The sequence below is a fragment of the Streptomyces sp. NPDC002845 genome (assembly GCF_053591955.1).
This window is the reverse complement of sequence record NZ_JBSFUU010000034.1, coordinates 1-56,716: the sequence shown is the minus strand read 5'-3', so window position 1 is coordinate 56,716 and position 56,716 is coordinate 1. Positions and strand designations below refer to the sequence as shown.

51 protein-coding genes and 1 pseudogene (1 of these 52 cut by a window edge) are annotated in these 56,716 nt (G+C 70.7%); 33 read left to right on the top strand and 19 right to left on the bottom strand.

The genetic code is table 11. The features are described from left to right. The 3 genes from ACWD3C_RS24730 to ACWD3C_RS24720 all read left to right on the top strand — a co-directional run. On the top strand, nt 1-372 hold the end of the coding sequence (locus ACWD3C_RS24730; RefSeq protein WP_451147388.1) for a GTP-binding protein. 1,326 nt of this gene lie to the left of the window's left edge; only the last 372 of its 1,698 coding nucleotides appear in the window; its start codon lies off the left edge, out of view; its stop codon occupies nt 370-372. Between the two features lies 1 nt (nt 373). Further along, complete coding sequence (gene rpsR, locus ACWD3C_RS24725; RefSeq protein WP_451147386.1) at nt 374-607, top strand: 30S ribosomal protein S18; 234 nt, start codon at nt 374-376, stop codon at nt 605-607. A gap of 493 nt (nt 608-1,100) precedes the next feature. Then, nucleotides 1,101-1,370: a DUF397 domain-containing protein gene (locus tag ACWD3C_RS24720; RefSeq protein ID WP_451147384.1), complete on the top strand. Its 270-nt coding sequence runs from the start codon at nt 1,101-1,103 to the stop codon at nt 1,368-1,370. A gap of 92 nt (nt 1,371-1,462) precedes the next feature. Here the strand turns inward: ACWD3C_RS24720 and ACWD3C_RS24715 are convergent, their stop codons facing one another. Next, on the bottom strand, nt 1,463-2,002 hold the full coding sequence (locus ACWD3C_RS24715; protein WP_451147382.1) for an ATP-binding protein: 540 nt from the start codon (nt 2,000-2,002) through the stop codon (nt 1,463-1,465). Between the two features lie 476 nt (nt 2,003-2,478). Between ACWD3C_RS24715 and ACWD3C_RS24710 the strand changes: the two genes are divergently transcribed. From ACWD3C_RS24710 to ACWD3C_RS24695, 4 genes are all read left to right on the top strand, one after another. Next, nucleotides 2,479-3,303, top strand: coding sequence for a helix-turn-helix domain-containing protein (locus ACWD3C_RS24710; protein WP_451147483.1), 825 nt, complete (start codon nt 2,479-2,481; stop codon nt 3,301-3,303). A 172-nt stretch (nt 3,304-3,475) separates the two neighbouring features. After that, nucleotides 3,476-4,936, top strand: coding sequence for an aldehyde dehydrogenase family protein (locus ACWD3C_RS24705; protein ID WP_451147380.1), 1,461 nt, complete (start codon nt 3,476-3,478; stop codon nt 4,934-4,936). Nucleotides 4,937-5,561: 625 nt separating this feature from the next. Further along, nucleotides 5,562-6,110: a DinB family protein gene (locus tag ACWD3C_RS24700; RefSeq protein ID WP_451147378.1), complete on the top strand. Its 549-nt coding sequence runs from the start codon at nt 5,562-5,564 to the stop codon at nt 6,108-6,110. Between the two features lie 81 nt (nt 6,111-6,191). Next, a complete protein-coding gene (locus ACWD3C_RS24695) occupies nt 6,192-6,833 on the top strand; it encodes a PadR family transcriptional regulator (RefSeq protein ID WP_451147376.1) in 642 nt (213 codons plus the stop codon). Between the two features lie 84 nt (nt 6,834-6,917). Here ACWD3C_RS24695 and ACWD3C_RS24690 read toward each other — a convergent pair whose 3' ends face one another. Continuing rightward, on the bottom strand, nt 6,918-8,345 hold the full coding sequence (locus tag ACWD3C_RS24690; protein ID WP_451147374.1) for a glutamate decarboxylase: 1,428 nt from the start codon (nt 8,343-8,345) through the stop codon (nt 6,918-6,920). Between the two features lie 175 nt (nt 8,346-8,520). Here ACWD3C_RS24690 and ACWD3C_RS24685 point away from each other — a divergent pair, with 175 nt between their 5' ends. Beyond that, nucleotides 8,521-9,282: a MerR family transcriptional regulator gene (locus ACWD3C_RS24685; protein ID WP_451147372.1), complete on the top strand. Its 762-nt coding sequence runs from the start codon at nt 8,521-8,523 to the stop codon at nt 9,280-9,282. 88 nt (nt 9,283-9,370) lie between these two features. Here ACWD3C_RS24685 and ACWD3C_RS24680 read toward each other — a convergent pair whose 3' ends face one another. The 3 genes from ACWD3C_RS24680 to ACWD3C_RS24670 form a co-directional block, all read right to left on the bottom strand. Continuing rightward, entirely contained in the window at nt 9,371-10,336 is a 966-nt protein-coding gene (locus tag ACWD3C_RS24680) for a DUF368 domain-containing protein (protein WP_451147370.1), read from the bottom strand. Nucleotides 10,337-10,489: 153 nt separating this feature from the next. After that, nucleotides 10,490-12,133 carry a threonine/serine ThrE exporter family protein gene (locus ACWD3C_RS24675; protein ID WP_451147368.1) on the bottom strand — a complete coding sequence of 548 codons (1,644 nt, stop codon included), beginning with the start codon at nt 12,131-12,133 and terminating at the stop codon, nt 10,490-10,492. Nucleotides 12,134-12,254: 121 nt separating this feature from the next. After that, nucleotides 12,255-12,746 (bottom strand): inorganic diphosphatase, encoded by a 492-nt coding sequence (locus ACWD3C_RS24670; RefSeq protein WP_030599677.1) that lies wholly within the window; start codon nt 12,744-12,746, stop codon nt 12,255-12,257. A 79-nt stretch (nt 12,747-12,825) separates the two neighbouring features. On the opposite strand from ACWD3C_RS24670, the gene dacB reads away from it, so the two are divergent. From dacB to folE, 6 genes are all read left to right on the top strand, one after another. After that, nucleotides 12,826-14,454 (top strand): D-alanyl-D-alanine carboxypeptidase/D-alanyl-D-alanine endopeptidase, encoded by a 1,629-nt coding sequence (gene dacB / locus ACWD3C_RS24665; protein WP_451147366.1) that lies wholly within the window; start codon nt 12,826-12,828, stop codon nt 14,452-14,454. A 232-nt stretch (nt 14,455-14,686) separates the two neighbouring features. Further along, nucleotides 14,687-15,820 (top strand): zinc-dependent metalloprotease, encoded by a 1,134-nt coding sequence (locus ACWD3C_RS24660; RefSeq protein ID WP_451147364.1) that lies wholly within the window; start codon nt 14,687-14,689, stop codon nt 15,818-15,820. A 191-nt stretch (nt 15,821-16,011) separates the two neighbouring features. Next, nucleotides 16,012-17,091: a tRNA lysidine(34) synthetase TilS gene (gene tilS, locus ACWD3C_RS24655; RefSeq protein ID WP_451147362.1), complete on the top strand. Its 1,080-nt coding sequence runs from the start codon at nt 16,012-16,014 to the stop codon at nt 17,089-17,091. 78 nt (nt 17,092-17,169) lie between these two features. After that, the gene (gene hpt / locus ACWD3C_RS24650; RefSeq protein WP_451147481.1) at nt 17,170-17,730 is read left to right on the top strand and encodes a hypoxanthine phosphoribosyltransferase; all 561 of its coding nucleotides are present in this window, start codon (nt 17,170-17,172) and stop codon (nt 17,728-17,730) included. 187 nt (nt 17,731-17,917) lie between these two features. Further along, entirely contained in the window at nt 17,918-19,948 is a 2,031-nt protein-coding gene (gene ftsH, locus ACWD3C_RS24645; protein WP_451147479.1) for an ATP-dependent zinc metalloprotease FtsH, read from the top strand. 142 nt (nt 19,949-20,090) lie between these two features. Further along, entirely contained in the window at nt 20,091-20,696 is a 606-nt protein-coding gene (gene folE / locus ACWD3C_RS24640; RefSeq protein WP_451147360.1) for a GTP cyclohydrolase I FolE, read from the top strand. Between the two features lie 160 nt (nt 20,697-20,856). Here folE and ACWD3C_RS24635 read toward each other — a convergent pair whose 3' ends face one another. The 7 genes from ACWD3C_RS24635 to ACWD3C_RS24605 form a co-directional block, all read right to left on the bottom strand. Further along, nucleotides 20,857-21,345 (bottom strand): DUF3180 domain-containing protein, encoded by a 489-nt coding sequence (locus tag ACWD3C_RS24635; RefSeq protein WP_451147358.1) that lies wholly within the window; start codon nt 21,343-21,345, stop codon nt 20,857-20,859. Between the two features lie 66 nt (nt 21,346-21,411). Beyond that, nucleotides 21,412-22,023, bottom strand: a complete 612-nt coding sequence (gene folK / locus ACWD3C_RS24630) for a 2-amino-4-hydroxy-6-hydroxymethyldihydropteridine diphosphokinase (RefSeq protein WP_451147356.1) — start codon at nt 22,021-22,023, stop codon at nt 21,412-21,414. Next, complete coding sequence (gene folB / locus ACWD3C_RS24625; RefSeq protein WP_451147354.1) at nt 22,020-22,379, bottom strand: dihydroneopterin aldolase; 360 nt, start codon at nt 22,377-22,379, stop codon at nt 22,020-22,022. The genes folK and folB overlap by 4 nt, the downstream gene beginning before the upstream one ends. Before the next feature lie 247 nt (nt 22,380-22,626). Then, complete coding sequence (locus tag ACWD3C_RS24620; RefSeq protein WP_451147352.1) at nt 22,627-23,130, bottom strand: nuclear transport factor 2 family protein; 504 nt, start codon at nt 23,128-23,130, stop codon at nt 22,627-22,629. Further along, nucleotides 23,127-24,026: a dihydropteroate synthase gene (gene folP / locus ACWD3C_RS24615; RefSeq protein ID WP_451147350.1), complete on the bottom strand. Its 900-nt coding sequence runs from the start codon at nt 24,024-24,026 to the stop codon at nt 23,127-23,129. The genes ACWD3C_RS24620 and folP overlap by 4 nt, the downstream gene beginning before the upstream one ends. A gap of 198 nt (nt 24,027-24,224) precedes the next feature. Further along, the gene (locus tag ACWD3C_RS24610) at nt 24,225-26,048 is read right to left on the bottom strand and encodes a phosphatidylglycerol lysyltransferase domain-containing protein (RefSeq protein ID WP_451147348.1); all 1,824 of its coding nucleotides are present in this window, start codon (nt 26,046-26,048) and stop codon (nt 24,225-24,227) included. 217 nt (nt 26,049-26,265) lie between these two features. Then, nucleotides 26,266-27,426, bottom strand: coding sequence for an ABC transporter ATP-binding protein (locus ACWD3C_RS24605; RefSeq protein WP_451147346.1), 1,161 nt, complete (start codon nt 27,424-27,426; stop codon nt 26,266-26,268). A gap of 160 nt (nt 27,427-27,586) precedes the next feature. Here ACWD3C_RS24605 and ACWD3C_RS24600 point away from each other — a divergent pair, with 160 nt between their 5' ends. The 4 genes from ACWD3C_RS24600 to ACWD3C_RS24585 all read left to right on the top strand — a co-directional run bounded on the left by ACWD3C_RS24600 (nt 27,587) and on the right by ACWD3C_RS24585 (nt 32,195). Next, nucleotides 27,587-28,345, top strand: coding sequence for an ABC transporter permease (locus tag ACWD3C_RS24600; RefSeq protein ID WP_451147344.1), 759 nt, complete (start codon nt 27,587-27,589; stop codon nt 28,343-28,345). Then, nucleotides 28,342-29,019 carry an ABC transporter permease gene (locus ACWD3C_RS24595; RefSeq protein ID WP_451147342.1) on the top strand — a complete coding sequence of 226 codons (678 nt, stop codon included), beginning with the start codon at nt 28,342-28,344 and terminating at the stop codon, nt 29,017-29,019. Before ACWD3C_RS24600 ends, ACWD3C_RS24595 begins: the two co-directional genes overlap by 4 nt. 114 nt (nt 29,020-29,133) lie before the next feature. Beyond that, nucleotides 29,134-30,096 carry an ABC transporter substrate-binding protein gene (locus ACWD3C_RS24590; RefSeq protein WP_451147340.1) on the top strand — a complete coding sequence of 321 codons (963 nt, stop codon included), beginning with the start codon at nt 29,134-29,136 and terminating at the stop codon, nt 30,094-30,096. 179 nt (nt 30,097-30,275) lie between these two features. After that, nucleotides 30,276-32,195, top strand: coding sequence for a hypothetical protein (locus ACWD3C_RS24585; RefSeq protein ID WP_451147338.1), 1,920 nt, complete (start codon nt 30,276-30,278; stop codon nt 32,193-32,195). 154 nt (nt 32,196-32,349) lie between these two features. On the opposite strand, the gene ACWD3C_RS24580 is transcribed toward ACWD3C_RS24585, so the two are convergent. Next, nucleotides 32,350-33,672, bottom strand: coding sequence for a PH domain-containing protein (locus ACWD3C_RS24580; protein ID WP_451147477.1), 1,323 nt, complete (start codon nt 33,670-33,672; stop codon nt 32,350-32,352). A 2-nt stretch (nt 33,673-33,674) separates the two neighbouring features. Further along, the gene (locus ACWD3C_RS24575) at nt 33,675-34,196 is read right to left on the bottom strand and encodes a PH domain-containing protein (RefSeq protein ID WP_451147336.1); all 522 of its coding nucleotides are present in this window, start codon (nt 34,194-34,196) and stop codon (nt 33,675-33,677) included. A 31-nt stretch (nt 34,197-34,227) separates the two neighbouring features. On the opposite strand from ACWD3C_RS24575, the gene ACWD3C_RS24570 reads away from it, so the two are divergent. Then, nucleotides 34,228-35,379 (top strand): NADH-quinone oxidoreductase subunit D, encoded by a 1,152-nt coding sequence (locus ACWD3C_RS24570; RefSeq protein WP_451147334.1) that lies wholly within the window; start codon nt 34,228-34,230, stop codon nt 35,377-35,379. Here ACWD3C_RS24570 and ACWD3C_RS24565 read toward each other — a convergent pair. Further along, nucleotides 35,344-36,366 (bottom strand): SAM-dependent methyltransferase, encoded by a 1,023-nt coding sequence (locus tag ACWD3C_RS24565; RefSeq protein ID WP_451147475.1) that lies wholly within the window; start codon nt 36,364-36,366, stop codon nt 35,344-35,346. The two genes, ACWD3C_RS24570 and ACWD3C_RS24565, sit on opposite strands and share 36 nt — an antisense overlap. Nucleotides 36,367-36,505: 139 nt before the next feature. On the opposite strand from ACWD3C_RS24565, the gene ACWD3C_RS24560 reads away from it, so the two are divergent. From ACWD3C_RS24560 to ACWD3C_RS24550, 3 genes and pseudogenes are all read left to right on the top strand, one after another. Beyond that, on the top strand, nt 36,506-37,708 hold the full coding sequence (locus ACWD3C_RS24560) for a sensor histidine kinase (RefSeq protein ID WP_451147332.1): 1,203 nt from the start codon (nt 36,506-36,508) through the stop codon (nt 37,706-37,708). Nucleotides 37,709-37,801: 93 nt separating this feature from the next. Next, nucleotides 37,802-38,473 (top strand): response regulator, encoded by a 672-nt coding sequence (locus tag ACWD3C_RS24555; RefSeq protein WP_451147330.1) that lies wholly within the window; start codon nt 37,802-37,804, stop codon nt 38,471-38,473. Between the two features lie 106 nt (nt 38,474-38,579). After that, nucleotides 38,580-39,220 (top strand): annotated as a pseudogene (locus ACWD3C_RS24550) (ATP-binding protein). Between the two features lie 13 nt (nt 39,221-39,233). Here the strand turns inward: ACWD3C_RS24550 and ACWD3C_RS24545 are convergent. Then, nucleotides 39,234-40,466 carry a threonine aldolase family protein gene (locus tag ACWD3C_RS24545; protein WP_451147328.1) on the bottom strand — a complete coding sequence of 411 codons (1,233 nt, stop codon included), beginning with the start codon at nt 40,464-40,466 and terminating at the stop codon, nt 39,234-39,236. A 170-nt stretch (nt 40,467-40,636) separates the two neighbouring features. On the opposite strand from ACWD3C_RS24545, the gene ACWD3C_RS24540 reads away from it, so the two are divergent. The 10 genes from ACWD3C_RS24540 to ACWD3C_RS24495 all read left to right on the top strand — a co-directional run bounded on the left by ACWD3C_RS24540 (nt 40,637) and on the right by ACWD3C_RS24495 (nt 49,381). Beyond that, nucleotides 40,637-41,647, top strand: a complete 1,011-nt coding sequence (locus ACWD3C_RS24540) for a DUF2520 domain-containing protein (RefSeq protein WP_451147326.1) — start codon at nt 40,637-40,639, stop codon at nt 41,645-41,647. 43 nt (nt 41,648-41,690) lie between these two features. Then, a complete protein-coding gene (gene panC, locus ACWD3C_RS24535) occupies nt 41,691-42,701 on the top strand; it encodes a pantoate--beta-alanine ligase (RefSeq protein ID WP_451147324.1) in 1,011 nt (336 codons plus the stop codon). Next, complete coding sequence (locus ACWD3C_RS24530) at nt 42,698-44,482, top strand: L-aspartate oxidase (RefSeq protein ID WP_451147322.1); 1,785 nt, start codon at nt 42,698-42,700, stop codon at nt 44,480-44,482. Before panC ends, ACWD3C_RS24530 begins: the two co-directional genes overlap by 4 nt. A gap of 5 nt (nt 44,483-44,487) precedes the next feature. Beyond that, complete coding sequence (gene nadC / locus ACWD3C_RS24525; protein ID WP_451147320.1) at nt 44,488-45,477, top strand: carboxylating nicotinate-nucleotide diphosphorylase; 990 nt, start codon at nt 44,488-44,490, stop codon at nt 45,475-45,477. Between the two features lie 17 nt (nt 45,478-45,494). Further along, the gene (locus ACWD3C_RS24520; protein WP_451147318.1) at nt 45,495-46,292 is read left to right on the top strand and encodes a type III pantothenate kinase; all 798 of its coding nucleotides are present in this window, start codon (nt 45,495-45,497) and stop codon (nt 46,290-46,292) included. A 375-nt stretch (nt 46,293-46,667) separates the two neighbouring features. Further along, nucleotides 46,668-47,288, top strand: a complete 621-nt coding sequence (locus ACWD3C_RS24515) for a hypothetical protein (RefSeq protein WP_451147316.1) — start codon at nt 46,668-46,670, stop codon at nt 47,286-47,288. A 142-nt stretch (nt 47,289-47,430) separates the two neighbouring features. Further along, the gene (locus ACWD3C_RS24510) at nt 47,431-47,616 is read left to right on the top strand and encodes a hypothetical protein (RefSeq protein ID WP_451147314.1); all 186 of its coding nucleotides are present in this window, start codon (nt 47,431-47,433) and stop codon (nt 47,614-47,616) included. Between the two features lie 163 nt (nt 47,617-47,779). Further along, nucleotides 47,780-48,253, top strand: a complete 474-nt coding sequence (locus ACWD3C_RS24505) for a BlaI/MecI/CopY family transcriptional regulator (RefSeq protein ID WP_451147473.1) — start codon at nt 47,780-47,782, stop codon at nt 48,251-48,253. A gap of 9 nt (nt 48,254-48,262) precedes the next feature. After that, nucleotides 48,263-48,796 carry an amino-acid N-acetyltransferase gene (locus ACWD3C_RS24500; RefSeq protein ID WP_451147312.1) on the top strand — a complete coding sequence of 178 codons (534 nt, stop codon included), beginning with the start codon at nt 48,263-48,265 and terminating at the stop codon, nt 48,794-48,796. Nucleotides 48,797-49,045: 249 nt separating this feature from the next. Beyond that, nucleotides 49,046-49,381, top strand: coding sequence for a histone-like nucleoid-structuring protein Lsr2 (locus tag ACWD3C_RS24495; RefSeq protein WP_451147310.1), 336 nt, complete (start codon nt 49,046-49,048; stop codon nt 49,379-49,381). On the opposite strand, the gene ACWD3C_RS24490 is transcribed toward ACWD3C_RS24495, so the two are convergent. Beyond that, nucleotides 49,360-50,016 carry an SCO3374 family protein gene (locus ACWD3C_RS24490; protein ID WP_451147308.1) on the bottom strand — a complete coding sequence of 219 codons (657 nt, stop codon included), beginning with the start codon at nt 50,014-50,016 and terminating at the stop codon, nt 49,360-49,362. The two genes, ACWD3C_RS24495 and ACWD3C_RS24490, sit on opposite strands and share 22 nt — an antisense overlap. Before the next feature lie 473 nt (nt 50,017-50,489). Between ACWD3C_RS24490 and ACWD3C_RS24485 the strand changes: the two genes are divergently transcribed. Continuing rightward, nucleotides 50,490-53,015 (top strand): ATP-dependent Clp protease ATP-binding subunit, encoded by a 2,526-nt coding sequence (locus ACWD3C_RS24485; protein WP_451147306.1) that lies wholly within the window; start codon nt 50,490-50,492, stop codon nt 53,013-53,015. 87 nt (nt 53,016-53,102) lie between these two features. Here ACWD3C_RS24485 and ACWD3C_RS24480 read toward each other — a convergent pair whose 3' ends face one another. Together ACWD3C_RS24480 and ACWD3C_RS24475 are read right to left on the bottom strand one after the other, a co-directional pair. Further along, nucleotides 53,103-56,234: an NACHT domain-containing protein gene (locus tag ACWD3C_RS24480; protein WP_451147304.1), complete on the bottom strand. Its 3,132-nt coding sequence runs from the start codon at nt 56,232-56,234 to the stop codon at nt 53,103-53,105. 139 nt (nt 56,235-56,373) lie between these two features. Beyond that, on the bottom strand, nt 56,374-56,583 hold the full coding sequence (locus tag ACWD3C_RS24475; protein ID WP_451147302.1) for a DUF397 domain-containing protein: 210 nt from the start codon (nt 56,581-56,583) through the stop codon (nt 56,374-56,376). Nucleotides 56,584-56,716: the final 133 nt, after the last annotated feature.

Below are 56,716 nucleotides of genomic sequence, written 5' to 3'. Positions count from 1 at the left end.
CTGGAGGACCTGACCTGCGCGGCGGCGCGGAGCCGGGGGCGGTTCTGGCTGGCCGACCGGCCGGACACGCTGCTGCACTGGGACGCGGCCGGCGGGGCGCTGTGCGTGGAGGCGGCCGGGCCATGGCTCGCCTCACTGCCGGACGCGGCGTGGGAGATGGTCCCGCCGGTGCGCCGGGCGGCCGCCGCGCTCGACTGGCACCCCGAGCACGGGGACTGCTGCCAGCACCTGGTCTTCACCTCACCCGGCCTCGACCGCGACGGGCTCGAACGGCTCCTGGAGCACTGCCTGCTCACCGACGCCAAGTACGCCGCCGGACGCGACGCCTGGTCCCGTCTCCCGCGCCCCTTCGACACCTTTCTGGAGGTCTGACATGGCCCGCAAGGCCGAACGCAAGCCCATGAAGTCCCGCCCCAACCCGTTGGACCAGGCCGGGATCACGTACGTCGACTACAAGGACACGGACCTGCTGCGGAAGTTCATCTCCGACCGCGGCAAGATCCGCAGCCGCCGCGTCACCCGCGTCACCGCCCAGCAGCAGCGGATGCTGGCCCGCGCGATCAAGAACGCACGGGAGATGGCGCTGCTGCCGTACTCGTCGCGGTAGGCACCCCAAGGCGCTGAGGCGCCCGAAGGAGCCAGGACGTCCCAAGCGCCAAGGCATCCCAGGTGCTCAAGCATCCCGAGCCACTCAGGCACCCCAAGGCGCTCAACCAATCCCAGGCCGCTCAGGCACCCCCTGGCACTCAGACGGCCACGTTGCAGTGGACACGTCAGGCTTCGCAATAGCCATCGCGAGCCCTCACGCCACACCCCCACCCGGCCCCGGGGAGGACCCACCACCTCCCCGGGGCCCTTGTGACCTCGACGAACTCCAACTCCCCACGCACGATGGAACACGAACGGCCTTTCTTGCGTCTGAACTGGTACGCGGGGCAACCATGCGACCGTAAAACCTGTAATCAAGGAAGCACCGCGCGTGCACGTGCATCTGCCCATGCATTCGCTCATGCATCAGCACATGAACAGAGCTATGATCCGGGCAGTTGACCGCTGCATCAATGGCCACATCAGCCAATGCACCACCCGGGGAGCGACCTGTGGACCACGACGTGTTCGGCGTGGATGACGTGTACAACGGCATGGCCGCGACGGAGCTGACACAGCTCCACAAGGTGGCCTGGAAGAAGAGTCGGCACAGCAACTCGCAGGGCTCCTGCGTGGAGTTCGCGCGGCTGCCCGACGGAGGTGTGGCCGTGCGGAACTCGCGGTTCCCCGACGGGCCCGCGCTTGTGTACACGCGGGCCGAGATCGAGGCCATGCTCCTCGGCGCCAAGGACGGCGAGTTCGACCACCTCGTGGGCGGCTGACCCCCTTACCCGGGCCGCTTACCCGGGGTCGCGGCCGTTCGGCGTGGGGTAACGCGCGTAGAAACCGCGGCGCACGGAAGCGCCGCGGTTCCTCATTCGACGGTCTCGACTGTCTCGACGGTCTCGGCCACGGGTTCGGGGTGCAGCCGGAACAGCGCCCACACCACCTTGCCGCTCAGCGTGCCCGCCAGCGGGTGCCAGCCCCAGCTGTCGGCGAACGAGTCGACCAGGAACAGCCCGCGCCCCGACTCCGCGGAGAAGTCGTCCGAGTCGCCGGCGACCGGAGTGTCGTGGCTGGGGTCACGCACCGCGCACACCAGCCGCTCGCTCCAGCGCATCAGATGCAGCCGTACGGGCGGCTCCTGACCCTGGCCCGGTACGCGCGGGACACGTGGGGTCCGTGGGGCGTCCAAGGGGGACAGGCCGTGACGCAGGGCGTTGGTGACGAGTTCGGAGACCACCAGGCAGACGTCGTCGAAGCGGTCGCCTATGTCCCACTGACCGAGCGTGCCGCGTGTGAACTGTCTCGCCTCGCGTACGGCTTCGTAGCGGGCCGGCAGAGCGCACGAGGCGGCGTTGGACACGGTCGCGGGATCGAGTGGCGGAAGTCCCTGCCGTAAGGGTTCGAGCATGGTCGATCCATTCGTCCCCATGCGAGGCACTCCCGGGTGTCCGCGGTCATGGCGATGCAGCGGTGGCGCGGGACCATGGTTTCTGATGCGTACGGCAGATGCAAGGGCAGATGCACGTGCACGCGCCGGAATTGGACCTTCGCGTAACGCTTCTCCTTAATTCTTCTGTCACCTTCTCCCCTTCTGTTGCCCTCCCGTTGGGCCTCTCCCGGCCCTCTCCCGACTCTTCCTTGGTACTTTCTCCCCCCTTCCCTCCCCCTCCCCCTACCTTCCCTCTCCCCTTCCTGTCTCTTTGCTGTCCCTCCCCTGGCTGCTTCCTGTGGTTCAACCGATGTCGGCTGGCGAAGACTTGCCATTTCTGTAACCGGGCGAGTGCGCATCGGAGCGGTTTAGTGGCAGACTTCGGGCCTTGAGGACGGTTGGGGAGGCTGACGTACGTGAGCGCCGGTGAATCGAGCGGGTCGGTGGTGAGGCGAATGCTGCTGGGCTCGCATCTCAGGCGGCTGCGGGAGGCGCAGGGGGTCACCCGCGAGAAGGCGGGGTACTCAATTCGCGCCTCCGAGTCCAAAATCAGTCGTATGGAACTGGGGAGGGTGAGCTTCAAGGCGCGCGACGTGGAGGACCTGTTGACGCTCTACGGCGTGACCGACGAGACGGAGCGCACCTCCTTGCTCTCGCTCGCCAAGGAGGCCAACGTGGCGGGCTGGTGGCACAGTTACTCCGACGTGCTGCCCAGCTGGTTCCCCACCTACGTCGGCCTGGAGGGCGCGGCGCACCTCATCAGGGCGTACGAAGTCCAGTTCGTGCACGGCCTGTTGCAGACCGAGGCGTACGCGCACGCGGTCGTCGAGCGCGGCATGGAGGACGCGAGCGCGGCCGACATCGACAAGCGTGTCGCGCTGCGCATGGAGCGCCAGAAGTACCTGGTGTCCGAGAACGCCCCCGACTTCCACATCGTCCTCGACGAGGCCGCCCTCCGGCGGCCGTACGGCGACCGGGACGTGATGCGAGGCCAGCTCCAGCATCTGATCGAGTTCTCCGAGCGGCCCAACGTACAGCTCCAGGTCATGCCGTTCAGCTTCGGCGGCCACTCCGGCGAGAGCGGCGCCTTCACCGTGCTGAGCTTCCCCGAGTCCGATCTGTCGGACGTCGTCTATCTGGAGCAGCTCACCAGTGCGCTGTATCTGGACAAGCGCGAGGACGTGACCCAGTACGAACGCGCCATGAAGCAGCTCCAGGACGACAGCCCCGGCCCTTCGGAGAGCCGCGATCTGCTACGGGGACTTCTCCAGCTGTCCTGATCTCCAGCTGTCCTGGAGAGTCTCTCTCCTGACAGTCTCTCTCCTGAGAGTCCCTGTCCTGAGAGTCTCCACAGAGTCTCCGGAGTAGCTCTCCAACTCCCTTTGCACACCAGTACGATGACGTGTGATCAAACGTTGTTGCCCGGGCTCGACCCAGGATTTGAGGGATCACATGTCGTCCTACTTCACCGATCTGGCCCAGCAGTACATCGACGGCGAGTGGCGCCCGGGCACCGGCTCATGGGAGATCATCGACTTCAATCCGTACGACGGCGAAAAGCTGGCCGCGATCACGATAGCCACGACGGACGAGGTCGATCAGGCCTACCGCGCGGCCGAGAAGGCCCAGAAGGAATGGGCCAAGATCAACGCGTACGCCCGCCGTGCCGTCTTCGAGAAGGCCCTGCGCCTGATCGAGGAGCGCGAGCAGGAGATCACCGAGGTGATCATCGCCGAGCTCGGCGGTACGCACCTGAAGGCGGGCTTCGAACTGCACCTCGCCAAGGAGTTCCTGCGCGAGTCGATCCAGCTGTCGCTGCGCCCCGAGGGCCGGATCATCCCCTCGCCGATCGACGGCAAGGAGAACCGCCTCTACCGCGTGCCCGTCGGCGTCGTGGGCGTCATCAGCCCCTTCAACTTCCCCTTCCTGCTCTCCCTGAAGTCGGTCGCGCCGGCCCTCGCCCTCGGCAACGGCGTGGTGCTGAAGCCCCACCAGAACACCCCGATCGTCGGTGGCTCCCTGGTCGCGAAGATCTTCGAGGACGCGGGCCTCCCGGCCGGTCTGCTCAACGTCGTCATCACCGACATCGCGGAGATCGGCGACGCCTTCATCGAGCACCCCGTCCCCAAGCTCATCTCCTTCACCGGCTCCGACAAGGTCGGCCGCCATGTCGCCACCGTCTGCGCCTCGAACTTCAAGCGCTCGATCCTCGAACTGGGCGGCAACAGCGCGCTGGTGGTCCTCGACGACGCCGACATCGACTACGCGGTCGACGCGGCCGTCTTCAGCCGGTACGTCCACCAGGGCCAGGTCTGCATGGCCGCGAACCGTGTCCTGGTCGACCGTTCGATCGCCGACGAGTTCACCGAGAAGTTCGTCGCCAAGGTCAAGACCCTCAAGTCCGGCGACCCGCGCGACCCGCAGACCATCATCGGCCCGGTCATCAACTCCTCCCAGGCGGACTCCGTTTCGGGCGCCGTCGAGCAGGCGATCGCCGAGGGCGCCACGGCCCTCGTACACGGCACGACGACGGACAACCTGGTCGAGCCGTCGGTCCTGACCGACGTGCCCGCCGACTCCTCCCTCCTCCAGCAGGAAGTCTTCGGCCCCGTCGCCTTCCTCATCCCCTTCGACGGCGAGGAGGAGGCCGTACACATCGTCAACGACACCCCGTACGGCCTCAGCGGCGCCGTCCACACCGGCGACATCGAGCGTGGTGTCGCCTTCGCCAAGCAGATCGACACCGGAATGTTCCACGTCAACGACGGCACCGTCCACGACGAGCCCCTCGTCCCCTTCGGCGGCGAGAAGCACTCCGGCATCGGCCGCCTGAACGGCGAGACGACCGTCGACGCGTTCACGACGCAGAAGTGGATCTCGGTACAGCACGGGCGGAGCTTCTTCCCGTTCTGAGACATGAGGGCCTGGGACATGAGGCACTGAGACATGAGCGCCTGCGGGCCGGGTCGACCCAGCTGTCGGCCCGGCACCGGGGCGGTCACGTCCGCAAGGCGGCGGAGCCGGTCAGCTCCCGTACAACCAGCTGTCGTACGCGGGTACGCGGCGTTGTCGACCAGGTGGTAGAGCCCGAGGGCACCGGGCAGCAGCACAAGGGCGAGGACCCCGGCCCGTACGAGAACCGGCGCCAGGCGATCGCGGCGATCCCCTGCACCAGCCCTCGCAGCACCACCCCGTGAAGCGCAGCCGGGCACAGTCCAGACGCTGGCCCCGCGTCACCGCCAGTGACGCCGCACACGGGCTCTACCCAAGGATCGGCCCGGACTCGTCCGCGCTCGCTGTCGCTTCCACCCCTCGGGGCCACGCGGTAACCCAGGATCCTTAAGAGTTCCAGAGACGCTATACACCGGCCCTCCCCATACACCGGCCCTCCCCCTGTACTCATCCTCATGCGCCGAGCGGGGGCGGCCCTCATCGTTTGTGATTGCGGACAGAGCCTGACCGCAAGGGCCCGTAGCTTCATCGGTGTCAGGGGCGAGAACCCGATCCCCGTCCCGATCCCGATGAGAGGCGGCCCGTCATGGTCACGCACGTATCCGCAGAGGCACAGGGTGACGAGCGCGGCGCGCTGCTGGCGTTTCTGGAGGAGCAGCGCGGCGGCATCCGCCGGACCTTGCTCGGGCTGACCGAGGAGCAGGCCGCGAGCCGGCCCAGCGCCAGTGAGCTGTCGCTCTCCGGGCTGCTCAAGCATGTCGCCGAGGTCGAGCAGGGGTGGGTCGCGCGGGCCAAGGGCGAGCAGCCGGCGGTGGAGCGGGACGAGTCGAACTGGCACGAGTGTTTCGTCCTCGTCGACGGCGAGACGGTCGAGTCGCAGCTCGCGTACTGGGAGAAGGTCGCCGCCGAGACGGAGGCGCTCATCCGTTCGGTACCGAGCCTCGACGACACGTTCGCGCTGCCCGACCAGCCCTGGTTCCCGCCGGAGGGGCGCGTCTCGATGCGCTGGCTGGCCCTCCACCTGATCCGCGAGACCGCCCGGCACGCCGGCCACGCCGACATCATCAGGGAGTCCCTGGACGGGAAAACGGCGTTCGAGCTGGTGGCGGAGGAACAGGGGGGTGACTGGGGCTGAGGAGCGGGTGCTGCGAGGCAGGGGAGCGGCTGGGGTTGAGGGGGTGCCCGGCTGTGAGCGGCCGGGTTCTACGCTGGCCCCATGTCAGCGATCCGTCTCCTCGTGCTCGGTGCGGTCCGCCAGCACGGGCGGGCCCACGGCTATCAGGTGCGCAACGACCTGGAGTACTGGGGTGCGCACGAGTGGTCCAACGCCAAGCCCGGCTCGATCTACCACGCCCTGAAGCAGATGGCGAAGCAGGGGCTGCTGCACGCCCACGAGATCGCGCCGTCCACGGCCGGCGGCCCGCCCCGCACCGAGTACGAGATCACCGAGGCAGGCAACCAGGAGTACCTCACCCTGCTGCGCGCCTCCCTCACCGCGTACGACCAGAAGCCGGACATCCTCTCCGCCGCGCTCGGCTTCATGGTCGACCTCGACCGCGAGGAGGTCCTCGGGCTCCTGGAGGAACGGGTGCGCACCATCGAGGCCTGGCGGAAGTCCGTCACCGAGTACTACACCCCCGAGGCGGGGCCCGAGTCGCTCGGCCACATCGGGGAGATCATGAACTTCTGGGTCCACTCCGCCGACACCGGCGCCCGGTGGACCCGGGAACTCATCGAGCGGATCAAGGGCGGGGCATACACCTTCGCGGGTGAGGGGGAGCCGTTCGTGGGTGTGCTCGCGGAGGGCGAGGAGAACCCGTACGCGACGGGGGAAGGGCATCCGGGGGATGCGCGGTAGCCGAAACCGCTCTCCGCGCTCGGCGACCTTGTCGTGGCCGACGACTGACCGCCGAAGGCCCCAGAGATCCGGGGACCTTGGGGCTCAGTGATGGAACCCGGTGGCCTCCTCCCTGTCCCGTGCCAGCGGACACGGCTGTCGGCGCAGTTCGGGCAGCAGGCGGCCCAGATCCTCCATGAACAGTTCGGCGAGATCGGCCGAGAAGCCGTTGCGGCAGACGACCCTGAGAACCGACAGATCCTCGCGATGGGGCGGGAAGGTGTACGCCGGCACCAGCCAGCCGCTCTCGCGGAGCCGCCGGGACACGTCGAAGACATCGTACGCGGTGACGTCCGGCGCGGTGGTGAAGGCGAACACGGGCAACTGGTCGCCCCGGGTGAGCAGCCGGAAGTCGCCCAGCTCCGCCACTCGCCGGGCGAGCCCCTGGGCAACGTCCCGGGTGGACTGCTGCACGGCCCGGTAGCCCTCGCGGCCCAGCCGCAGGAACGAGTAGTACTGCGCGACCACTTGGGCGCCCGGCCGGGAGAAGTTGAGCGCGAAGGTGGGCATGTCGCCGCCCAAGTAGTTGACCCGGAAGACGAGTTCCTCGGGCAGCTCGGCGGCGGACCGCCACAGTGCCCAGCCGACACCGGGATAGACGAGCCCGTACTTGTGGCCGGACGTGTTGATGGACGCCACGCGCGGCAGCCGGAAGTCCCAGACCAGGTCCTCGTCGAGGAAGGGCGCGACCATGGCCCCGGAGGCCCCGTCGACGTGCACGGGGATGTCGAGTCCGGTCCGCTCCCGCAACTCGTCGAGGGCCGCGCACAGTTCGGCGATCGGCTCGTACGACCCGTCGAAGGTGGACCCGAGGATGCCGACGACGCCGATGGTGTTCTCGTCGCACAGTTCGGCGGCGGCCTGCGGATCGAGGTGGAAGCGGTCGCCCTCCATGGGCACCAGGCGGGCCTCCACCTCCCAGAAATTGCAGAACTTGTCCCAGCAGACCTGGACGTTGACACCCATGACGAGGTTCGGCCGGGCACCGGAGGAGGGATACCGGCCGGCGTTCCGCTTGGCCCACCGCCGCTTCAGGGCCATCCCGGCGAGCATGCATGCCTCGCTGGACCCGGTGGTCGAACAGCCCACGGCGGCGGCCGGGTCGGGCGCGTGCCACAGGTCGGCGAGCATCGCCACGCACCGTCGCTCCAGTTCGGCGGTGCGCGGATACTCGTCCTTGTCGATCATGTTCTTGTCCCGGCACTCACCCATCAGGACCCCGGCCTGCGGCTCCATCCAGGTGGTGACGAAGGTGGCGAGATTGAGCCGTGCGTTGCCGTCCAGCATGAGTTCGTCGTGGACGAGCCCGTACGCGGTGGCGGGCGCCAGCGGGCCGTCCGGCAGCCGGTGCCGGGGCGGGGCCTCCTCCATGCCGCCGACCGGGTTCGCGTCGCCGTGGAACGGGTTCACGGCGAGCCTGTGCCGGGCGCTGTCCTGGTCCTTCGGGGCCTCGGCCCCGCGGTGCAGTGGCATGCATCAGACGGTAGGTCCGGGGTGCGAGGCCCGCACCTCAAGGACGTGCACCGCAGGGACGCGCACCGCAGGGACCGCGGGGAGGTGCACCTCAGGGACGTGCACCTGAGGGACTTGCACCTCACGTGACGTGAGGGCTCAGCCTGAAGTGCGTACCGAGAAGGGAGCGGAAGCGATGAGCTACACCGTGGGACAGGTCGCCGGCTTCGCCGGCATCACGGTGCGCACGCTGCACCACTACGACGAGATCGGCCTCCTCGTACCCGGCGAGCGCAGCCACGCGGGCCACCGGCGCTACAGCGAGGCCGACCTCGACCGGCTGCAGCAGATCCTGTTCTACCGGGAGCTCGGCTTCCCCCTCGACGAGGTCGCGGCCCTGCTCGACGACCCGGACGCGGACCCGCGGGCGCACCTGCGCCGCCAGCACGAGCTGCTGACCGCCCGGATCGAGAAGCTGCAGAAGATGGCCGCGGCCGTGGAGCACGCCATGGAGGCACGGAAGATGGGGATCAACCTCACGCCCGAGGAGAAGTTCGAGGTGTTCGGGGACAAGGACCCGGAGATGTACGCCGAGGAGGCGGAGCAGCGCTGGGGCGGCACGGAGACGTACGCCGAGTCACAGCGTCGTGCGGCCTCGTACACCAAGGAGGACTGGAAGCGCATGCAGGCCGAGGTGGCCGACTGGAGCGAGCGCTACGACGCCCTGATGGCCGCCGGCGAGCCCCCCACCGGCGAGCGGGCCATGGACATGGCCGAGGAACACCGACAGCACATCAGCCAATGGTTCTACGAGTGTCCGTACGACATGCACCGCGGCCTCGCCGAGATGTACGTCTCCGACGAACGCTTCAAGGCGTTCTACGACTCCATGCGTCCTGGCCTCGCCGAACACCTGCGGGACGCGATCGCCGCGAACGCGGCCCGGCACGGGGCGTGACCGGGCGCCGGGGCCGCAGGGCGCGCTGCCCCGCGGCCCCGGCCCCGCACCGGCATGCACCGGCGCGAGGACCGCAGGACCGTCGGGCTCAGGCCGAGGGCACGCGCGCGTGACGCCTGCGGCGGGCGGCGGGCGGGCCCTGCTCCCCGTCGCCCTGCGACTTCTTGGCGTGTGCCCGGCGCTCCACCACCAGCACGGCGACGACCAGGACCGCGCCGAGGGCCACCAGGGCGAAGGTCACGCCCACCGAACCGGACGGGGCGAGCAGGCCCCGGTCGTCGTCCTGCCACGGCCACAGCGCCCGCAGGGAGCCCGCCATCAGGCCGGTCATCACGACCAGGGTCATGTGGTGGTAGTTCTCCAGCAGCCACTTCAGCAGCTTGACGAACAGCGCGAGCCCCACGACGCAGCCCGTGCCGAAGACGGCCACATAGCCCAGGTCGCGCTCGTTGACCGCGTCCATCGTCGGCTCGTACAGGCCCAGCGTCAGCAGGATGAACGAACCGGAGACGCCGGGCAGGACCAGGGCACAGATGGCGACGGAGCCCGCGAAGAAGACGATCACCGGGTTGGTCGGCATATGGGCCGGGGGCATGCCGGTCAGGAAGAAGGCGCCGACCGCGACCACCAGGCCCAGGGCGTAGTGCCCGGCCTTCCAGCGCTGCCCCGAGTTCGAGTACGGCACGTACAGCGACGCCAGAACCAGGCCGAAGAACAGGGCGTACGAGAACTGCGGGTGCTCCTCCACGACCGGCGCGATCAGCTTGGCGCCGAGCACCAGCGCCGCGGCCATGCCGACCATCAGCGGGGCGATCACGCCCCAGTCGACCTGCCGGAACCGCTCCGCGGCGCGACTCGTGCCGCGCCCGCGAGGGATGTCCGTCACGGCGGTGCGCAGGCCGCTGGTGATGTGTCCCGCGCCGCCGATCAGCTTCTCGTACACCCCGACGATCAGTGCGACCGTGCCGCCGCTGATGCCGGGCACGACCTCGGCCGCACCGATGAGGGTGCCGCGGAAGGCGTTGAAAACGTGTGGACCGACGGGCTTGGCCATGATCTCCTGTTTCGGCCTGCGAGCCTGGTTCGGCTGTGGGCGGACGGGTGGCAGGCGACCATCCTAGAGCCCGCCGCGTAAGCCTCCCAGAAAGGGTCGAGCCCGGGGCGCCCGGGGTAACGCGGCGCGCGAGGCCGTGTGTTGGCGGCGGGATCAGAAGCCCCGGGTCCGCTTGGCCGCCTTCCGGCCCTCCGTGCTCGCCGCCCCCGGAATCCGCAGGAACAGCCGCGAGATCTCCGACCCCAGGTTCACGCCGATGGCGATGGCCATGGCGAGCGCCGCGGCCTTCGTCAGGAAGACCAGGCCGTCATTCACCTCGTTCTGCGCGAACCCGAGCAGTCCGAAGTAGGTGGCCGACCCCGGCAGCAGGGGCCCGATGGCCGCGGTCGTGTACGGCAGCGCCGAAGCGAACCGGTAGCGGGACAGCAGCTGCCCGAACAGGCCCACCAGACCCGCCGCGACGGCGGTCGAGGCCACCGGCGAGATCCCGCCCGCGTAGTGCATCGCGCCGTACACCGACCAGGCGACGCCCCCGTTGAGGGTCACCATCAGCACGGTGGAACGTTCCTGCTGGAGCAGTACGGCGAAGCAGAACGCGAGCAGCATGGACGCGCCGAGCTGCCACAGCGGCCGTTCGGTGCTGCCCAGGGCCGCGTCCGGTGTGAGCTTGGCGCCCAGCGCCACGCCGAAGTACAGGACCAGCAGGACGCCGACGACGATGCCCACGAAGAGGTACATGACCTCCAGCAGGCGCGCGGACGCGGTGATGTAGTAGCCGGTCAGCCCGTCCTGCACGGCCGCCACCAGCGCCCGTCCGGGCAGTAGTGCGAACAGCCCACCGGTGACCACCGCCGACGCCCGTACGTCCGCCTCCGCCAGTTTCAGCGCCACCCCGATGGCCGCCGGCGGCATCGCGGCCACCGTGAACTGGTAGAACTCCGGCAGCCCGCGCCCCGAGCACAGCCACGCCAGCCGGTCGCCCAGCATCGCGCCCAGTGCCGCCGCCACGAACACGATCACGCCACCGCCGACCAGGACGGAGGCCGCGCCCGCGAGCAGCCCGGCGGCCCCGGTCAGCGCCCAGCCGGAGTACGGGTGCCGGTTGCGCCGTATCTCCGCGAGGCGCCGGTAGGACTCCTCCAGCGAGACCGTGGTCTCCGGGTCGCTCAGATCGTCGACGAGCCGGTAGACGGCTGCGAGCCGCGTGTAGTCCGCGGCCCGGCGTCGCACGGTCCGCGACGCCGTCACCGGGTCGTCGACCAGGGACGGCTGGTGCGAGATGGCCAGCAGCGTGAAGGTGACGTTCGGCTCACAGCGGTCCAGGCCGTAGGAGCGGCACACGGCGAACATCGCCGCCTCCACGTCCTCGGCGCCCTCCCCGCCCGCGAGCAGCAACTCCCCGATACGGAGGGTGAGGTCGAGCACACGCGGGATGGCGGGCCCCGATTCGTCGTCCTCCTTGTGCACCGTTTCGGGCGCCGGCCGCTCGGTCACCGGCATGCGCAGCATCGTCCGCATCCGGTCCTGCCAGGGCACCTCCTTGGTCAGCTTGACCGCGGGGATCCCGGTGGGCGGCGTGAAGGCGGGCGGGGCGTGCCGGGCGCTGTAGGTGCGCGGCGGGCTGAAGGCCGACCCCTCGGGCTCGGCGGCGGACGGCTGGGGCGGCGCCAGGCCCTCCGGCACGGCGAACTCGGAGGTCGTCGACGACTCCCCGTCGATCGCCGAGCCACCCGCGGGCCGCACGAACGCACTGTGCGCCTCGTCCGACTGCGGCTTGCGGTCCTCCTCGTGCATCACTGCGTATCGCTCCTCGTACGACACCTCCGGTACCTCCGGTACGCCTCAGTATGGGCACCCACACACGGACGGGCCGCGCGGCCCCAGCAGGGTCGCGCGGCCCGTCCGTACGAGCTGGTGGTCAGTGGCCGCCCTGGTCCTTGAAGCGCTTGTACGACCGCTCGATCTCGGCCTCGGCCTCGGTGCGGCCCACCCAGTCGGCGCCCTCGACCGACTTGCCGGGCTCCAGGTCCTTGTAGACCTCGAAGAAGTGCTGGATCTCCAGGCGGTCGAACTCGGACACGTGGTGGATGTCCCGCAGATGCTCCACGCGCGGGTCGTGCGCCGGGACGCACAGCAGCTTGTCGTCGCCGCCGGCCTCGTCGGTCATGCGGAACATGCCGATCGCGCGGCACTGGATGAGACAGCCGGGGAAGGTCGGCTCGTCCAGGATGACCAGCGCGTCCAGCGGGTCACCGTCCTCGCCGAGCGTGTTCTCGACGAACCCGTAGTCCGCCGGGTAGCTGGTCGAGGTGAAGAGCCGACGGTCCAGGCGGATCCGACCGGTCTCGTGGTCCACCTCGTACTTGTTCCGCGAACCCTTCGGAATCTCGATCGTGACGTCGAACTCCACCGGTGGCTCCTCCATGATCAACACATAGTTCTGGTGGTTAAGTGTCCCTCACGCAGGTGTGTGATCGCGAAAGGGGTTGGTGGTCGTGCCGGAGCTGAAGGCTTGGCGGGCCGCGAGGACGCGTGCGGCACGGTTCACGGCCGCCGCGAAACCGCGTCTGGCGCGCGGCGCGCAAGCCGTGCGACCACGCGTCGTACGCGTCACGCACGCCGTGCGACCGCGCCTCCTGCGTGTCACGAAGGCCGTGTCGGCACGCTCCATGAGGCTCACGACCCTCCAGCTCACCGCCGGTGCGGCCACCCTGGGCCTGGCGCTCTCGGCCGGGGCGGTGGCCGCGGCCGGTCCCTGGGACTCCACGGGTCAGCGTACGGCCGAGCGCGACCGGGCCCTGTCGCACGACCGCGAGGGTGGCGCAGATCACGGACGTAATTCCGGTACGTCGGCCCGTACGTCCCCGGGGGCGCCCAAGCCCGCCCCGAGCGCCGCCTCCGTCCTGGCGGGACTCGGCGGCGCCACGAACGCGGTCCCCGCCCCCGCCGAGAAGGTCCTCGCCGACCTCCTGGACCCGCTCCTCCACGCCCCCGCCCTCGGCGCCCGCCCCGCGGCCGCCGTCGTCGACGTGGCCACGGGCACCCGGCTCTACGCCACGGGCCAGGACGACGCCGTCACCCCCGCGTCCACCACGAAGATCGCCACGGCCGCCGCGGTCCTCTCGGCGGCGGGCCCCGACCACCGCATCACCACCCGCACCGTCCTGCAGCCCGACTCGGACGAGCTCGTCCTCGTGGGCGGCGGCGACCCGACCCTGACCGCCCGCGAGGACGCCGGCGGCAACGCCTCCCTGCGCACCCTCGCCGACAGGACGGCCGCCGCCCTGAAGAAGCGCGACCTCGACACGGTCACACTCACGTACGACACCTCGCTCTACGAGGGCCCCACGCTGCACCCCATCGGAGTGAACACGAACCTCGCCCCGGTCACCGCCCTGATGGCCGACGAGGGCCGCCTCGACGACTCGCAGAGCGGCCCGGCGGACCGCAGCGCGGACCCGGCGGCCGAGGCGGCCAGGACCTTCGCCGGCCTGCTGGCGGACCGGGGCATCAGGACCACGGACGGCGTGAGCCCCTCCACGGCGGCCAAGAGCGCGGAGCCCCTCGCCTCCGTCTCCTCCCCGCCCCTGTCCGCCCTCGTCGAACGCATGCTCACCAACAGCGACAACGACATCGCCGAAGCCCTCGCCCGCCAGGTCGCCGTGGCCACCGGCGAGCCCGCGAGCTTCGAGGGCGCTGCGACGGCCCTCCGCACGGAGCTGAAGAAGCTGGACCTGCCCCTGACGGGCGTCGAGTTCGCCGACGGCAGCGGCCTCGACCGCGACGACAGGCTCACCGCGGGCTTCCTCACCGCCCTCCTCGCCAAGTCCGCCGACCCCGCCCACACCGAACTCCGCCCGATCCTCACCGGCCTCCCCATCGCCGGCTTCACCGGCACCCTCCGCAACCGCTACCCGACCGACTCCTCCGGCACAGGCGTCGTACGCGCCAAGACCGGCACCCTGACCGGCGTGAACACCCTCGCCGGCACCGTCGTGGACACCGACGGCCACCTCCTGACCTTCGCCTTCCTGGCCACGGGGACTGTGGACCCGACGGCAGCGCAGGGGGCCTTGGACGAGGCGGCATCGGCCTTGGCGGAGTGCGGCTGCAGCTAGTGCCCCGAGCGTTTCTGCCTGGCAGCCGCCGCAGGGCCGTGCCCCGTAAGGGGCGCGGGGCTGTGACATATGCGGCTCCGCCGCGTGGGCGCGACCAGCCCACCACGACCCGCAGCTACCCAACGACGCGACGAGACCACGGCTCACCCCACCCCGGCCTCATAACCACACGAGGGCACCCCCACCCCCGTACGCCCTGCCCCAAGCGGCAGCGCTCCCGTACGGTTGACGCATGACGAGCATCGGTGGTGCCGCATCTGCTGGGATGGTCGACTGGAATCTCGCGGTGGCGACCGCGACCCGGCTCGTACGGCCGGGCCCCGAGGTGAGCCGTGACGAGGCCAGGGCCGTCGTCGCGGAGCTGCGCCGGCATGCCAAGGCGTCGGAGGAACACGTCCGCGGGTTCACCCGGATGGGCCCCGAGCAGCCCGACGACACCCCGATCCTGGTCGTCGACCGGCCGGGCTGGGTCCGGGCGAACGTCGCCGGGTTCCGGGAGCTGCTCAAGCCGCTGCTGGACAAGATGCAGGAACGTCGCAGCAGTACTCCGGGCGGGGCCGTGCTCGGCGCGGTGGGCGGCAAGGTGACCGGCGTGGAGCTCGGGATGCTGCTGTCCTTCCTCGCCTCCCGGGTCCTCGGCCAGTACGAGACCTTCGCCCCTTCGACCCGTGACCTTCCGGCGGGGGAGAACGGCGGCGGCCGGCTGCTGCTGGTCGCGCCGAACATCGTGCACGTGGAGCGCGAACTCGACGTGGAGCCCCACGACTTCCGCCTCTGGGTGTGCCTGCACGAGGAGACGCACCGTACGCAGTTCACGGCCGTGCCCTGGCTGCGTGACCACCTGGAGGGCGAAATCCAGTCGTTCTTGGGGGAGACCGAGGTCGACCCCATGACCGTCCTGGAGCGCATCAGGGAGGCCGCCCAGACGCTCGCGGGAGGACGTCCCGAGGGCGAGGTGGGCGACGACGGCCACTCGATCGTGGAACTGGTGCAGACGCCCGCCCAGCGCGAGATCCTCGCCCGTCTCACGGCCGTCATGTCCCTTCTGGAGGGACACGCGGACTTCGTGATGGACGGCGTGGGCCCGGCGGTCGTCCCGTCCGTGGGCGAGATCCGCGAGAAGTTCCAGCAACGACGCGCACGCGGGGCGTCGCGTCTGGATCTCGCCCTGCGCAAACTGCTGGGTCTGGACGCCAAGCTCAGGCAGTACCGGGACGGCGAACGGTTCGTACGCGCCGTCGTCGAGCAGGTCGGCATGGACGGCTTCAACCGCGTGTGGACCTCCCCGAACACCCTCCCGACCAAGGCGGAGATCTCCAAACCGGCGGACTGGGTCGCGCGGGTGCACCGGAAGTCGGAGGCGTGACCCATGAGGAGGTCGTGAAACGAATCCGGCCGACGGCAGGCGAACGCCCCTTCAATCACCCGTCCGAGGGACCGTGGGGCATGGGTAGGCGTGCAATGCTCGGGGAACGGCCCGGTTCTGTCACCATCTACACACTCTGAGTGACCGAACTTCGGGCTCGTCCCCCGAAAACTTCATGAAGGGAACCGGACATGGGTCCCCACCCCGCGGTCGCGGCGATACGCCTGGCGGTGCGCCGCGTACTCCACGACATCCTCACCGAACACGCCCCCACCCCCGACTCCACGCCGCACGAGCAGCCGCCCCCGCCGCTCGTGCTCGTGGCCTGCTCCGGCGGCGCAGACTCCATGGCGCTCGCCTCCGCCCTCGCCTTCGAAGCCCCCAAACTCGCCGTCCGCGCCGGCGGCATCACCGTCGACCACGGCCTGCAGCCCGGCTCCGGCCTGCGCGCCGAGGAAGTCGTCCTGCGCCTGAGAGAACTCGGCCTGGACCCCGTCGAGTCCGCCGCCGTGAGCGTCGGCCAACCAGTAAGGGCGGCGCACAGCGCCTCGGTTGAGGGTGGTGGTGGGAGACGGGCGGGCGGAGGACCCGAGGCCGCCGCCCGTGACGCCCGTTACGCCGCCCTGGACGCCGCGGCCGAACGGCACGGCGCCGCCGCGATCCTCCTCGGCCACACCCGCGACGACCAGGCCGAAACCGTCCTGCTCGGCCTCGCCCGCGGCTCCGGCATCCGCTCCCTGTCCGGAATGGCCGCGGTCTCGGGGGCCGGCGGCCGTTACCGGCGGCCCTTCCTCGGGCTCGACCGGCAGACCGCCCGCAAGGCCTGCATGGTCCAGTCCCTGCCCGTCTGGGACGACCCCCACAACACCGACCCCGCCTACACCCGCTCCCGGCTGCGCCACGAGGGCCTGCCCGCCCTGGAGAAGGCGCTCGGCAAGGGCGTCGTCGAGGCGCTCGCCCGTACGGCCCGGCTCTCCCGGGACGACGCCGACGCCCTCGACACCTGGGCCGGCCAGGCCGAGGCGTCCGTACGCGACGCCACCGGCCTCCTGGAGTGCGCCAAGCTCTACGCCCTGCCCCCCGCCGTACGCCGCCGGATCCTGCGCCGCGCCGCCATCGAGGCGGGCGCTCCGGCCGGTTCGCTCTTCGCCCGGCACATCGAGGAGGTCGACCGGCTGATCACCGGCTGGCGCGGCCAGGGAGCCATCAATCTCCCCGGCCGGGTCGTCGCCCAGCGGCAGGGTGGCAGACTGGTGATTCGGCAAGGCTGAAACTCTCCCCTTCGGGGAGGCAGCCGGTCACCCCTGAAGGGGAGCGGCCGGTGGCAGCCGGTGGGACGACCGAAAGTGATGCGGGTGGACGCGAAAGACATGGGTACCGACCTCAAGCAGGTACTCATCACCAAGGAAGAGATCGACGCGAAACTGGCCGATCTGGCCGCGAAGATCGACGCGGAGTACGCGGGCAAGGACCTGCTGATCGTCGGTGTCCTCAAGGGCGCGGTGATGGTCATGGCGGACCTCGCGCGTGCGCTGTCCACCCCCCTCACCATGGACTGGATGGCGGTGTCCTCGTACGGCGCGGGCACCCAGTCCTCCGGTGTCGTGCGGATCCTCAAGGACCTCGACACCGACATCAAGGGCAAGCACGTCCTCATCGTCGAGGACATCATCGACTCCGGCCTGACCCTGTCCTGGCTGATCTCCAACCTCGGCTCCCGCGAGCCCGAGTCGCTGAAGATCTGCACCCTGCTGCGCAAGCCCGAGGCCGCCAAGGTCGCGATCGACGTGGAGTGGGTCGGATTCGACATCCCCAACGAGTTCGTCGTGGGCTACGGCCTCGACTACGCCGAGAAGTACCGCAACCTCCCGTTCGTCGGTACGCTCGCGCCCCACGTCTACGGCGGCTGAGCCGGACGGGTGGGGCCCCGTAGGACGATCGGGAACCTCAGCGGGTTTCGCACCGTTGGAGCATGCAAGGACGGGACTGACAGCCGCCTCGCGCAGCTTCGGGTGACAATGCTGGGGTACCGTCCGAAGAACAGTCTTTATCAAACTCACTATGGCAGGAGGGACGGGGCGGCACCGCTCCGTATGGATGGACGTGAAGCGATACTTCCGTGGGCCGGTCATGTGGATCGTGCTGGCCGTCCTCGCCGTGGTCGTGTTGATGCAGGTCGTCGGCTCGTCCGGCGGCTACAAGACGGTGGACACCGGCCAGGTCGTCCAGGCGATCAATGACAACAGGGTCAAGTCGGCCAAGCTGACCACCGGCGACGAGCAGACCATCAAGGTCGAGCTCAAGGACGGCGAAAAGATCGAGGACAGCTCGAAGATCCAGGCGAGCTATATCGGCGACCAGGGTGTGGCGTTGGCCACCACCCTGCAGGACAAGTTCCAGAACAAGCAGATCGAGGACGGCTACACGGTCTCGCCGTCCAAGCAGAACCCGTTCGTCGGGATCCTGCTCTCCCTGCTCCCCTTCGTCCTCATCGTGGTCGTCTTCCTGTTCCTGATGAACCAGATGCAGGGCGGCGGCTCCCGGGTCATGAACTTCGGGAAGTCCAAGGCGAAGCTCATCACCAAGGACACCCCGAAGACGACGTTCGCGGACGTCGCCGGCTCGGACGAGGCCGTCGAGGAACTCCACGAGATCAAGGAGTTCCTCCAGGAGCCGGCCAAGTTCCAGGCCGTCGGCGCCAAGATCCCCAAGGGTGTGCTGCTCTACGGCCCGCCCGGAACGGGTAAGACGCTGCTCGCGCGCGCCGTCGCAGGCGAGGCGGGCGTGCCGTTCTACTCGATCTCCGGTTCCGACTTCGTCGAGATGTTCGTCGGTGTCGGTGCCTCCCGTGTCCGCGACCTGTTCGAGCAGGCCAAGGCGAACGCCCCGGCGATCGTCTTCGTCGACGAGATCGACGCGGTCGGCCGCCACCGCGGCGCCGGCCTCGGCGGCGGCCACGACGAGCGCGAGCAGACCCTGAACCAGCTGCTCGTCGAGATGGACGGCTTCGACGTCAAGGGCGGTGTGATCCTCATCGCCGCGACGAACCGCCCGGACATCCTCGACCCGGCACTCCTGAGGCCCGGCCGCTTCGACCGCCAGATCGCGGTCGACCGCCCGGACATGCAGGGCCGTCTGGAGATCCTCAAGGTCCACCAGAAGGGCAAGCCGGTCGCTCCGGACGTCGACCTCGCGGCGGTCGCCCGCCGTACGCCGGGCTTCACCGGCGCGGACCTGAACAACGTCCTCAACGAGGCCGCGCTGCTCACGGCCCGCTCGGACAAGAAGCTGGTCGACAACCAGATGCTGGACGAGGCCATCGACCGCGTCGTGGCGGGCCCGCAGAAGCGGACCCGGATCATGTCGGACAAGGAGAAGAAGATCACCGCGTACCACGAGGGCGGTCACGCCCTGGTCGCGGCGGCCTCACCGAACTCCGACCCGGTCCACAAGATCACGATCCTGTCGAGAGGCCGCGCCCTCGGCTACACGATGGTCCTGCCGGACGAGGACAAGTACTCCACGACCCGCAACGAGATGCTGGACCAGCTGGCGTACATGCTGGGCGGCCGGGCGGCCGAGGAGCTCGTCTTCCACGACCCGACCACGGGCGCCGCGAACGACATCGAGAAGGCCACCGCCACGGCCCGCGCGATGGTCACGCAGTACGGCATGACCGAGCGTCTCGGCGCGATCAAGTTCGGCGGCGACAACACCGAGCCGTTCCTCGGCCGGGAGATGGCGCACCAGCGCGACTACTCGGAAGAGGTCGCCGCGCTCGTCGACGAAGAGGTCAAGAGACTCGTCGAGAATGCGCACAACGAGGCCTGGGAGATCCTGGTCGAGAACCGCGACGTCCTCGACAACCTCGTCCTCGCGCTGCTGGAGAAGGAGACGCTGGGCAAGGAGGAGATCGCCGAGATCTTCGCCCCCATCGTCAAGCGCCCGCCCAGGCCCGCCTGGACCGGCTCCTCCCGCCGTACGCCGTCCACCCGTCCGCCGGTGCTCTCCCCCAAGGAGCTCGCTCTGACGAACGGTGCGAACGGCGCGACCCCGGCGATCGCCAGCGCCGCGGAGTCCGTCTCGGTGACGAAGGAACCGGCCCCGGAGGAGCGTCCGGAGAGCTGACCCACCGCTCCCCGGCGGCCCCACCAGGCCCGGAATGAATGCCGTGCCCCCCAGGTTTTAGCCTGGGGGGCACGGCATTTCGTATGCCCGTACATGAGACGCGTGACCCGTACGCGTCACAGGCTCAGGAACGAGGCACCAGATGACCGACCCCGTGACGCTCGACGGCGAGGGAACCATAGGCGAGTTCGACGAGAAGCGCGCCGAGAACGCCGTACGAGAACTGCTGATCGCGGTCGGGGAGGACCCGGACCGGGAGGGACTCCGTGAGACGCCGGGGCGGGTGGCCCGGGCGTACCGGGAGATATTCGCCGGTCTGTGGCAGCAGCCCGAGGATGTGCTGACGACGACGTTCGACCTCGGACACGACGAGATGGTGCTGGTCAAGGACATCGAAGTCCTGTCCAGCTGTGAACATCATCTGGTGCCATTTGTCGGAGTCGCTCATGTTGGTTACATTCCGTCCGCTGATGGCAAGATCACGGGCCTCTCGAAGCTGGCTCGGCTCGTGGACGTCTACGCCCGTCGTCCACAGGTGCAGGAACGACTCACCACGCAGATCGCCGACTCCCTGATGGAGATCCTGGAGCCGCGAGGTGCGATCGTCGTTGTCGAGTGCGAGCACATGTGCATGACGATGCGCGGAGTCCGGAAGCCCGGCGCGAAGACCATCACGTCGGCAGTCCGTGGCCAGCTGCGTGACCCTGCGACCCGCAATGAGGCAATGAGTTTGATCATGGCGCGATAGCCCGATTGTCAGTGGTGCCCTGTACGGTCCCGGATCAGGAGAGTTGATCGTTGATCAAGGGGGGCGCTGTGGGGTACGGCTGCCCAGCAAGCTGACGGTGAGCGTCGTCGGCGGGCGCCGCCAGGCCAGGAATGTCGAGGCCCGCCAACCCGGGTAACCGTCACGCCGCCGGAGCCGTCCCCGGGCCGTTGTGCTCGTCGTCCTCGGGGAGCTTGCACACGCGTTCCAGGAAGAAGGCGGCCACTATGACGGCGATGCCGGCGAGGACGGAGAAGCCGGCGTAGAAGGCCTGGTCGCGGCGGGCGGGGACTTCCAGGAACTCCAGGAGGAAGATGCCCACGCCGCCGTACATGCCGGAGACGAGGGCGGCGACGAGGGCGCTGGCCTGGCCGAAGACGACGGCGCGGGCGGCGACGAGGGGGTCGACGCCGCGGGCGCCGGGGCGGCGTTCACGCTGGGCCCGGAGGCGGGAGCGCAGGGAAAGGGCCGTGGCGAGCAGGACGGCGGCGATCAGGGCGAGAACGATCGGGGCGGCCAGGGGGACGCGGGGCAGGGTGCCCACCGCGTTCCAGAGGCGGGCCCCGGCCCAGGACAGCACTCCGGCCACGACGAACACCGGGGCCAGCGTCCTGATGCGCAGCTCTTTCACGATGCCCCTTCGGTGTCGCGCGTACGTACGTCGAGCGGATCATCCCGACTCGGTAGACCTTAACGACTACTCGGGCAGCTGGAGTTCCAGGTCGGCTCGGGGTGTGACGCCCTCATGGGTGACGGTGGCGAGGAGCTGGGCCACCGGGCCACGGCCGGGGAGCTGGGCCTCGGGCTCCACGTCGTGCCAGGGGGCGAGGACGAACGCCCGCTCGTGCGCGCGCGGGTGGGGGAGGGTGAGCACCGGGTCGTCGGAGACCACGTCGGCGTAGGCGACGATGTCCACGTCGAGCGTGCGCGGCCCCCACCGCTCGTCCCGCACCCGGTGGAACGCCTCCTCGACCGCGTGCGCGCGCTCCAGGAGGGAGGACGGGGGCAGGGTCGTCTTCAGGACCACGACCGCGTTGAAGTACGTCGGCTGGCTGCCGGGCTCCACGCCCCACGGCTCCGTCTCGTAGACCGGGGAGACGGCCTTGATCCGTACGCCGGGGGTGTCCTCCAGGGCGTCGATGGCGCCCTGGATGGTCTCCAGGCGGTTGCCGAGGTTCGAGCCGAGGGAGAGCACCGCCCGTTTGGGGTTGTGCAGGGTGGTGTCGGCGGCGTCCACCTTCTGCACGACGGAGGCGGGCACCGGCTGTACGGTCGGGTCGCTCTGGCCCTCGGTGAAGGACGCGGTCATACTCGGCTCCGGGTGATGGTGACGGTCACGTCGTCGAAGGGGACGGTGATCGGCGCGTCCGGTTTGTGGACGCACACCTCGACCTCCTGGACCCCCTCGTGCTTCAGGCACACCTGGGCGATGTGCTCGGCGAGCGTCTCGATGAGGCTGACCGGCTCGCCCTCGACCACGGCCACGACTTCCTCCGCCACGATGCCGTAGTGCACCGTCTTCGCCAGGTCGTCGTCGGCCGCGGCAGGTCGGGTGTCCAGGCCCAGCGTCAGGTCCACGATGAAGGTCTGCCCTTGCTCGCGTTCCTTCTCGAAGACGCCGTGGTGCCCTCGGCCCCTCAGGCCGCGCAGCGCGACACGATCCACGCGAATCACTCCTGCAATCGTCGGTAAGGGCTGATGCCTGCCGTGCGCGGACGGCACATCAGCCATCCTCGAATCTACCTGCGGGCACTGACAGCGCTCGGCCACGGGGGCCCGGGTCCCCGCCTGTACGGGCAGGGTTCACCGGGCGTTTCCCCCGGGGAACACGGCGGCTCACGGGCTGGTAGCCGCCCATACCCAGGGGCCCGTGATTCCAACCACTCGGCGCCCCTGAAAGCCGACTACCCACTCAGGCGGGGGTGTCGTCGCCCTCGTCCTCCTCGGATTCGGCCAGGACGGGGGAGGCGTGGTGCGACCAGAGCTTCCAGCCGTCGGGCGTACGGCGGAACAGGTTCGTGGCGACCACGAGCTGCCCGACGAGCGGCCCCAGTTCGTTGCTGTCCTCCGGGGGCGGCCCGCCGCTGAGGATGTTCTCGGTACAGGTCACCAGGGCGGTGTCGCCGGTGACGGAGACATGTACGTCCGTGAGGAAGAACTGGATGTAGTCCGTGTTCGCCATGATCAGCGCGTACGACCTGAGCACCTCGCCGCGGCCGGTGAGGACCGGCCAGCCCGGGTGCACGCAGGAGACCACGCCCGTCTCCGCCGGATCGTGGTACTCCTCGTCGACGCCCAGGTCCGAGGGGGTCAGCCAGAGCGAGGAGACCGTTTCGAAGTCACCGCGCTCCAACGCCTCGTAGAAGGCCGTGTTGGCGAGTTCGACCTGCTCGACGTCGGTGTGGGCCGCGCTCACCGGGATCCTTCCGGGCTTCTGGGGGCGGTCGCGGGCGTACGGGCGCCTTCCACGGCCCGTGCCACGCGTACGGCGTCGGCGGTGGCCCGTACCTCGTGCACACGGACCGCCCAGGCGCCCTGGTGGGCGGCGAGGGCGGAGACGGCGGCCGTTGCGGCGTCGCGCTCCCGCGCGGGCGGCGGGGCGCCCTCGGGGCCGGCCAGGACGCGGCCGAGGAACCGCTTGCGGGAGGCGGCGACCAGGAGGGGGTGGCCCAGGGTGTGCAGGCGGTCGAGGTGGGCGAGGAGCGTGAGGTCGTGCTCGGCGTCCTTGGAGAAGCCGAGGCCCGGGTCGACGATGATCCGGTCGGCGGCGATGCCCCCCTCCAGAACGGCCTCCACGCGTGCGTGCAGCTCGTCGAGGACCTCGGAGACGACATCGGCGTACACGCCCTTGACGTTGCCGCCCTCCAGGAAGCCGCGCCAGTGCATCACCACGAAGGGGGCGCCCGCGTCCGCGACCACCGGGACCATCGCCGGGTCGGCGAGGCCGCCGCTGACGTCGTTGACGAGGGCGGCACCGGCCGCGAGGGCCTGTTCGGCGACCGAGGCGCGCATGGTGTCGACGGAGATCGTGACGCCCTCGGAGGCGAGGCCGCGGACGACCGGGATGACCCGCTTGAGTTCCTCCGCCTCGTCGACGCGGGTGGCTCCGGGGCGGGTGGACTCGCCGCCGACGTCCACGAGGTCGGCGCCCTCGTGGACCAGGGCGAGGCCGTGCTTGACCGCGGTGGTCGTGTCGAACCAGCGGCCTCCGTCGGAGAACGAGTCCGGGGTGACGTTGACGACGCCCATGACCGCGCAGCGGTCCCAGGACGGCAGGCCTGCCACGTGGGGGCGCTGGTTCTGCTTGTTCATGACGCCAAGCCTAGGCCTCCGGCGGTGGGGCGGGATCGCGTCGGGTGGGTTTGGGAGTGTTGTGCTTTGGCGGGTGCGGGTTCTTGGGGGTTGTGGGTTTTTTCGCTTCGCGGTTGTTTGCCCACCCGCCCGCCCGACTCGCTTGGGGGAACAGCGGGCGTTCTGCGGGCACCCAGGCAGTTCGTGGGAGCCGTTCCGTTACGCCGCCCGTACGCCCCGGTCCGGCGTCACCGCGTGCGCGCACGGCTGTGGTGCCCTTGTCCTCCGCCGTAGGGAACGCGGCGGCGTCAGGTCGAGGAAACCCTCCGCACGCAGGGCCGCGACGCCCAGGCGGGGGAGGTCGCGGGAGGAGGCGTAGACGACGAAGCGGGGTTCCCAGCGGGGGTGGAACTTGGCGTTGAACTTGTAGAGGGACTCGATCTGGAACCAGCGGGAGAGGAAGACGAGCAGGCCGCGCCAGGCGCGCAGGACGGGGCCGGCGCCGATTCTCTCGCCGCGGGCCAGGGCCGAGCGGAACATCGCGAAGTTCAGGGAGACACGCTGGATGCCCAGGCGGGGGGCCGCCTGGAGGGCCGCCACGATCAGGAGTTCGTTCATGCCGGGGTCCGCCGAGCGGTCGCGGCGCATGAGGTCGAGGGAGACGCCGTCGGTGCCCCAGGGGACGAAGTGGAGTACGGCCTTCAGGTCGCCGTACGGGCCGGGGACGGAATCCCCTTTGTGGGCCGTCGCGATGAGACAGTCGCTGTCGGACGGGTCGCCGATGCGGCCCAGGGCCATGGAGAAGCCGCGTTCGGTGTCGGTGCCCCGCCAGTCCTCGGCGGCGCGGCGGATCCGGTCCAGTTCGGCGTCGCCGAGGTCACGGACGCGTCGTACCCGGGTCTCGTAACCGAGCCGCTCGATGCGCTTCACCATCTGGCGCACGTTGCGCATCGCGCGCCCGGCGAGGGAGAAATCCGCGGCGTCCACCACCGCCTCGTCGCCCAGTTCGAGGGCGTCGAGGCCCGTCTCGCGGGTCCACACCTCGGCGCCGGTCTCGGAGCAGCCCATGACGGCGGGCGTCCAGGAGTGGGTCTTCGCCTCGTCCATGAAGCGTTCGATGGCGCCGGGCCAGGCCTCGACGTCGCCGATCGGGTCACCGCTCGCGAGCATCACGCCGGAGACGACGCGGTACGTCACCGCCGCCTTCCCGCTGGGCGAGAAGACGACCGCCTTGTCGCGGCGCAGCGCGAAGTGGCCGAGGGAGTCGCGGCCGCCGTGCCGGTCGAGCAGCGCGCGCAGGCGGGTCTCGTCCTCCCGCGTCAGCCGTGCCGCCGGGTGCTCGGGGCGCAGGGCCAGGTAGATCGTCGTGACGGCGGTCAGGAGGCCCAGAGCGCCCAGGGAGAAGCTCACCGTCCAGGAGGTGTCGCCCGCGTAGTCGACGGGGCCCTCGAAGCCGAACAGGCCGTACAGGACGTGCGTGATGCGGTCGGCGAGGCTCGGGTCGCCGACCAGGTGGTGCGGGTGGGCGCTCACGACGGTCAGGCCCAGGACGAGCGAACCGGCGCCCACGAGCACGAAGTTGGCGAGCGCCCGCCAGCGGCTGCGCGGGTCGGGCAGCGCCGTGAACTCGTCCCGGTGACGCAGCAGGGGCGCGAGCAGGGCCAGGGAGACCAGTACGCCGATGAGCGAGTGGCGGTACGTGAACTGGGCGATCGCGCCGGCGGGCAGAAGGGCCACCGCGGCGCGCCACGCCCGGCGCTTGCGCCGCCGCAGCCCGTGGGCGAGCAGCAGCAGGAGGACGCCCACGCTCAGCGACAGCGCGGCCGCGAACGGGCCGAGCGCGCCGGGCAGCACCTCGGCGAGCGCGTGCATACGGCTGTGCCGGAAGCGCGGGAACACGCCCGCGGCGATGTCCACCAGCCCCACGAGGGTGCAGGCCCTGGCCGCCAGGACGGGGACGGCCTCGGGACGCGGACCGCGCAGGGCACGCCGTATCCGACTCGCCCCGGCCCGGCTCGATCGGCTCAGGACCCGGCCCGACATTTCCCCATCCGCCCTGACAGACATCGCATCCCGCAGTTTCGTGAGAGACACGGAAACCGGTGTTATTCCGGCATCCGGCGACATTGCGCCCTGTAGGACGGTGTCTCGGGGAGGGAGGTTCACTCCTCGGAGGGAAAGACGGTTCAAAAGGCAAGGAAAGGCAAGGGAAGGCCTGGTGGCCCGGTGGCCTGATGGATCGGTGGGAGCGCCGGGCGGCTCAGCGGCCGCCGGCCACCGTGTCCACGGTCTCCAGCTCCACCTCCGCGCGGGCGATGTCCCGCGCGTCGGCGGCCGTGGAGCGGCGCAGGGCCTCGTGCAGGCGGGCGGGGGTGAGGACGCCCAGGAAGTGCCCCTCGCTCCGCTCGTCGATGACGGCGATCCAGCCGGCGTCGTGCTGGAGCATCGTCGCGAAGGCATGCTTGAGGGACGCCCCTACGGGGAGCCACGCCTCCATGCGGCGGGCGTGTTCCCGTACGGTTCCGGTGCGCACGCGCGCGTGCTCCTCGGAGATCCAGCCGTGCAGGTTGTCGTCGCCGTCCAGGACGACGGCCCAGCGGGCGTCGAGGTCCCTGGGCAGCGGGTCGTCGAGGTGGACCACGGGCGGCTGTTCGAGGTCGCTCTCCTCGATGGGGGTGACGGACAGGCGCTTCAGGCCGCGGTCCGCGCCGACGAAGTCGGCCACGTAGTCGTTCGCGGGGGCGCCCAGCACGGCCGACGGTGTGTCGAACTGTTCGATGCGCCCGTCGCCGTAGACGGCGATGCGGTCGCCGAGCCGTACGGCCTCCTCGATGTCGTGGGTGACGAACAGGACCGTCTTGCGCACGGACTGCTGGAGCCGCAGGAACTCGGTCTGCAGCCGCTCGCGCACGACCGGATCGACCGCGCCGAACGGCTCGTCCATCAGCAGCACGGGCGGGTCGGCGGCCAACGCCCGTGCCACGCCGACGCGTTGGCGCTGCCCGCCGGAGAGCTGGTCGGGGTAGCGGTCGCCGAACACCGACGGGTCCAGGCCGACCAGGTCGAGGAGTTCGGCGGCGCGCTCGCGGGCCTTGGCGCGCTTGACGCCGAGGAGATGCGGGACGGTCGCGGTGTTGTCGAGGACCGTCTTGTGCGGGAAGAGGCCGACCTGCTGGATGACGTAGCCGATACGGCGCCGGAGCCGGACCGGGTCGACGGCCGCGATGTCCTCGCCGTCGAGCAGGATGCGGCCGCCGGTGGGCTCGATGAGCCGGTTCACCATCTTCATCGTCGTGGTCTTGCCGCAGCCGGACGGGCCGACCAGCGTGACGAGTTCGCCCTCGGCGACCTCGAAGGACAGGTCGTCGACGGCGGTGGTGCCGTCCGCGTACCGCTTGGTGACGTGCTCGAACCGGATCATGGCTTCCCATCATGGCCGTCGGCGCCGGTCGTCGGGTGAAGGCGGTGTCGCGCTCGTACGGCGGCTCTCGGCGATTGTCAGTGGTGGGGTCTAGGGTCGCCAGCAAGTCAAGAACATGCGCGGGCGTTCGGTCCACCCGCATGTGTTCGGGAAATCTCGCATGCGTTCGGGGAATTCGGGGGAGGTGCGGCGGGTGAGCGCGCAGCGGAACTGCCTGGTGGCCAACGACTGGATCTGCGGCGAGTACGTCCGCTCCCGCAGCCAGGAGCTCACCGACGCGACCGTGCAGCATGTGGGGATCACGGCTGCCTCGGTGACGATCGGACTGCTCCTGGCGTTCCCGCTGGCCCTGCTCGCGCGGCGGTACCGGGGCCTGGCGGGCCCGATCCTCGGCCTGACGACCGTGCTCTACACGATCCCGTCGCTGGCCATGTTCTCGCTGCTGCTGCCCCTGTTCGGGCTGTCCGCCTCCCTGGTGGTCACCGGCCTCGTCCTGTACTCGCTGACGATCCTCGTGCGGAACATCCTCGCGGGGCTCCGGGCCGTCCCCGAGGAGGCGGTGGAGGCCGCGCGCGGCATGGGGTACGGGCCGGGACGGCTGCTGTGGGAGGTCGAACTGCCGCTCGCGCTCCCGGCGTTGCTCGCGGGCGTCCGGATCACCACGGTCGCCACGGTCGCCCTGACGACGGTGGGCGCGATCGTCGGCTACGGCGGACTGGGCACGCTCATCCTCGACGGCCTCGACAGCACCTTCAAGGCACAGGTGCTGACCGCGTCCGTGCTGTGCGTCCTGCTCGCGATCGTGGCCGACCTGCTGCTGCTCGGCGTGCAACGGCTGCTCACGCCCTGGATGCGGGCGACGCGTGCGCCCCGAATACGCAGGCGCCCGGCGGTGGTGAAGGTGGCGGAGCCGGCATGAACGCGATCTCCGGGGCGTACGACTGGCTGACGACCGGTGCCAACTGGCAAGGGGAGAAAGGGGTCTGGCACCGGCTCGCCGAGCATCTGTACTTCAGCGGGGTCACGCTCGCCGTGGCCTGTCTGATCGCGCTGCCCGTCGCGCTGTGGCTCGGGCACCTCGGCAGGGGCGGGGCGCTCGCGGTCAACGTCTCCAACGTGGGGCGGGCCGTGCCCACGCTGGCCGTGCTGGTGCTGCTGACGCTCACTCCGCTGGGCGAGCACGGGGATCTGCCGACGCTCATCGCGCTCGTGCTGTTCGCGGTGCCGCCGCTGCTGACCAACGCGTACATCGGCATGCGCGAGGTGGACCGGTCGGTCGTGGAGGCCGCGCGGGGCATGGGCATGAGCGGAGGTCAGGTCTTCCGCCGGGTCGAGCTGCCGCTCGCGTACCCGCTCGTCATGACCGGGTTGCGGTCGGCCGCGGTGCAGGTGGTCGCCACGGCGACGCTCGCCGCGATGGCCGGCGAGGGCGGACTCGGGCGGATCATCACGGCCGGGTTCAACCTCCAGAACACCCCGCAGGTGGTCGCGGGCGCCTTCCTGGTGGCGGTCCTCGCGCTGCTGGTGGAGGTGGTGCTGGTGGCGGCCGGCAAGGTCTTCGATCCCACGCGCGGGCGCTCCGGCGCGGTGTGATGACGGCGGTGGCGTTCCACTGGGCTTCCCATGGACTTCCCACTGGGCTTCGGCTTCGACGGCCGTGATGCCCGACTTCTCGATTTCTTGATCAACTTCCCGATGGGGGTAACGATGAACAGCAGGACGCGCCGAACGGCGCTCGCGATGGTGGCCGTCGGCGCGCTGACCGGGGTGCTCGCCGGGTGCGGCGGGGACAGCCTGGAGGACGAGGGGTCCGGCAGCGGGTCCGGGGACGACAAGGGCTCGCTCGTCGTGGGCGCGGCCGGGTTCACCGAGGCGAAGGTCCTCGGCGAGCTCTACAAGCAGTTGCTGGGCGACGCCGGTTACGACGTGACGGTGAAGACCGTGGAGAACCGCGAGATCTACGAACCCCAGCTGGAGAAGGGCGCCATCGACGTCGTCCCCGAATACGCGGCGACGCTCGCGGAATTCCTCAACGCCAAGGAGAACGGCCCCGAAGCGGAGCCCGTCGCCTCCAGCGATGTCGACGCCACGGTCGCCGCGCTGGAGAAACTCGCCGAGCCCCGGGGCCTGAAGGTGCTGCCGGCCGGAGAGGCGGTCGACCAGAACGCGTTCGCGGTGAGCCGGGAATTCGCCGCGGAGCACAACCTCAAGACCCTTTCGGATCTGGGGGATTCGGGTGTAGAGGTCAAGATCGCGGCCGGTGACGAGTGCGAGACGCGGCCCTTCTGCGCGCCGGGTCTGGAGAAGACGTACGGCATCAAGGTCGCCGGAATCGACCCCAAGGGTGTCGGTACGACCCAGGCCAAGCAGGCGGTGAAGAACGGCACGGACCAGCTGGTGCTGACCACGACCACGGACGCCACGCTGGACAACTTCGACCTCGTACTCCTGGAGGACGACAAGAAGCTGCAGAACGCGGACAACATCCTCCCCGTCGTGAACGCCAAGGACGCGGGCGATCAGGAGATCGCCGACGTTCTTCAGAAGCTGACCGATGCACTCACCACGGATGATCTTGTGGAACTCAACCGGAAGGTCGACGAGGAGCGCCAGAAGGAGGCCGATGTCGCAGCGGACTATCTGGAGGAGAAGGGATTGATCGCCCAGTAGACGAGGCATTGATCGGCCGGTGGGCGAGGCATTGATGGGCCCGTGGACGAGGGATTGATCGGCCCGTGGGTGAAGCGGGCGCTGTCGCGGGCTCCTGAGGCGATGTGAAGGCTTCGGTGTGGCCGTGTTTTTACCGGGCGGGGCACCACGATTCGCCTACGCGCGGTAAGTTTCTGGCCATGCCACGTGGACGTCACCGCCATTCACCGCCTCTGCACAGGCTGCTGCCTCCCACGGCAATCGCAGGCGTCTCGCTCGTCTGCGCCCTCGGGCCCTGGTTGTTCACCGCGCCGGGCGCCCTCCGGGTGCTGGCCGCCATCGCCGCGGCGACCGCGACCGTGGGCGCGGCCGTCATGCGCCGCTGGGACGTCGAGGCGGGCAAACGCGTCGCGGACCTCACGCGCGCGCGGGCGGGCGACGAGTGGCGCCACGAGGAACAGATCGCCGAGCTGGAGACCGACCTGGAGGAGTCGCGCGAGCTGCGCCAGAAGCTGGAGCACAAGCTGCGCGCCAAGCGGGCCGAACTGCAGGGCCTGCGCAACGAGCACGCGGCCCTGCTGCGCCGTTACGCCACGGCGGAGACCGAGCGCGCGAGCGCGCTGGAGGGGCAGCGGAAGCTGGCCATAGAGGCGACGGCCCTGGAGCCCGCACGCGTGGCGCTGCCCGCGGCACTGGGGCCCGCCAAGGGGGCCGCGGCCGCGTCCCCTACGGTGCCTGCCCCGGCGTCCTCCAAGGAGGACGAGCCCCCGGCCGACCCCGACGCCGACGCCGACATCGACGATTCGGCGGAGCCGGAGGGGCCCGAGGCCGCCGTCGAGGACGCCGGGGACGCCGAGGCCGTCGAGGAGAAGTCGGCGATTCCCTCGGTGTTCTCCCCGACCGGTTCCTCGCTCTTCCTACGGGCCAACCTGGCCCTGGAACGGATCATCAAGGACCGCGACGCCACCAAGACCGCGACCGAGGCCGCTGCGCCTGCGACGGAGAACGACTCCCAGGGCGGGCCTGTGGCTGCGGGTGCTCCCTGGGGTGAGTCCGCGGCGGAGGGTGCTTCCCCGGGTGGGTCCGTTGCGGGGGGTGCTTTGCAGGGCGAGTCCGTGGCGGGGGGCGCTTCCGAGGGCGAGTTCGTCGCGCAGGGGGCTTTGCGGGGCGAGTTCGTCGCTGGGGACGTTTCCCGAGGCGAGTCTGTCGCTAAGGGCGCTCCCTGGGGCGAGTCCGTGGCGGAGGGTGTTTCCCCAGGTGGGTCCGTTGCGGGGGGCGCTTCCCAGGGAGAGTCTGTCACTGGGGGCGTTTTCCAGGAGTCCGTGGCAGAGGGTGCTTCCCGGGGCGAGTCCATGGCTGGGCGTGTTTCCCAGAGTGAGTCCGGCACTGACGGTGTTTCCCACGGCGAGCCCGACGCTGAGGATGCCTCCCAAGGCGAGCCCGTGGCAGAGGCCGTGGCCAAGGGAGAGTCCCCGGTTGAGGGTGCGCCCAAGAGCGAGGCCCGAGAGGGCGGGGCCCCGGAGAACGGGTCTCCCAAGGGCGGGTCTCCGAAGGGCGGTGGCCCGGACGGTGGTTCGGGGAAGGCCGGTTCCGGTGGTGCCTCCGCGCCCGAGGAAGGTGAGGCGGAGGGGAAGCCGGAGGCGGTCGGCGGGCATGAGCGCGCGGCCGCCGTGCCCGCCGCCGAAGCTCCCGCTGCCCCCGAGCCCGTGCAGAAGGCCGAGCCCACGGGACCCGCCGACGACGAGCCCTATGCGCAGCCGTCCCCGGCGGCCCACCCGGTGCCGAGGCCCGCGCTGCCCGCGCAGCAGTCCTCCGGCCACTACACGGTCCCCACCGCCGTGGCCGTCGTACCGGCGACTCCTCGCCGGCGCCCGGCCATCGAGGGCGGCTTCGACTTCTTCGGCACCCAGAAGAACGACGCCGCCATCGAGTCCGTCCAGAACGAGGACCTCGCCGACATCGTCGGCCAGGAGGCCCTCGCCGTCCACAAGGCCGAGTCCGAGGCCCAGTTCAAGCACGCCGACGAGGAGTCCCGCGGCGTGGGTCAGGTCATCGATCTCACGGCCCACGACGAGACGGAACGGATCGACGTACAGGGCTTGCGTACGGCAGCGTCGTAATTCAAAAAGCGGCCGCGCCCCCCGACGGGGGGCGCGGCCGCTTTTTACGGGCGCGGGGCTGTGACAATGTGCGGCTCCGCCGCGTGGGCGCGACCAGCCCCACCCACCCGCAGCGGATCCACGACTCCCAGAAACCCCGTTCCCAAGCGGAGCGCTACGTCATCCAGCGATCCGGCCCCGCCTCCCCCCGCCCCGTCCGCGACCGGTCCGCCTGCCCCTGCAACAGCACCACAGCCTCCTGAGCGTCCCGCAGACGGGCGGTGACGGTCTTGTTGGCCCCCGTGTCCACGGACACGTCGGCGAGCCGCCTGGACCGCTCCCAGGGCCCCTGGGACAGCCGTACGCTCTGCACCTTGGCGTGCGGCACGAGCGACACGCTCCGCCGCAGCAGCCCGTGCCGGGCCACGAAGACGCTGTCGGTGACGGCGAGCCCGTATCCCCGCCACCACAGCGGCACGCACCACCCGGCGCGCCGCGGCGGCCGTACGAGCGCGGCGGGCACCGTCACGCCGGGCAGCACCCGCTCGATCACGGACTCGGCGATGTCCCTGGGCGCGACCGGCACCAGCAGGGAGTTGGACGAGCCGGCCACGTCCAGTTCGACCCGCACCCAGCCGCGCCGCCGCCACAGCAGGGGTTCGACGATCCGTACGGTCTGCACGCGCCCCGGCGGCACCGTCTCGTGCGCGCGGTCGAGGAGGCCGTGGTCGATGCGCAGCCCGTCCGGGGACTCGCCGACCGTCCAGTCGTACTCGCTCACGAACCGCCCCACACTGCTCGCGCCCGCCGCGCCGAGCAGCGGCACCGCGGTCGCGAGGACCGTCCACAGGTTGTGGGTCATGAACCACATCACGGGCGGTACGACGAGCGCGCCGGCCAGCGTGGCCCAGGTCGCGCCGGTCAGCACCAGCGAGACCGCGAGGACCCCGGTCGGCACGTGCAGGAGCTGCCGTGCCGGGGCCTCGCCGACCTCGTGGGCGGTCTCGGGGGCGAAACCGGCCGCGCGGGCGAGGAGCTCGGCCCGCAGGGCGCGGGCGTGGGCCTCGCCCAGGTAGGCCAGCTCGTCCTTTTTGTCGGTCCCTATGACGTCGAGTTTGAGCTTGGCCACACCTATGATCCGGGCCAGCAGCGGCCGGGTGACGTCGACGGCCTGGATGCGTTCGAGCCGGATGTGCGCGGTGCGGCGGAACACCAGGCCCGTACGGATGCGCAGTTCGGTGTCGGTCACCGCGAAGTGCGTGAACCACCAGCTCAGGAAGCCGTACAGGGCGGCGGCCGGGACGAACACGGCCAGTGCGAGCAGCAGTGTGCCCGTGGTCAGCCGGGTCAGCTGCCGCTGCGCCCCGTCGGGGTCGTGCAGGGCCCACCCGAAGAGGACGGCGACGGGCGCCCACGCGCGCCGCAGCGGCGTCACGGGGTGCAGCCGGTGCTCGATGACCGGCTTCCGCTCTCGTACGGCGCTGTCGGCGCCCTGCATGGTCACAGCCCCGCCGATCGTGCCTCGCCCAGCTCCGTGAGCCGGTCCCGCAGCCGCTCGGCCTCCGCCGGGTCGAGTCCCGGAATCGTCGCGTCCGTCGCGGCGGCGGCCGTGTGCAGCTGCACGCTGGCCAGCCCGAAGTGCCGCTCGACCGGCCCGGACGTCACCTCGACGAGCTGCATCCGGCCGTACGGCACGACGGTCTCCTCGCGCCACAGCACACCCCGGCTGATCAGCAGGTCGTCGGAGCGTTCGGCGTACCGCCAGGAGCGCCAGTTGCGGCCCAGCATCGACCAGCCCCACAGCAGCAGGCCCAGCGGCAGCAGCGCGAAGGCGGCCCAGCCGGGACCGGCGAGCAGGCCCAGAAGCAGGGCCAGACCGACGGTCAGGGATCCCAGCCACACCACCAGCAACAGCCGTCGCATCCGTAGCAGGCCTGGTGGCAGCCCGGTCCAGACCGGCTCGTCCTTCGCCGCCGGCCCGCGCTCGCCGTGTCCCGCGTTGTCCAAGGTCCCCGTCTCCATACCGTCAGCGTACGTACGAGACACTGTCACCATGACTCCTACGACGGAGACCATGGTCGGCATCGGCGGCGCCGCGGAGAGCACCGACATGGTGCTCAACATCGGGCCCCAGCACCCGTCCACGCACGGCGTGCTGCGGCTGCGGCTCGTGCTCGACGGCGAGCGCATCCAGCACGCGGAGCCGGTGATCGGCTATATGCACCGCGGCGCGGAGAAGCTCTTCGAGGCGCGCGACTACCGCCAGATCATCATGCTCGCCAACCGCCACGACTGGCTCTCCGCCTTCTCGAACGAACTCGGCGTGGTCCTGGGCGTGGAGCGCATGCTCGGCATGGAGGTCCCCGAGCGCGCGGTCTGGATGCGCACGCTGTTGGCCGAGCTGAACCGTGTCCTGAACCACCTGATGTTCCTGGGTTCGTACCCGCTGGAGCTGGGCGGGATCACCCCGATCTTCTACGCCTTCACCGAGCGCGAGGAACTCCAGCACGTCATGGAGGAGATCTCCGGCGGGCGCATGCACTACATGTTCAACCGCGTCGGCGGCCTCAAGGAGGACCTGCCCGCCGGATGGACCTCACGCGCGCGTGCCTCCGTCGCTGCCCTGCGCCCCCGCATGGACCGGTTCGACGACCTGGTGGTCGGCAACGAGATCTTCCGGGGGCGTACGCGCGGTGTGGGCGTCCTCGCCCCGGAGACGGTGCACGCGTACGGGGTGAGCGGGCCGATCGCCCGCGCCTCCGGGGTGGACTTCGACCTGCGGCGCGACGAGCCGTACCTGGCGTACGGGGACCTCAGGGACACCCTCAAGGTCGTCACGCGCGAGGAGGGCGACTGCCTGGCCCGCTTCGAGTGCCTCCTGGAGCAGACCCACGTCTCCCTCGACCTCGCGGACGCCTGCCTCGACCGGCTCGCCGAGCTGCCGCCCGGCCCGGTCAACCAGCGGCTCCCGAAGGTCCTGAAGGCTCCTGAGGGGCACACGTACGCGTGGACCGAGAATCCGCTCGGCATCAACGGCTACTACCTGGTCAGCAAGGGCGAGAAGACCCCGTACCGGCTGAAGCTGCGCTCGGCCTCGTACAACAACATCCAGGCGCTGGTGGAACTGCTGCCGGGGACGCTGGTGTCGGACATGGTGGCGATCCTGGGGTCACTGTTCTTCGTGGTCGGGGACATCGACAAGTAGGTCGCGTTCGCCGGGAAGGGCGGGCGGTGGATTCGGAATGCCGACCCACCGCATCAGCCACCCGAAGTCCCCGAGTCCGCCCTCGGCCGTGAGCTCCGCCGCCTCGCCCGCGCCGGCCAGGGCCCGTACGTACGCCGCCGGGTCCGTGGCGGCCAGGGAGAGCGGGGGCCGGGCTCCCGTGACCCCGAGGGTGCGCAGGACCGCCCGCTGGCTCAGCAGGCGGTCCCCCGGCAGGGCGCAGGCGTCCAGGGCCACATGGGCCGTGATGTCGCACGAGCCGTCCGGCACGGGGGTGGTCTCCCGGCCCTCCCGGAAGCCGGTGAGCGTACCGAAGGGCGGGCGGGCCCCGGCGGAGTGGGCGTAGTCGACGGCGACGGCGAGACCGCGGTCGACGCACGCCGCGGCGCCGGCCCAGGCGTGGTCCCTGGGGAGCCCGATCTCGGCGCGGAGGCCCTCTTCGGGGGCCAGTGGCCACCAGCGCGCCAGCCAGTCGGCCCCGGCACCCCGCACGGGCTCCCCGAGCCGCTCGGCCCCGTCCCGCCGTACGAGCACCAGCCGGGCCACGCCCTCGGGGTCCACCTCGGCGACGTCCACGGGCACGTTGTCCAGCCACTCGTTGGCGAACAGCAGCCCGGTGATCCCCTTCGGGGGCTGTGGGAGCCACTCGATCCGGTGGTCGAGACCGGCGGGGCGCCCGGCCCGCTCGACGGCGTACCCACGCGCGCGTGAGGCCACTTCGGCGGGCAGCGCGGCCAGGACACCCGTCACGAGCTCGCCCCGGCCTGCCGCCATGTCCACGAAGTCCAGCCGCGCGGGGCGCCCGAGCACCTCGTCGACGCGGCACAGCAGCCGGGCCACGGCCCGCGCGAAGAGCGGCGAAGCATGCACCGAGGTGCGGAAATGCCCGGCGGGACCCTCGGGACGCCGGTAGAACCCCGAGGGCCCGTACAGCGCCTCCTCGGTCGCCTCCCGCCACCCGCGCCACATGCCGCCCACCTCACCTGTCACGGGGCCAGAGTAGGCACCGGGGACAACGGGGCCTCCACCTTGGGGAGTACGTAGGCCGGTCGTGGATCGGTCCTCCGGTTGACCCCTGCACACACCACGCTTCCCTACGCTGGGTTACGTGCAGCGCCTCTATGACTTCCTCCGCAGGCACCCGACCGGGGTCGACAGCTTCTGGGCCGTCTTCCTTCTCGGGCTGTCGTTGGCGAGCGGAACCGCCGACCAGGAGGACGGGAGGACCGACCTGCCGGTGGCGTTCGTCCCGGTCGCGATCCTGCTGTGCCTGGTGGTCGCCCTGCGCCGGCGCATGCCCGAGAAGATGCTGGTGCTGGCCGCCGCGCTGGGGGTGGCGCAGCTGGTCCTGGACGTCGAGCGGACGCTCGCCGACTTCGCCCTGCTGGTGATCATCTACACCGTGGCGGCCACCGGCGCCCGCTGGGCCTCCCGGTTCGCCCTGATCGGCGGCCTGTGCGCGGGGAGCCTGGCGCAGCTGCGCTGGTCCGAGGAGACCGTCGGTGTGTTCGGCAACGTGGCGCTCGCGGTCTTCCAGACGGTGCCGTTCGCCCTCGCCTGGGTGCTCGGCGACTCCCTGCGCACCCGCCGCGCCTACTTCGCCCAGCTGGAGGAGCGCGCCGCCCGCCTGGAGAGGGAGCGCGAGGCGCAGTCCAAGGTCGCCGTCGCCGCCGAGCGCGCCCGTATCGCCCGCGAACTGCACGATGTCGTCGCCCACAACGTCTCCGTGATGGTGGTCCAGGCCGACGGTGCCGCGTACGTCCTGGACACGGCCCCCGACCAGGCGAAGAAGGCCCTGGAGACCATCTCCGGGACCGGCCGCCAGGCCCTCGCCGAGATGCGCCGCCTGCTGGGCGTCCTGCGTACCGGCGAGCACCAGGAGGTCGGCGAGTACGTCCCGCAGCCCGACGTCGACCAGATCGACGACCTCGTCGAGCAGTGCCGCAGCTCCGGCCTCCCCGTCGACTTCAAGGTCGAGGGCACCCCGCGCCCCCTGCCCAGCGGCGTCGAGCTCACGGCGTACCGCATCGTCCAGGAGGCCCTCACCAACACCCGCAAGCACGGTGGCCCGAACGCCGGCGCGAGCGTACGCCTCGTCTACTTCGACGACGGCCTCGGCCTCCTCGTCGAGGACGACGGCAAGGGCGCCCCGCACGAGCTGTACGAGGAGGGCGGCGCCGACGGCCAGGGGCACGGCCTGATCGGTATGCGCGAGCGGGTCGGCATGGTCGGCGGCACGCTGGACGCGGGGCCGCGCCCGGGCGGAGGATTCCGCATCAGCGCCCTGTTGCCGCTGAAACCGGCCCCCTGATTTCGCCGTGTCAGTCACTGACACCTGTAACGGTGCCCCCGTAACGGCACCCTGTGAACAACAACCTGACAACGGAAACGGAAGAGGACCCCGATGCCGATCCGCGTGATGCTCGTCGACGACCAGGTGCTGCTGCGCACCGGGTTCCGGATGGTGCTCGCCGCCCAGCCGGACATGGAGGTCGTGGCGGAGGCGGGCGACGGCGTCGAGGCCCTGCAGGTGCTGGGCTCCACCGAGGTCGACGTGGTGCTGATGGACGTGCGCATGCCCAAGCTGGACGGCGTGGAGACCACCCGCCGCATCTGTGCCGACCCCAACCCCCCGAAGGTGCTCATCCTGACCACCTTCGACCTCGACGAGTACGCCTTCTCCGGGCTCAAGGCCGGTGCCTCCGGCTTCATGCTCAAGGACGTGCCGCCCGGTGAACTGCTGACCGCGATCCGCTCCGTGCACAGCGGCGACGCCGTGGTCGCCCCCTCCACGACCCGGCGCCTCCTCGACCGGTTCGCCCCGATGCTCCCGGGCACCGGCAAGGAGCCCGAGCGCAAGGAGCTGGAACGGCTCACCGACCGCGAGCGCGAGGTCATGGTGCTCGTCGCCCAGGGCCTGTCCAACGGCGAGATCGCGGCCCGGCTGGTCCTGTCGGAGGCGACGGTGAAGACGCATGTCGGGCGCATCCTGACCAAGCTGGGGCTGCGGGACCGGGTGCAGGTGGTCGTACTGGCGTACGAGACGGGGCTGGTGCGGGCGGGTGGGCAGGGCTGAATCCTGTACGGGACTCGTAGGGGCCGCCGGTACGGGACTTGTACGGGCCAGGGGTGGAAACCCTGGATGTCACCCGGGTGTGACCGCCGCCCACTAGGGTGCGCGCATGCTCCTGTGGATCAACGGCCCTTTCGGGGGCGGCGATCCGTCAAACGACTGCCCGCACATGAGATCCGGCGACGGCTGCCCGGCAGCGTGATCTGCGATCCCGAGCACGTCGGCTTCGGGCTGTGCCGCACGCTGCCGCCCGGACTCCGGGGAGACTTCCAGGACCTCGCGTCCTGGCGGCAGGGCGTGGTCGAGGTCCTCGACCTGGCGCTCACCGAGCACGACGGGGCCGTGATCGTCCCCATGACGGTCACCAACTCCTCGTACTTCACGGAGACCGTCGGCCGACTGCGCGAGCTCGGCCACGACATACGGCACTTCACGCTGCTCGCCGAGCGGGAGACCGTGCTGCGGCGGCTCCGCGAACGGGGCTTCGGGCATCTTCTGCGGTACGTCGCCGGAAAGAACGCCCCGCTGCGCAGGGAGAGCTGGGCCGTCGAACAGCTCGACCACTGCCTGGAGCGCCTGCGCGAGCCCGAGTTCGCCGAGCACCTGTGGACCGACCACACGACGGTCCCGAAAACCGCGGACCGCATCGCCGTCCTGGCCGGCCTGCCCCTCACCCCCAACAACGACAGCGCCCTGCGGACGCGGCTGCGGCAGGCGGGGGTGGGGTTGCGGCACATCCGGTTCGACTGAGCCCGGGGGGCGATCAAGCCTCCTCCGCGACCGCGGCCGCCGCGTCGCCGAGTCGGTCCACGAAGTCCGCGACCGCCGCCTTCACGTCCTCCGGGGTCCAGGCCAGAGCGGCGTCGCGTACCCAGAGTTCGGTGACGGCGAGGCCGGGGCCGGCGTGGTCCCAGGGGCCGGAGAAGAGGAGGGTGCCGGTTTGCTCGGCCTGGCGGACGGCGGCCTCGGCGGCGACATCGGGGTCGTAGGGAAGCCAGAGGTGGAAGTCGTGGGTGTGGGGCTGCTCGGGGTGGACGCGGACCCAGGGCACCCCGGCCGCGGCGAAGCCCTCGCGCAGCGCGGCGGCGATCACGCGCGCGTGGGCGACGTATTCGGGGAGACGGGGGAGTTCGCGCTCCAGGCCGGCCAGCGCGGACAGGACGGTCGGGAACTGCTGGAAGATCTGGCCGCCGTAGCGATGGCGCCAGGCCTTCGCCTCGTCGATCAGCGTCCCGGGGCCGACGAGGGCAGCGCCGCCGATGCCGTCGAGGGATTTGTAGAACGAGACGTAGACGCTGTCCGCGAGGGCCGCGATCTCGTCCAGGGGCCGGTCGAAGTGGACGGTCGTCTCCCACAGGCGCGCCCCGTCGAAGTGGACCACGGCGTCCCGCTCCCGCGCGGCCTCGACGACCTCGGTGAGCTCCTCCCAGGAGGGGAGCACACAACCGGCGTCCCGGAGGGGCAGTTCGAGCATCAGGGCGCCGAAGGGTTCGTCGAAGCCGAGCACCTCGTCGGCGGTCGGAAGACGGGGCTCGCTCGTGAGCCGGACCGGTCGCAGGCCGCTGACCGCGCTGAACGCACCGCGTTCGTGCACCTCGGGATGGGCCAGCGCGTGCAGGGCCACGGTCGCGTTGCCGGTCCGGCCCGCCCAGCAGCGCAGGGCCACCTGCTGGGCCATGGTGCCGGTCGGGAAGAACGCGGCGGCCTCCTTGCCGAGCAGCCCGGCGACCTTCTCCTCCAGGTCCTCGACGATCCCGTTGCCGTACATGTCCGCCGGCTCGTCCAGGTCGTACAGCTCCGGCGCCGCCTCCGTCAGCTGCGTCAGCCGTTCCCGGAGCGTCGCGAAGGCGCCCATGCGGGCCAGTACGCGATCGGCCGACCGGTACGCGGCCTTCCGCCGCGCGTAGCGCCGCATACGGGCTGACTCCGCCACCTCCGCCGACTCCGCCACCTCCGACTCGGCCTGCCCCGCCGCCTCTTCCGCCGTATCGCTCATCCCTGGATCATCCCGCGCGCCGTACCCACCAGGCACCTCATTTCCGCCCTCCGCGCGCCCCGGAAACCCACAGCCTGTGGACAACCGAACGGCGCTCGAACCGATCGCGTTAACATGACGAGAAATCGTCCGGTACCCCGAGCGGACTGGAACGGGAAGGCCACCAGCGAGTGAGTACATTCCAGCAACCAGCCCCCCCAGACCCGAGAGACCGCCCCGCGCGGCTCACGGTCGGCGTCGTCGGCGCCGGCCGGGTCGGTCCCGCGCTGGCCGCGTCCTTGCAGCTGGCCGGGCACCGCCCGGTGGCCGTGTCCGGGGTGTCCGACGCGTCCAAGCGGCGGGCCGCGGAGCTGCTGCCCGGCGTGCCGCTGGTGTCCCCGGACGACGTCATGGAGCGGGCCGACCTGGTGCTGCTGACCGTGCCGGACGACGCGCTGCCGGGGCTCGTGGAGGGCCTCGCCGGGACCGGCGCCGTACGGCCCGGGCAACTGCTCGTGCACACCTCCGGGCGGTACGGCGCGAAGGTGCTGGACCCCGCGCTGCGGGCCGGGGGGCTGCCGCTGGCGCTGCACCCCGCGATGACGTTCACGGGCACCCCGGTGGACGTGCAGCGGCTCGCCGGGTGCTCCTTCGGGGTCACCGCGCCGGAGGAGCTGCGGCTGGCCGCCGAGGCGCTGGTGATCGAGATGGGCGGCGAGCCCGAGTGGATCGCCGAGGAGAGCCGGCCGCTGTACCACGCGGCGCTCGCACTGGGCGCCAACCACCTGGTCACGCTGGTCGCCCAGTCCATGGAACTGCTGCGCGCCGCCGGTGTCGAGGCCCCCGACCGGATGCTCGGCCCGCTGCTGGGCGCCGCCCTGGACAACGCCCTCAGGTCGGGCGACGCGGCCCTCACCGGCCCGGTCGCGCGCGGGGACGCGGGCACGGTCGCCGCACACGTCACCGAGCTGCGCGCGCACGCCCCGCAGACCGTCGCCGGGTACCTGGCGATGGCCCGCGCGACCGCCGACCGCGCGCTCGCCCGCGGGATGCTCAAGCCCGAGCTCGCGGAGGACCTCCTCGGGGTGCTTTCCAACGGCGCCACCGGTCCCACCGGTCCCATCGGCTCCACTGGCCCCAACGGCTCCACCGGTCCCGACGGTCCCGAAGGCCCCGACGGTCCCGAAGGGGACGCCCGATGACCGCGTACGTATGTGCGTGCGTATGTGTGAACGGAGGCGCCCGATGACCACAGCCCTGGTCCGCACCGCCGACGAGCTGCACGCACGCGCGCGCGTGGGCCGCCGGGCCGTCGTGATGACCATGGGCGCCCTGCACGAGGGCCACGCCACGCTCATCCGCAGCGCGCGCGAGATCGCGGGCCCCGAGGGCGAGGTCGTCGTCACCGTCTTCGTGAACCCCCTGCAGTTCGGCGAGGGCGAGGACCTCGACCGCTATCCCCGCACCCTCGACGCCGACGTCAAGATCGCCGAACAGGCGGGCGCGGACGTCGTGTTCGCCCCGTCCGTGGACGAGGTCTACCCCGGCGGCGAGCCCCAGGTGCGCATCAGCGCGGGCCCCATGGGGGAGCGCTGGGAGGGCGGCTCGCGGCCCGGGCACTTCGACGGCATGCTCACCGTCGTCGCCAGGCTGCTGCACCTCACCCGCCCCGACGTGGCCCTGTACGGGCAGAAGGACGCCCAGCAGCTCGCCCTGATCCGCCGTATGGTGCGCGACCTGAACTTCGGCGTGGAGATCGTCGCCGTACCGACCGTCCGCGAGGACGACGGCCTGGCGTTGTCCAGCCGCAACCGGTATCTGTCCGTCGAGGAGCGACGTACGGCCCTGGCGCTGTCCCGGGCCCTGTTCGCGGGCAGTGACCGGCACGCCGCCCAGGAGGCGCTGCGCGCGCGGGCCCGCGAAGTGCCCGCCACGCGCGCGCGTGCCGAGGCCCTCAGCGCCCTCGGCGAGTCCCGCGCGGCGGCCGACGCGCACGCGGTCGCCAAGGCCGCCCCGGACGCGGTGTCGTCCCTCTCCGGCCCCGCCTCCGTCCGGGCCGCGGCCCGCCTGGTCCTCGACGAGGCCGCCCGCCTCCAGCCGCCGCTCGCCCTGGACTACCTCGCCCTCGTCGACCCGTCCGACTTCACCGAGATCCCGGACGACTTCACCGGAGAAGCCGTCCTCGCCGTCGCCGCCCGGGTCGGGACCACCCGGCTGATCGACAACCTACCTCTCACCTTCGGAGCCGCCTCGTGACCAGCACAGGCATACGACTGCACGCCCCAGCTCCCGGATGGGCCATCACCGCGGACGTCGTGGTCGTCGGCTCCGGAGTCGCCGGCCTCACCGCCGCCCTGCGCTGCGAGGCGGCCGGCCTGCGGACCGTCGTCGTCACCAAGGCCCGCCTCGACGACGGCTCCACCCGCTGGGCCCAGGGCGGCATAGCCGCGGCCCTCGGCGAGGGCGACACCCCCGAACAGCACCTCGACGACACGCTGGTGGCGGGCGCGGGCCTGTGTGACGAGGAGGCCGTCCGGCTCCTCGTCACCGAGGGGCCGGACGCGGTACTGCGTCTGATCGAGACGGGGGCGCAGTTCGACGCGTCGTCCGACGGCGGCCTGGAGCTCACCCGCGAGGGCGGCCACCACCGGCGCCGCATCGCCCACGCGGGCGGCGACGCCACCGGGGCCGAGATCTCCCGGGCACTCGTCGAGGCCGTACGCGCAGTCGGGAGGGGCGAGCGCGAAGCGCTCTCGGCCAAGGGTGGTGGCGGGCGGCGGGCGGGAATGCGTACGGTCGAGAACGCGCTCGTCCTGGACCTGCTGACCGATGCCGACGGCGGTACCGCGGGCGTCACCCTGCACGTCATGGGCGAGGGCCAGCACGACGGTGTGGGAGCCGTGCACGCGCCCGCCGTGGTCCTCGCGACCGGCGGCATGGGCCAGGTCTTCTCGGCGACCACCAACCCGTCCGTGTCGACGGGCGACGGCGTGGCGCTCGCCCTGCGCGCCGGCGCGGAGGTCTCCGACCTCGAATTCGTGCAGTTCCACCCGACCGTGCTCTTTCTCGGCCCGGACGCCGAGGGCCAGCAGCCACTGGTCTCCGAGGCGGTACGCGGCGAGGGCGCCCACCTGGTCGACGCCGACGGGGTGCGCTTCATGGCCGGGCAGCACGAACTGGCCGAACTGGCACCCCGGGACATCGTCGCCAAGGGCATCATGCGCCGTATGCAGGAACAGGGCGCCGAACACATGTACCTGGACGCCCGGCACTTCGGCGCCCACATGTGGGAGCACCGCTTCCCGACGATCCTCGCCGCCTGCCGCGCCCACGGCATCGACCCGGTCGCCGAGCCCGTACCCGTGGCCCCGGCCGCCCACTACGCCTCCGGCGGCGTCCGCACCGACTCCCACGGCCGTACGACGGTCCCCGGCCTGTACGCGTGCGGCGAGGTCGCCTGCACCGGAGTCCACGGCGCCAACCGGCTCGCCTCGAACTCCCTCCTGGAGGGCCTCGTCTACGCCGAGCGCATCGCCGCCGACATCGCCGCGAGCCACGCGGAAAACGGCCTCCACGCGCGCGTGCCGCGGCCGATGCCGTACCCGGAGACGCCCGAGCACCCGCTGCTCGCCCCGGAGTCACGGTTCGCGATCCAGCGGATCATGACGGACGGAGCGGGTGTCCTGCGCTCGGCCGCGTCCCTGGCAGGCGCGGCCGCGGCCCTCGACCGACTGCACACCGACGCGCGCGACGCCCTCGCCGAGAACGGCAAGACCGCCGAGCCCGGCGTCGACACCTGGGAGACCACCAACCTCCTGTGCGTCGCCCGCGTCCTGGTCGCCGCCGCCCGGCTGCGCGAGGAGACCCGCGGCTGCCACTGGCGCGAGGACCACGCCGAGCGCGACGAAACCGACTGGCGCCGCCACATCGTCGTACGGCTCAATCCGGACCGGACGCTGGCGGTGAACACCACGGACACCGCAGACTTCCCCCCGACCCGGCAGCACCAGCCGGTGCCCATCCCCCAGGAGCAGTGACAGAAGTGAACACCCCCGACCTTTCCCTCGCCCAGAGCGACGGCTGCGGCGACGGCTGCGCCTGTGGCGCGGGCGAAACCGACGTCGAGATGGACGAGTACATGGAGTGCGGGCTCGACCCCGCCCTCGCCCAGCTCCTCGCCGAAGCCGGGCTCGACCCCCTGGAGGTCGAGGACCTCGCCAACGTCGCCATCCAGGAGGACCTCGACCACGGCGTCGACGTGACGACCGTCGCGACCATCCCCGAGGAGGCCGTCGCCACCGGCGACTTCACCGCGCGCGAGGCGGGCGTCGTGGCGGGCCTCAGGATCGCCGAGGCGGTCATCTCGGTCGTCTGCCAGGACGAGTTCCAGGTCGAGCGTCACGTGGACGACGGCGACCGGGTGGAGGAGGGCCAGAAGCTCCTGTCGATCACCACCCGCACCCGCGACCTCCTGACCGCCGAGCGCAGCGCCCTGAACATCCTGTGCCGCCTCTCCGGCATCGCGACGGCCACGCGCGCGTGGGCGGACGCGCTGGAGGGCACGAAGGCCCGCGTACGCGACACCCGGAAGACGACCCCGGGGCTGAGGTCGCTGGAGAAGTTCGCGGTGCGCTGCGGCGGCGGCCGGAACCACCGCATGTCGCTGTCCGACGCCGCCCTGGTGAAGGACAACCACGTGGTCGCCGCGGGCGGCGTCGCGCCGGCCTTCGAGGCCGTACGCGAGATGTTCCCCGAGGTGCCCATCGAGGTCGAGGTCGACACCCTCCACCAGCTGCGCGAGGTCGTCGACGCCGGCGCCGACCTGATCCTGCTGGACAACTTCACGCCCGGCGAGTGCGAGGAGGCGGTGGCGATCGTCGACGGGCGCGCCACGCTGGAGGCCTCCGGCCGCCTGACGCTGGGGAACGCGAAGGCCTACGCGGACACGGGCGTGGACTACCTCGCCGTGGGAGCCCTGACCCACTCCTCGCCGATCCTGGACATCGGTCTGGATCTGCGAGCGGCGGAGTAGGGGAACGGGGACCGGCCATGCTGCTGACGATCGACGTAGGAAACACGCACACGGTGCTCGGCCTGTTCGACGGCGAGGACATCGTCGAGCACTGGCGGATCTCGACGGACGCGCGCCGCACGGCCGACGAACTGGCGGTGCTTCTGCAGGGCCTCATGGGCATGCACCCGTTGCTCGGCGACGAACTCGGTGACGGCATCGACGGCATCGCGATCTGCTCGACCGTGCCGTCCGTGCTGCACGAGCTGCGCGAGGTGACGCGGCGGTACTACGGCGACGTACCCGCGGTGCTGGTCGAGCCCGGCATCAAGACCGGCGTCCCGATCCTCATGGACAACCCCAAGGAGGTGGGCGCCGACCGCATCATCAACGCGGTGGCGGCGGTGGAGCTGTACGGGGGGCCGGCGATCGTCGTCGACTTCGGTACGGCGACGACGTTCGACGCGGTGTCCGCGCGCGGGGAGTACGCGGGTGGGGTGATCGCGCCCGGGATCGAGATCTCCGTCGAGGCGCTCGGTGTGCGTGGCGCCCAGCTCCGGAAGATCGAGCTGGCCCGTCCGCGGGCAGTGATCGGCAAGAACACGGTCGAGGCCATGCAGGCCGGCATCGTCTACGGCTTCGCCGGGCAGGTCGACGGTGTGGTGACGCGTATGGCCCGTGAGCTCGCCGACGACCCCGACGAGGTCACCGTCATCGCCACGGGGGGCTTGGCGCCGATGGTCCTGGGTGAGTCGTCGGTGATAGATGAGCACGAGCCGTGGCTGACGCTGATCGGCCTGCGGCTGGTGTACGAGCGGAACGTGTCGCGCCTCTGAGCCGTTTCCCGCCCCCGCCGCCCCTACCCGTCCACCCGTCCCATCCTCCAGGGGCTGCCGGCCCTTCGACCCTCTCAGCCGGCAGGGGGTGGGTGGCGGGGTTTGTGGGGGGCTGCGGGTTGGGTGTGGCTGGTCGCGCCCACGCGGCGGAGCCGCATATCGATACAGCCCCGCGCCCCTTACGGGTGCGGCTCCAGCCAGGCCGCACCCATCAGCCTGTCCGGTCTTTGAGGACGAGGCCGCAAGGCCGATGAACCACCCACCCGCCCTCGACGGACGGCTCCGTCAGGGCCAGCCGGGTGGCTCCGTCGCGCCACCCGGCCGTACTCGCGTCGGTTTTGTCTGATTAGCGCGTATCTCGCGTATCGTCGGGGCATGCCCACGCCCTACGGATCTCGCGGCGGCATGGCGTTCGGCTCGGAGGAGCTGTGTGTGCTCCGCCGTGCGCTCGCTCTTGCCCTGAACCCCAGTCCCGCTTCGGCGGAGGACGTCCAGGACTGTCTGCGGCTCGCCGAGGCCGTCGACGAGGCGGTGTGCGAGGGGGCCCGGCTGAGGGCCTTCCTGGTGGCCGACCTCGCCCGGTACCGGGCCGCGCTCCCGGGGACGGCCACGGGCTACCTCGCGCTGCTGGAGGAGGTCCTGGGCGCCGGGTACAGGCCCGTCCCGGACGACCTCGCCGCGCTGCGCGCCCTGCGCGGCAACCCCACCGCGGCCGGCCTCCTCGACCGCTGCGTGACGACGACCGTTCCGGCCGCCCGTACGCGGCGGCTCACGGCCCTCCCCGGCGGCCTGTCCGATGCCACAGGGAAGCCCGCCGAGCGGCCCGCCGAGAAGCCCGCACAGCCCGCCGACAAGCCCGGCCCCGTGCGCCGCCCCGACGCCCCGGAACCCGCGCGCCGGCCCATCCCCACCCCGGGCGAGGTCTTCCCGCCCAAGCGCAAGCCCGCCGCCCCGCCCGCGAAGCCTCCGCAGCAGCAACTCGTCGCCGCGGTCTAGAACCCCTCCGGTCCAGAACCCCCTCCGGTCCAGAACCTCACTGCTCCAGAACCCCTCCGGTCCAGAACTCCACCGCTCCAGGACCCCACCGGCCTGGAACCCGCCGGGGCCCACTTGAGGGGCCCTGGCTACCCTGGAACGCATGGACTACGTCTCCGCGCTCCTGCCCCCCGTCGTGATGGCCGTGTTCTTCGGCGCTCTGGTCGTGACGATCGTGAAGACCCAGGGCGGCGCCAACAAGGCCAAGGAGGACGCGGTCGTCGACGCGGCCCTCGCGCGCGTGGAGAACGCCCGCCAGGCCACCGCCAAGGACGCCGCCGACGACTGACGGGCGACCGGCAGGGGGCTGACGGGGCCTCACCCGGCCGTCGCGGCGCCCCCATCGGCGTACGACTCATGTGCTTTTCGAGTCGTACGCCCTTTTTGCTCTTGTTCTGCCCTTATGGTGGTGAGTTGTGCCTCGCCCATTGGGAGAACTCGAAGACGCGGTCATGACGCGGGTGTGGAAGTGGAACCGCCCGGTGACCGTTCGGGAAGTCCTCGAAGACCTGCAACAGGAACGGTCCATCGCATACACCACGGTGATGACCGTTTTGGACAATCTCCATCAGAAGGGCTGGGTGCGCCGTGAGGCGGAAGGCCGGGCCTATCGATATGAGGCGGTCTCCACGCGGGCGGCCTACGCGGCGGCCCTGATGAACGAGGCCTGGTCGCAGAGTGACAACCCCGCCGCGGCGCTCGTCGCCTTCTTCGGCATGATGAGCGAGGAACAGCGACAGGCGCTGCGGGACGCCGTACGCATCGCGCAAGGACCCGAGCTCGCCGAAAGGCCAGTCGCGGCCCCGGAGGAAGCTCCGGCGGAAGCTCCGGCCGAAACGGGCGCCGAAACGGAGGACGAAACGCGCGCCGCCCCGGATCGGCCCGGCGAGAACCCCGGCTCGGGTGGGGGCGGCACCGGGCGATAGCGTCCGCTCATGCCAGCAGAGCGTCCCGAAGTCACCGCAAAAGCCCTCACCGTCCGGCGGGCCCGGACCAGCGATGTCCCGAACGTCCGCCGTCTCCTCGACGCCTACGTCCAGCGCGGCATCCTGCTCGACAAAGCGACGGTGACGCTTTACGAGGACATCCAGGAGTTCTGGGTCGCCGAACGCGATGACAACGCCCAGGTCGTCGGCTGCGGCGCACTGCACGTGATGTGGGAAGACCTCGCGGAAGTCCGCACTCTCGCGGTGAACCCCGAGGCCAGGGGGCTGGGCGTCGGCCACCAGTTGCTGGAGAAGTTGCTGCAGACCGCCCGCTGGCTGGGTGTTCGCCGGGTTTTCTGTCTGACCTTCGAAGTGGACTTCTTCGCGAAGCACGGCTTCGTGGAGATCGGCGAGACGCCGGTCGACACCGATGTCTACGCGGAGCTGCTGCGTTCCTATGACGAGGGCGTGGCGGAGTTCCTCGGTCTCGAACGAGTGAAACCGAACACCTTGGGCAACAGCCGGATGCTTCTGCATCTGTGATCGCCGCGGACCGTCAAGAGCGGACAAGGCATATTCCGGTGCGGCTCACCTTGCCCAGGTTCCCTATGTCCGAAACGCGCATGTTTCCGGTCTTCCCGGGGGCCCCGGGTCTCTCCCAGGGGTTTGTGTTTTTCCCCGAAAAGCGGTTTGCTTTCCGACGTACTGCAGTACTGCATATAACAGGGGACGTGAAACAGCGGCGGACGCCGCAGACCCTCGGCCCTCAAGTTATCGATGAAAGGAAATCCGGTGGCACAGAAGGTTCAGGTCCTTCTTGTCGACGACCTCGACGGCGGCGAGGCGGACGAGACCGTGACGTTCGCGCTGGACGGCAAGACGTACGAGATCGATCTCACGACAGCCAACGCGGACAAGCTCCGGGGCGCTCTCGATCCCTTCGTGAAGGGCGGTCGTCGTACCGGAGGCCGTGCTTCGGGCGGACGTGGAAAGGCGCGTGCCGCTTCCGGCGGCAGCCAGGACACCGCGCAGATCCGCGCCTGGGCGAAGGAGAACGGTTACGAGGTCAACGACCGCGGCCGTGTTCCCGCCTCCATTCGCGAGGCCTACGAGAAGGCCAACGGCTGAGCGCACGCGTGCCGCAGCCGGAGACGGTGGACGTGTGTCGCCACCGTGTCCACCAGCCGTACGAGATCGGGGGAGCCGCCGAGGCTCCCCAGTGCCGACAGCGTCGGCAGCGAAGGTTCCACCTCGCACCCCGGCTCGGGGGGCCGCAGCCACACGGCGGCTCCCCGCGGACCGGGCCGCTTCGAAGACGACGGTCGGTGTGGTGCCCGGGTCCCGGTGCGGGCCGGGGGCGGGGGAGCCTCGACATGGCCGCCTGCCCCGACGACCGTGAGGTCCAGGGCGAGGGTGCCCCAGTCCAGCCACTGCAGCAGGCCCGGCAGTTCGTCGGCGCTGCCCGCGGCGAGAAGCAGCCGCATCCGCTCTCCGTGCAGAAAAACCGGAGACGCCGGCTCCAGGTGCCGCAGTCCCGCGAGGCCCGCCCGGGCCGGGACGTCGAGCACGTCGAAACGCAGCCCCGTGAGCAGCCGTACCGGCGTTCCGGGCGCGGTCGCCCAGCCGAGTCCGTTCTCGTACCAGTCCCGCACGGCGTCGCTCGGGGTGTTCGGGGCGCTCGCGTGGCTCGCGTCGCCTGTGTCGAACGGGCGGTCGGGTCGGCGGTCGGGCGGGCGTCGGGGGAGGGGGACCGTCGGCGTCATGTCAGGAGTAACCGCGCGAGGAGCGGTGGAGTTACACTGGGTGTCGATTCAGGTGCGCAGAGTGCTGAAATCGGGGGCGCGCGGGGGGTGCTGGTCGGCGCAAGGTTGTTCGCCCATAGCGGAGCGAACCGGGGCGCGCGGCATGGAGTGTCAGTGCGGGCGGGTAAGACATTCCTAGTGGGAGGGGGCGACACGCAGGGAAACAGCCGGGGAAGGAGCCTCGCGTTCGCCATGGGCGTACTGGCGACTGGGGTAACTGCCTGGCCAGCGGGAACATCGTCTCGCACCATCGGGTTGGAGCATATGTCGGCGTTCGGGGTCAGGAGGCAGGGACTCTGTCTCCGCGAGAGCGGAGGTGATCCGGACGGTGTCGGCAGTTGGAATGAGCGGTCCCCGCTTGCGGGACTAAGCTGCGGAAGGACAGAGAGGGGAGCGTCCCCTTACTGCCTGACCGCTCTGAGGAGCGATTAACGATGTTCGAGAGGTTCACCGACCGCGCGCGGCGGGTTGTCGTCCTGGCTCAGGAAGAAGCCCGGATGCTCAACCACAACTACATCGGCACCGAGCACATCCTCCTGGGCCTGATCCACGAGGGTGAGGGTGTCGCCGCTAAGGCCCTGGAGAGCCTCGGGATTTCGCTCGAGGCGGTCCGCCAGCAGGTGGAGGAGATCATCGGCCAGGGCCAGCAGGCGCCCTCCGGCCACATCCCCTTCACCCCTCGTGCCAAGAAGGTCCTGGAGCTGTCGCTCCGCGAGGCCCTTCAGCTGGGCCACAACTACATCGGCACGGAGCACATCCTCCTCGGCCTGATCCGCGAGGGCGAGGGCGTCGCTGCCCAGGTCCTGGTCAAGCTGGGTGCCGATCTCAACCGTGTCCGCCAGCAGGTCATCCAGCTGCTGTCGGGCTACCAGGGCAAGGAGACCGCCGCCGCCGGTGGTCCTGCCGAGGGCACGCCCTCCACGTCCCTGGTCCTCGACCAGTTCGGCCGGAACCTCACCCAGGCCGCCCGCGAATCCAAGCTCGACCCGGTCATCGGGCGCGAGAAGGAGATCGAGCGGGTCATGCAGGTGCTGTCCCGCCGTACGAAGAACAACCCGGTCCTGATCGGTGAGCCCGGCGTCGGCAAGACCGCCGTGGTCGAGGGACTCGCCCAGGCCATCGTCAAGGGCGAGGTGCCCGAGACCCTCAAGGACAAGCACCTCTACACCCTGGACCTCGGCGCCCTGGTCGCCGGCTCCCGCTACCGCGGTGACTTCGAGGAGCGCCTGAAGAAGGTGCTCAAGGAGATCCGCACCCGCGGCGACATCATCCTGTTCATCGACGAGCTGCACACGCTGGTCGGTGCGGGTGCCGCCGAGGGCGCCATCGACGCGGCCTCCATCCTGAAGCCGATGCTGGCCCGCGGTGAGCTGCAGACCATCGGTGCCACCACCCTGGACGAGTACCGCAAGCACCTGGAGAAGGACGCGGCCCTGGAGCGCCGCTTCCAGCCCATCCAGGTCGCGGAGCCGTCCCTGCCGCACACGATCGAGATCCTCAAGGGCCTGCGCGACCGTTACGAGGCGCACCACCGCGTCTCCATCACGGACGAGGCCCTGGTCCAGGCCGCCACCCTGGCCGACCGGTACATCTCGGACCGCTTCCTGCCGGACAAGGCGATCGACCTGATCGACGAGGCCGGTTCCCGGATGCGTATCCGCCGGATGACCGCGCCGCCGGACCTCCGCGAGTTCGACGAGAAGATCGCGGGCGTCCGCCGCGACAAGGAGTCCGCGATCGACTCGCAGGACTTCGAGAAGGCCGCCTCCCTCCGCGACAAGGAGAAGCAGCTCCTGGCCGCCAAGGCCAAGCGGGAGAAGGAGTGGAAGGCCGGCGACATGGACGTCGTCGCCGAGGTCGACGGCGAGCTGATCGCCGAGGTGCTGGCCACCGCCACGGGCATCCCGGTCTTCAAGCTCACCGAGGAGGAGTCCTCGCGTCTGCTGCGCATGGAGGACGAGCTCCACAAGCGGGTCATCGGCCAGGTCGACGCCGTCAAGGCGCTGTCGAAGGCGATCCGCCGTACGCGTGCCGGTCTGAAGGACCCGAAGCGTCCCGGTGGTTCGTTCATCTTCGCCGGCCCGTCCGGTGTCGGTAAGACCGAGCTGTCCAAGGCGCTCGCCGAGTTCCTGTTCGGTGACGAGGACGCGCTGATCTCCCTCGACATGTCGGAGTTCAGCGAGAAGCACACGGTGTCGCGTCTCTTCGGTTCGCCCCCCGGTTACGTGGGCTACGAAGAGGGCGGCCAGCTGACCGAGAAGGTCCGCCGCAAGCCGTTCTCCGTCGTCCTCTTCGACGAGGTCGAGAAGGCCCACCCGGACATCTTCAACTCGCTGCTGCAGATCCTGGAGGACGGTCGCCTGACCGACTCCCAGGGCCGGGTCGTGGACTTCAAGAACACGGTCATCATCATGACGACCAACCTCGGCACCCGGGACATCTCCAAGGGCTTCAACCTGGGCTTCGCCGCCCAGGGCGACACGAAGTCCAACTACGAGCGGATGAAGAACAAGGTCTCGGACGAGCTCAAGCAGCACTTCCGGCCCGAGTTCCTCAACCGCGTCGACGACGTGGTCGTCTTCCCGCAGCTCAGCCAGGAGGACATCCTCAAGATCGTCGACCTGATGATCAGCAAGGTGGACGAGCGCCTGAAGGACCGGGACATGGGCATCGAGCTCTCCCAGTCCGCCAAGGAGCTCCTCTCCAAGAAGGGCTACGACCCCGTCCTGGGCGCCCGGCCGCTGCGCCGCACCATCCAGCGCGAGGTCGAGGACACCCTCTCGGAGAAGATCCTCTTCGGCGAGCTGCGCCCCGGTCACATCGTGGTCGTCGACACGGAGGGCGAGGGCGAGTCCAAGACCTTCACCTTCCGCGGTGAGGAGAAGTCGGCGCTGCCGGACGTCCCGCCGATCGAGCAGGCCGCCGGCGGAGCCGGTCCCAACCTGAGCAAGGACGCGTAACCTTCGGGTTCGCTTGAAGGGGCTGCCCCGGGACTTCGGTTCCGGGGCAGCCCCTTCAGTTTCTTCCGGGGCACAGGTGTTTCCGGGTCACACCACGGCGTGGCTCTTCACCACGGTGGGCGGCACCGGGAAGAGGGGGAGGACGTGCTCCGGGACCTCGGTCACGTCCGGGGCGAGGACGACGGTGACCGTACGCAGGTTCGGGAAGAGGGCCGGGATGCCGGAGAGGTCTTCGTTCCCCATGTGTTTGTTGAGACGCAGGCTGGTGATACGGGGCAGGGGCGGGCCCTCCCAGCCGACCGCGTTCCAGTTGAGGCGCAGTTCCTCCAGCCCGGGGTGCCGGGCGATCTCCTCGTAGTCCTCCGGGGTGAGGATGTCGAGGAGGTTGGCCAGGCTGAGCTGCTTCAGGGACCGGAAGCGATGCAGACCACGGAGTCCTGTGTACCCGAGTGCGTTCTTCGTGAAGCGCAGGTAGTGCAGGGGCAGGTCCGCGGGGATGGCGTCGTGGAGGCCGTCGGCCCACAGCTCCGTGCCGATGTCGAGCGAGCGCAGGGTGGCCGAGCCGGAGAGGGTGAGCAGAGCGCCCGGCATGCCCGACAGCCCCGCCATGAGGTCCAACGACAGCCACTCCAGAGGCGTCTGGGCCAGCGGGGCGAGATCGTCGACGTACTGGCACTTGCTGATGTCCAGATGCGTGAGACGGCGCAGGGACGAGAGGCAGGTCAGGTCGGAGAGACTGTCGTTGTCACGGATGAAGAGTTCGGTCACCTTCTCGGGTACGAGTTCGGCGCTCAGCTCGGACCCGGCGATGTCGCCGGCGATCTGGAGCCGGGATCGGCCGCCCAGTTCCCGCAGGATCCGCAGGTGTTCTCCCGAGTGCGCCGAGAAGAACAGGCCGTCCTCCGGCAGATGGGCGACGACCTCCTTCGCGTACCTCCGTGCGTCGAACCGGTGCCAGGTCCAGGTGAGTTGGGCACGGACGTCCAGCGCCCGGCGGGAGCGGAAACGGGCGAGTACCGGGAGGGCGGCGTCCGTGCCGATGAGGGACGCGGTGACGACCACCGCCCGGGCCTCGGCGTCGGTGAGCCCCTCTCCCGGGCCCGGCAGGAGTTCCAGGACGAGCGGACCGACGGAGGCGAGGGCGCGGGCCTCCTCGGTGGTGCGCGGCGGGATCAGCGAGGCCGCGCTCTGCTCGACGGCGGCCCGCACCTGGGGATCGAGCTCGGTGGCGTGTTCAAGAGAGGCCAGCGCGAGGAGCCGTACGCGGGCGCCGGCGGCACCGTCGAGCTGTTGTGCCGAGTCGGTCAGGTCCCGTAGCAGAACGGCCCGTTCGCGCGGCCGGGCGTGCGCCACCGCCATGCGTACGACGTCGGCCCACTGCTCGTCCACGGCGTTGCGCACCAGCAGCCCGAAGTCGCCGTCTTCCACGGCTGCCTTGGCGCCGAGGTAGTCCTGGAAGGTGCGGTGGACGAACTCCACGGTGCCGGCGGTCGGTTCGCGCAGGAGGCCGCTGCGCAGCACCAGGTGGTGGAGGATTCGCTCGGCGTCGCCCTGGGCCGCGGCGGCCGGCAGGGAGGGGAGGGCGTCGGAGACGATGCGGACGGCGCGGTCGCGGTCCATCTCGGACTGGTTGTTGCGGATGAGCCAGTAGGCGAGGCGTTGGAGCAGCTGGATCTGGGGGAGTTCGGTGAGGTGGACCCTGTCCTGGATCCCCTCGAACATGTCGCGCTCCTCATCCCGCCGTGCCAGCAGCATGGACAGGGCGGCCTCGTACAACTCCTGCCTGCCGTACGGGAGATAGCCGCGCCGGTCGCGGTGGAGGGCGCAGATCAGGCCGCACATCAGGGGGTTGGTGGCGAGGCGGCCGAGGTCGGGCTTGGTCCGGACGGCGTCGAGCAGGGAGCGTTCGTAGCCGTCGAGGCGGTCCGTGTCCGGGGCGTCGAGGCGGGCCGCCGTGTGCCAGCGGGCGATGAACGCGGCCACGTCGTCCCGGCCCATCGGGGAGAGCGCGAGCTCGGTGAACCCGTCCGGGGCGAGCCAGCCCTCGCGTACGGCGGAGGGGCGGGAGGTCACCAGCCACTGGTTGCCGGGGTAGACGGCGAGCAGGTCGCGCAGCCAGCGGCGGGTGCGTTCGCGGTCGCGTTCGGGGATCTCGTCGATGCCGTCGACCAGGAGCAGGCCGCGCCGTGCGCTCAGTACCCGGTCCGGCCAGCCGTCCGGCTGCGTGGCGTGGAAGGGGACGCGTACGGCGGCGAGGAACGCGTCGGGTGCCGGGAGGCCGTCCGGGCGGCGGACCAGCGTACGGAGCGGGAGTACGAACGGGACGCGGTCGCCGCGTTCGCCCCTGGCCGCCGTCACCGCCAGCCACTGCACGAGCGTGGTCTTGCCGGAGCCGGCGACCCCGCGCAGCATCACCAGGTCGTGGTCGGCCAGGGCCTGTTCGGCGGGCAGGGCGGTGGCCGCCGAGGCGAAGTGCGTGCCGCCCGGTCCGGCCGAGTCGTCGTCCTCCTCGGGCCGCAGGGCCTGGAGGCTGAGGTACGCGGCGTCGAGGGGCCAGCGCTCGGGGGAGTTGACCAGGTCGATGCCGTAGATGGTCAGGTGGCTGTGCCGGGTGGCGGTGTAGGCGAGGTAGCGCTGCTCGAAGGACGCGTCCCGGGCGTCGAGGCGCGGGGTGCGTGTGACCAACTCGTCCAACTTGGCGATGAGTTCGGCCTGGTACCGGCTCTGCTCCACCAGCGTGCGGGCCACGAAGGTGGACCTCTGCGTGAAGAAGTTGATGACGTGCAGGCACGCCCACTCGGTGAGCGTGTCGAGGAAGTACGAGGCGTCCGTGGAGAGGTGCGCGGCTGTCGGCGCCTGGTGGTGGAGTTTTCGGGCCAGTTCGCGGTAGCCGAGGCGGACCGCCTGGATGTCGTCCATGTCGAGATTGCCCAGTGCGAGCAGTTTGCTGGCGAGCGCGTCGGCGACCGCGGTCTCCTCGTCCGGGGGGAACGGTCGTTCACCGGGCGAGGAGACCGCCGCACGGACGAGCTGGGAGGCGAGGAGTCGTACATCCTTCTCAGAAAGCTTCCGCTTCTCGCCCCGGAACGACACCAGCGCGGACAGCCGTACGGGTTTGTCGACCAGTCCCGCGCCCGGGCCCTCCTTCACGAACAGCTTCTTCACCAGCGGTCCGACCAGCCCCGACGTGAGCCTGGCACCGAGCACTGCCGGGTCCAACTTCCGTACACCCCCGTTGCCTTGCGGATGCCGGTCAGCGTAGTCCGGCGTGGACGGGTACTGGGTGGATCTGCGGCCGGGAATTGTCCAACAGGTTGTTGGACAAGTTCGGCTGGTGATTGTGCAGCAGGTTGCTGCACTAATGGTTGTACCGGTGATGCCGGTTGCCGCCGGGCTGGCGGGTGGCGCGTATGAGGGCGGCGAGGGTGGTGGGGGTGGTGGTGAGGGTGATGTCGGGGGTGTCGCTTTCTTGGAGGTGGATGGGGCCGGTGGGGGTGGGGGCGGCGAGGCGGAGGCAGTTGGCCTGGTCGCCGCTGAAGGAGGACTTCTGCCAGGTGAGGGCGGTCATGCTGGTTCTCCCTGAAGGGTGTACAGGATGTGCTGGAGGAGGCCCAGGGAGTCCCGGGTCGCGTGCTTGACGGGGATGACGGTCGCGTCGATGGCGGGGAGGGCGGCGTCGCTGAGGCGGTCGAACTGGCGGC

Coding starts and splice junctions, on each gene's coding strand:
- ACWD3C_RS24545 (WP_451147328.1), bottom strand. CDS start 40,466: ATGAGCGATACGGCGGAAGAGGCGGCGGGGCAGGCCGAGTCGGAGGTG.
- ACWD3C_RS24690 (WP_451147374.1), bottom strand. CDS start 8,345: ATGCCACTGCACCGCGGGGCCGAGGCCCCGAAGGACCAGGACAGCGCC.
- ACWD3C_RS24715 (WP_451147382.1), bottom strand. CDS start 2,002: ATGCTCGAACCCTTACGGCAGGGACTTCCGCCACTCGATCCCGCGACC.
- ACWD3C_RS24570 (WP_451147334.1), top strand. CDS start 34,228: ATGACTCCTACGACGGAGACCATGGTCGGCATCGGCGGCGCCGCGGAG.
- ACWD3C_RS24710 (WP_451147483.1), top strand. CDS start 2,479: ATGCTGCTGGGCTCGCATCTCAGGCGGCTGCGGGAGGCGCAGGGGGTC.
- ACWD3C_RS24595 (WP_451147342.1), top strand. CDS start 28,342: ATGAACGCGATCTCCGGGGCGTACGACTGGCTGACGACCGGTGCCAAC.
- ACWD3C_RS24565 (WP_451147475.1), bottom strand. CDS start 36,366: ATGTGGCGCGGGTGGCGGGAGGCGACCGAGGAGGCGCTGTACGGGCCC.
- ACWD3C_RS24510 (WP_451147314.1), top strand. CDS start 47,431: ATGGACTACGTCTCCGCGCTCCTGCCCCCCGTCGTGATGGCCGTGTTC.
- ACWD3C_RS24610 (WP_451147348.1), bottom strand. CDS start 26,048: ATGTCGGGCCGGGTCCTGAGCCGATCGAGCCGGGCCGGGGCGAGTCGG.
- ACWD3C_RS24605 (WP_451147346.1), bottom strand. CDS start 27,426: ATGATCCGGTTCGAGCACGTCACCAAGCGGTACGCGGACGGCACCACC.
- ACWD3C_RS24500 (WP_451147312.1), top strand. CDS start 48,263: ATGCCAGCAGAGCGTCCCGAAGTCACCGCAAAAGCCCTCACCGTCCGG.
- ACWD3C_RS24695 (WP_451147376.1), top strand. CDS start 6,192: ATGTCAGCGATCCGTCTCCTCGTGCTCGGTGCGGTCCGCCAGCACGGG.
- ACWD3C_RS24585 (WP_451147338.1), top strand. CDS start 30,276: ATGCCACGTGGACGTCACCGCCATTCACCGCCTCTGCACAGGCTGCTG.
- ACWD3C_RS24705 (WP_451147380.1), top strand. CDS start 3,476: ATGTCGTCCTACTTCACCGATCTGGCCCAGCAGTACATCGACGGCGAG.
- folK (WP_451147356.1), bottom strand. CDS start 22,023: ATGACCGCGTCCTTCACCGAGGGCCAGAGCGACCCGACCGTACAGCCG.
- folE (WP_451147360.1), top strand. CDS start 20,091: ATGACCGACCCCGTGACGCTCGACGGCGAGGGAACCATAGGCGAGTTC.
- tilS (WP_451147362.1), top strand. CDS start 16,012: ATGGGTCCCCACCCCGCGGTCGCGGCGATACGCCTGGCGGTGCGCCGC.
- ACWD3C_RS24660 (WP_451147364.1), top strand. CDS start 14,687: ATGACGAGCATCGGTGGTGCCGCATCTGCTGGGATGGTCGACTGGAAT.
- ACWD3C_RS24680 (WP_451147370.1), bottom strand. CDS start 10,336: ATGGCCAAGCCCGTCGGTCCACACGTTTTCAACGCCTTCCGCGGCACC.
- hpt (WP_451147481.1), top strand. CDS start 17,170: ATGCGGGTGGACGCGAAAGACATGGGTACCGACCTCAAGCAGGTACTC.
- ACWD3C_RS24520 (WP_451147318.1), top strand. CDS start 45,495: ATGCTGCTGACGATCGACGTAGGAAACACGCACACGGTGCTCGGCCTG.
- ACWD3C_RS24555 (WP_451147330.1), top strand. CDS start 37,802: ATGCCGATCCGCGTGATGCTCGTCGACGACCAGGTGCTGCTGCGCACC.
- panC (WP_451147324.1), top strand. CDS start 41,691: ATGACCACAGCCCTGGTCCGCACCGCCGACGAGCTGCACGCACGCGCG.
- ACWD3C_RS24475 (WP_451147302.1), bottom strand. CDS start 56,583: ATGACCGCCCTCACCTGGCAGAAGTCCTCCTTCAGCGGCGACCAGGCC.
- ACWD3C_RS24485 (WP_451147306.1), top strand. CDS start 50,490: ATGTTCGAGAGGTTCACCGACCGCGCGCGGCGGGTTGTCGTCCTGGCT.
- ACWD3C_RS24600 (WP_451147344.1), top strand. CDS start 27,587: ATGCGTTCGGGGAATTCGGGGGAGGTGCGGCGGGTGAGCGCGCAGCGG.
- ACWD3C_RS24590 (WP_451147340.1), top strand. CDS start 29,134: ATGAACAGCAGGACGCGCCGAACGGCGCTCGCGATGGTGGCCGTCGGC.
- ACWD3C_RS24505 (WP_451147473.1), top strand. CDS start 47,780: ATGACGCGGGTGTGGAAGTGGAACCGCCCGGTGACCGTTCGGGAAGTC.
- ACWD3C_RS24575 (WP_451147336.1), bottom strand. CDS start 34,196: ATGGAGACGGGGACCTTGGACAACGCGGGACACGGCGAGCGCGGGCCG.
- ACWD3C_RS24580 (WP_451147477.1), bottom strand. CDS start 33,672: ATGCAGGGCGCCGACAGCGCCGTACGAGAGCGGAAGCCGGTCATCGAG.
- ACWD3C_RS24515 (WP_451147316.1), top strand. CDS start 46,668: ATGCCCACGCCCTACGGATCTCGCGGCGGCATGGCGTTCGGCTCGGAG.
- rpsR (WP_451147386.1), top strand. CDS start 374: ATGGCCCGCAAGGCCGAACGCAAGCCCATGAAGTCCCGCCCCAACCCG.
- ftsH (WP_451147479.1), top strand. CDS start 17,918: ATGGACGTGAAGCGATACTTCCGTGGGCCGGTCATGTGGATCGTGCTG.
- ACWD3C_RS24700 (WP_451147378.1), top strand. CDS start 5,562: ATGGTCACGCACGTATCCGCAGAGGCACAGGGTGACGAGCGCGGCGCG.
- ACWD3C_RS24490 (WP_451147308.1), bottom strand. CDS start 50,016: ATGACGCCGACGGTCCCCCTCCCCCGACGCCCGCCCGACCGCCGACCC.
- ACWD3C_RS24685 (WP_451147372.1), top strand. CDS start 8,521: ATGAGCTACACCGTGGGACAGGTCGCCGGCTTCGCCGGCATCACGGTG.
- folP (WP_451147350.1), bottom strand. CDS start 24,026: ATGAACAAGCAGAACCAGCGCCCCCACGTGGCAGGCCTGCCGTCCTGG.